Source organism: Paenibacillus silvestris (assembly GCF_009882985.1).
GTDB classification, from domain to species: domain Bacteria; phylum Bacillota; class Bacilli; order Paenibacillales; family NBRC-103111; genus Paenibacillus_E; species Paenibacillus_E silvestris.
Window position 1 is genome coordinate 78515 of sequence record NZ_WTUZ01000001.1, and the last position, 48077, is coordinate 126591.

The 48077-nt window shown below is 52.1% G+C and carries 6 protein-coding genes and 1 pseudogene (1 of these 7 cut by a window edge); all 7 read left to right on the forward strand.

The window, feature by feature from the left end:
- Positions 1 to 1906, forward strand: a 1906-nt coding sequence (locus tag GQF01_RS00210) for a non-ribosomal peptide synthetase (RefSeq protein WP_161404597.1), incomplete at its 5' end; no start/stop codon positions are given.
- 65 nt (positions 1907 to 1971) lie between these two features.
- Positions 1972 to 13497: a non-ribosomal peptide synthetase gene (locus GQF01_RS00215; RefSeq protein ID WP_161404600.1), complete on the forward strand. Its 11526-nt coding sequence runs from the start codon at positions 1972 to 1974 to the stop codon at positions 13495 to 13497.
- 44 nt (positions 13498 to 13541) lie between these two features.
- Complete coding sequence (locus GQF01_RS00220) at positions 13542 to 25412, forward strand: non-ribosomal peptide synthetase (protein ID WP_161404603.1); 11871 nt, start codon at positions 13542 to 13544, stop codon at positions 25410 to 25412.
- Positions 25413 to 25501: 89 nt separating this feature from the next.
- A complete protein-coding gene (locus GQF01_RS00225; RefSeq protein WP_161404606.1) occupies positions 25502 to 27262 on the forward strand; it encodes a condensation domain-containing protein in 1761 nt (586 codons plus the stop codon).
- A pseudogene (locus tag GQF01_RS36535) lies at positions 27163 to 28423 on the forward strand (amino acid adenylation domain-containing protein); the annotation flags it as partial. The gene GQF01_RS00225 and the pseudogene GQF01_RS36535, both read left to right, overlap by 100 nt.
- Entirely contained in the window at positions 28409 to 42535 is a 14127-nt protein-coding gene (locus GQF01_RS00235) for a non-ribosomal peptide synthetase (protein ID WP_161404612.1), read from the forward strand. The pseudogene GQF01_RS36535 and the gene GQF01_RS00235, both read left to right, overlap by 15 nt.
- A 15-nt stretch (positions 42536 to 42550) precedes the next feature.
- On the forward strand, positions 42551 to 48077 hold the 5' portion of the coding sequence (locus tag GQF01_RS00240) for a non-ribosomal peptide synthetase (RefSeq protein WP_161404615.1). The gene runs 371 nt beyond the window's last position; 5527 of the gene's 5898 nt are visible here — the first part of the coding sequence; it begins with the start codon at positions 42551 to 42553; its stop codon lies off the right edge, out of view.

Below are 48077 nucleotides of genomic sequence, written 5' to 3' on the forward strand. Positions count from 1 at the left end.
ATGGATCACGTCACTGAGCTTCGATCTGTCGGTGTACGACATCTTCGGCGTGCTGGCGGCTGGAGGCAGCGTAGTCGTTGCGCAGAGGGATGCCGTGCGCGACCCACAGGAGCTGAAGAGACTGCTCGTGGCGGGGCGCATCACGCTGTGGGATTCGGTGCCGACCACGATGAGTTATTTGGTGCAGAGCATCGAGAATAGCCCCGAGGAAGCGCCTTGGCAGCAAACCGATCTGCGGCTTGTCTTGGTCAGCGGGGACTGGATTCCGGTTAACCTAAAAGCGCGCATGAGCGGGGTATTCCCGCAAGCGCAGCTCATTGGATTGGGGGGCGCAACGGAGGCGACAGTCTGGTCGAACTACTATCCGATTCATGCCGTAAGTGAAGAACAGCGGAGCATCCCTTATGGGAAGCCGCTGGCGAACAATGTGTTCTATATCCTCGATCCGTTTGGCCTTCCGGTTCCTTCCGGGGTGAGAGGGGAGCTGTTTATCGGGGGCGTCGGTGTGGCGCGAGGTTATGCGGGCGATCGTGACAAAACAGAGCAAGCGTTTGTGCCGAACCCGTTCCGTCCCGATGAGAGCATGTACCGGACGGGCGATTTGGGACGGCTGCTGCCTGATGGAAATATGGAGTTCCTTGGGCGCAAGGATCATCAAGTGAAGGTACGGGGCTTCCGCGTAGAGCTGGGCGAAATCGAGTACTGGCTGAGACAGCACGCAGACATCGAAGAAGCGGTTGTGCTGTGCATCGATAGCGGAGGACGCGAGCAGCTGTGCGCGTATGTCGTGCCGACGCGTGACGTGGAAGCGGCGGAGGTGCGCGAGCATTTGGCGAAGCATCTGCCAGCCTATATGCTGCCGTCACATCTGCTGTGTATACCGGCGCTGCCGCTGACAGCGAACGGCAAAATCGACCGCAAGGCGCTGCCGGCGCCGGAGTCGGTGCATCGCGGAGCTGTGCAGGAGCCGCAAAGCGAAGTGGAGAAGAAGCTGGCGGCGATCTGGCAAGAGGTGCTGGGTGTGAAACAAATCAGTGTGGATGACGACTTCTTCCTGCTGGGCGGGCACTCCTTGCTGGCAGCGACGCTGGTCGCGCGCCTAGCAGCGGAGACAGGCGTAGAGCTGCCGCTGCCGTTCATCTTCCGCTACCCGACGGTGGGGCAGCTGGCGGAGCGAATCGAAGAGATGCAACTCTTCCGTGGTGAGGCGGATACGCCAGTCACCTTGCTGCAGAAAGGCAGAGAAGGAACGATATTCTGCTTCCCTCCTGTGGGTGGCTACGGCTTCGTTTACAAAGGATTGGCATCGCAACTGCCATCGTATTCCTGGTATGCGTTCGATTTCATCACAGATCCGGATCGTTTACAAGCCTATGTGAAGTGGATCACGGAGCTGCAAGCAGAAGGCCCGTACGTGCTGCTTGGATATTCGGCTGGTGGCAATCTGGCGTACGAAGTTGGGAAGCTGTTGGAAGATCAAGGGCATGTCGTATCGGACATCGTCATTCTGGATGCTTTGTTTAGAGACCAAGCCATATCGCAGACGATGGAAGAGATTGAGCAAGAGACGGAGCAATTGTTGGGCATGCTTGAAACGACGGAGCTTGGCCTGTTCCTCAGAACGCCTTCGATTCGAAAAGAAGCGGCACATCGCATGAGAGAATACCGGATCTATTTGAGCAACTTGGTCAATCAGGGTCCGCTTACCTCCACGGTGTATGCCGTTGAATCAGAAGAGCTGCTAACCTCAGCTACCTGGGAAGGATCTACGAGCGGCAGGGTATTGAAGTATAAAGGTACTGGCACACACATCGAGTTTCTTGATGAGCGTAATTTGCCGGAGAATGCGGCATTGGTACAGAGAATTCTGCAAGGCTGTTTTCCTGGAGCAACTGTAGTGCGCTAATAAGGCTGCAACGCTCATGTATGTCCGAATGAATCTATCCTAATCGAACTGGGAGTGGAATGAGAATGAATCCAAAGATAGAGATACAGAATGTGTATCCGCTGACACCACTGCAGGAAGGGATGCTCTTTCACACCCTATGGGATCAACAGTCGGGCGCTTATGTGGAGCAAATGCAGGTGGAATTGACAGGGCAGATCGATATCGGGGATTTTCAGGAAGCTTATGCACAGTTGGTGGCCCGGCATGATGTGCTGCGCACTGTGTTTAAATATACGAACGTCGAGAAGCCGCTGCAGGCGGTGTTGAAGGAGGCGGGCGTCCGACTGCAGACAGAAGACATCCGTCATCTGGAGGATGCGCCAAGGGAAGCGTATGTGCAGGCATTCCGGGAAAAAGATGCGCAGCGCGGATTCACGCCGACGAAGGAAATCCCGATTCGCCTCTTCCTGCTGCGCACCCGGGACGAGCGTTATACGCTCTTGCTCAGCTTTCATCACATTATTCTGGATGGATGGTCGTTAAGCGTCGTGCTGCAGGAGCTGTTTACGCTGTATAACAGTCTGCGTTTGAAGCAGCCTGCAGCGCTCGGATCGACCTTTGCCTATGGCGAGTATGTCCGCTGGCTGGCCCGTCAGGATCAGCTTGCGGCAGCCGCTTACTGGAGGGAAACATTAGCTGGCTACGAAAGTTCAGCGAGCTTGCCCAAGGCGGGAGAGTCTTCCGGGAAACGGATGACGGCAGCCGTGCAGCGCTTCAGCTTGGATGAGCAGCTGACCTCGGAGCTGCAGACGTTGGCGCACGCGCATAACGTTACGCTGGCCACCGTTTTTCAAACGTTGTGGGCCACGCTGCTGCAGCGCTATAACGGGAGCGACGATGTCGTATTCGGCACCGTCGTCTCCGGGCGTCCGTCCAGTTTGCCGGGCATTGAACGCGCGGTAGGGATGTTTATTCAGACCGTGCCGGTACGGCTGCAAAGCGCAGGGCGTACATTTGCCGAGCTGCTGAAAATCATGCACAGCGCGGTGCTGGAGGCGGGAGAGCACGGGCATTATCCGCTGTATCAGATACAAGCGGATACGAAGCGTCAGCAAGAACTGTTCGATCATGTCGTGGCTTTTGAGAACTATCCGCTGGATAAAGGGGCACTGACCCATGGACAGACGGGATGCACGGTCACGGACTATGCGTGGCATGAGCAGACGCATTATGACTTTCACCTGATTGTGCTGCCGGACAAAGAACTGGTCATTCAGATCTACTACGACCCGGAAGTGATGGATGCAGCTGTCATAGGCAGACTGGAAGATCACCTGAAGCAGCTGGCGCGAGGAGCCGTTGCAGATGCGAATCGATTGGCAGCGGGGCTGGAGCTGCTGACGGAAGAAGAAACGGGACAACTGTTGAACCAGTGGAACAACAGGCAGGCGGATTACCCGCGCGAAGAGACGCTGTCCGGCTTATTCGAGGCTTGCGTGGCGGAGGGGCCGGAGCGCATAGCCGTTGTAGGGGAAAGCAGCCGTCTGACCTACGGCGAGCTGAATCGCCGAGCCAATCAGCTCGCAAGGAAGCTGCGGGAAGAAGGCGTAGGCAAGGATGTTCGGGTCGCGCTGCTGATGGAGCGCTCGCCGGAGATGCTCGTTGGCATCCTTGCAGTACTGAAGGCAGGCGGCGCGTATGTGCCGATTGATCCCGACTACCCGCTGGAGCGGATTCGCTATATCGTTGGCGACAGCAGCGCAGCTGTGCTGTTGTCGGACCGCGCGCTGTCCGCGGATGAGCAGGAGGAATTGCTCTCTGAGCAGCAGCAGCCCGTGCGACTCCTCACGACCGCAGATAGTGACTTGGCGGCGCGTTCAGGCGAGAATTTGCCTGCGGTCCATGGTCCGGACAGCCTGGCGTACGTGCTGTACACGTCGGGAACGACGGGCGTGCCTAAGGGCGTGATGATCGAGCACCGCAACGTAGTGCAGCTTCTGCACAACGACCAGCTGCCGTTCGACTTCGGAGCCGAGGATGTATGGAGTGTGTTCCATGCGTACGGCTTTGATTTCTCGGTCTGGGAAATGTACGGGGCGCTGCTGTATGGCGGACGCTGCGTGATTGTACCGAGAGCGGTCGCGCAAAGTCCGGCGGCCTTCCTGGAGCTGCTGATCGCCGAAGGGGTTACCGTGCTGAACCAGACACCGACGGCGTTCTATGGTCTGATCCGGGAAGCGTGCGAAGGATCGAAAGGATTGAAGCAGCCGAAGCTGGACGTAAGGTATGTGATCTTCGGAGGCGAAGCGCTGCAGCCGCAGATGCTGAAGCCATGGAAAGCGGCGTACCCGGAGATTACGCTGGTGAACATGTACGGGATTACGGAAACGACGGTGCATGTGACGTATAAGGAAATCACGGAAGCGGAGCTGGCAGTGAAACAAAGTGTGATCGGCCTTCCGCTGCCGACGGTAACAGGCTATGTGATGGACAGCGCGAGGCGGCTTGTGCCAATTGGCGTAGCTGGAGAGCTGTACGTAGGCGGAGACGGCGTGGCGCGCGGTTACTTAAACCGCGATGAGCTGACCGAAGAGCGGTTCGTGACCAATCCGTACAGGCCGCAAGAGCGGCTGTATCGGTCCGGCGATTTAATGAAGCGCCGGGCGGATGGCGAGCTGGAATATCTAGGCCGGATTGACCATCAGGTCAAAATTCGCGGTCACCGAATTGAGATTGGCGAAGTGGAGCATCATCTGCTCAGCCATCCCTTTGTGCAGGAAGCGACGATTCTTGCCCAAGAGCTTCAGGGACAGGCCGAGCTGTGCGCTTATGTCGTGCTGAGAGAGGACGTAACGATTAGCGAGCTGCGGACGCATATGCAAGCGGGACTTCCCGCTTACATGGTGCCATCGCATTATATCCGCCTAGAGCAGATTCCACTNNNGGAAACGCCGCTGCAAGCGGAACTGGCCGATATCTGGCAGGACGTGCTCGGCGTGAAGGAGGTCGGGATTCACGATAACTTCTTCGATCTTGGCGGCCACTCGCTGAAAGCGACTCAACTTATCTCTAAGATGCATAAACAATTGGAAGTACTTGTCCCGTTGAAGCAGCTATTTGTATTCCCAACGATAGAAGCAACAGCGGAATATGTCAGATCTGCAGAAGAAAATGCTTTTGTCCCTATTGAGCCTGTTTCAGGACAGGCCAACTATCCTGTTTCAGCAGCTCAGCGGAGAATGTTGATTATTGATCAATTGGAGGGCGCTGGAACCGGCTATAACATACCAGTAACCTTTATCATCGAAGGAAAGCTGGATCTCGAAAGGATGGCTGCAGCATTCCGGAAGCTGATCGAACGGCATGAGTCTTTGCGCACTACGTTCCATATGGTTGACGGAGAAGTTGTACAAGAAGTCCATGCTCATAACGAATTCAATGTTCACATTACACCCTATTCAGATATACAGCTCGAGGAGCGAATTGATGCTTTAATACGTGCTTTTGACCTCTCGAGACTTCCTCTGCTTCGGGTAGAATTGCTCGAATTGGAAGCAGAGCGGCATTTGTTCTTCTTAGATATTCATCATATTGCAGCCGATGGAACTTCAATGGGCATTTTGGTAAAAGAATTCATGCAGCTGTATAAAGGAAATGCTTTGCCCGACCTGCGCATTCAGTACAAGGATTTCGCCGTTTGGCATAATAAACGGTCGAACGATTACACGATGCGGAAGGACGAGCAGTACTGGCAGGAAATGTTATCGGACGGGCTGTCTTTGCTGCAGCTTCCGACGGATTTCGTCAGACCTCCCGTGCAAAGCTTTGAAGGAAATCAGCTTCGATTCAACCTTCCGCAGCTTGTAAACAAACAATTGCATCAATTGGCTGCGGAAACCGGCACGACCTTTTATATGGTTTTGTTATCCGTATATGCGGTCCTTTTGGGGACCTATGCCAGTCAAGATGAAGTCGTTGTCGGGACAGGCATTGCGGATCGTCCGCATACGGATCTTGAGCATACGATCGGTATGTTCGTCAACATGTTGGTTATGAAATCACATCCAGGAAGCAATCTAACCTTTCGGCAGTTTTTAATGGAAATGAAGCATACATCGCTTGATGCGTTTGAGCATCAGGACTATCCGTTCGACACTCTGGTGGAACGCAGCGGAATGGAAAGGGATCCAAGCCGCAACCCGTTGTTTGACGTCGCTTTTGTCCTGCAGAACATGGACATTCCTGAGATCGATATCGAAGGGCTGCGTTTTATTCCTTACGACTACAGCTGCCGGACGTCAAAGTTTGACTTAACGCTGTATGCTTGGGAGCACACAGATGGCGCAAGAATGCTCATGGAATACAGTACCAAATTGTTTAAAAAAGAGACGATTGAACGCTTAAACGGCTATTATGTACAAATTGCCCAGGAGGTTGCGGCGAATCCGGACCAAACGCTGGGAGCCATTCATTTACTGACAGATGATGAGAAACGTCTGTTTACTGCTTTAGAAGATGAGGATACGGCATATCCGAATGAGAAATCCTTGCCAGAGCTGTTCGAAGATCAAGTCAATCGGACACCGGATCAGATTGCCGTTGAGTTTGAAGATATTTGCTTGACCTATCACGAATTGAATCATCGTGCTAACGGCATAGCCGCATATTTGGTGAACGAACACGGTATCCAGCGTGATGAGCTTGTTGGTATTTTGACTGAAAATCCGGTAGATCGTGTAGTAAGCATTTGGGGCGTACTGAAGGCAGGAGGGGCCTATCTGCCAATCGACCCCGATTTCCCGCATGAAAGAATGAAATGGATGGTGGACGATGCGGGTGTCCAGGTCATTTTATCCAGCAAGGCTTATATAAAAACGTTAAATTCGCTCCAGTGGGATTGTCCTGATCTGAGATGCTTTGTATGTATAGATAGTGACAGTGTGTATGAAGAAACAGAAGAGAAGCCTAATGAATTGATGGATGTCAGACTGTGGGAGTACGTAGGCGAACAGTCTGAGGACGATATTATGGGCGGAGGCTGGGTCAATAGTTATTCGGGAGATCATTTAAGCCGGGAAGAGATGGATGAGTATGGCGATAATGTGCTGGCTAAGCTGCGCCCTCTTCTGCAGCAGGACAGCAGGGTATTGGAGATTGGCTGTGCCTCGGGTATCAGTATGTTCCGCATTGCCCCTCATGTAGGCTTATACTACGGGACAGATATGTCCAAAGTGATCATTGAAAAAGATAAACAATGGATTGCTGAGCATAACCTATCTAATATCACGCTGGCGTGCTTGCCTGCTCATCAAGTTGATTTCGTGGAAGAAAAGTCATTCGATATTGTCATTATTAACAGTGTTATTCAGGCCTTTCACGGTCATAACTACCTGAGGCAGGTTGTGGCAAAAGCCATAGATCTTATGTCAGATAAAGGGGTACTATTCATCGGTGACGTCATGGATCAAGACCTGAAAGATGAGCTGATGCAGTCCCTAAGAACTTATAAATTACAGCACCCGCAAGCGAAAACGAAAACCGATTTTTCCGAGGAGCTGTTTATTTCCAAGACATTTTTCGAGGATCTTGCCATAGAAATGGACGGAATCGTTGAGATCCGATTCAACCCGAAAATTCATACGATTGAAAATGAGCTAACGCGCTTCCGGTACGATGTACAGCTCGAAATCGACAAGACCCAAGAGATGCTGGCACCAAAGAAGAAACATAAGCTTCAGCATGACCGATCAATTTTGAACAGGTATGCGGAGATGTCTGTCAAGCCGAACATAAGTCCTGACCACCTTGCCTATGTGATGTATACATCGGGAACAACGGGGAAACCGAAAGGGGTCATGATTGAACAGCGCAGCGTCATTCGGCTCGTTCATAATACGAAGTATATTCCGTTTGCGGAAGCAGAGCGTGTCGCGCAGACGGGCGCAATAAGCTTTGATGCGTCTGTTTTTGAAATGTTTGGAGCATTCCTGCACGGAGGGGCCTTGTACCCGGTACGCAAGGATGTGCTGCTTGATGCAGAGCAACTGGAGTTGTTCATAAGGGAATACCACATTACAACAATGTGGCTGACATCTCCACTGTTCAATCAGCTTTCGCAGGAGCGTACAAAGATGTTCGCGTCTTTACGACACCTGATTGTCGGGGGGGACGCTCTGTCTCCTAAACATATTCACAATGTAAGAGAAGCATCTCCCGGACTTGCTGTTTGGAACGGGTACGGACCTACCGAAAATACAACATTTTCCACGTGCTACCTTATTGAAGGAGGCGAGGATCCCATCCCGATTGGCCGCCCGATCAGCCGCTCGACGGCTTATATTGTAAGCAGGGGAGGCCAGCTTCAGCCCGTAGGCATTGCAGGAGAGCTGTGGGTTGGCGGGGATGGCGTCGCCCGTGGGTATTTGAATGCACCAGAACTTACAGCGGAGAAGTTCATCTCCGACCCGTTCCGTCCTGGCAAGCGGATTTACCGCACGGGTGATTCCGCTAGGTGGCTCGCAAACGGACAAATTGAGTATTTGGGAAGAATGGACCGTCAAGTGAAAGTAAGAGGTCATCGCATCGAGCCTGGAGAAGTCGAGACCGTTCTGCTTCAGATACAGGGTATCCGGGAAGCTGTCGTAACAATCTATCGGAACCGTCAGGATGAGAACGAGATCTGTGCTTACTTTACGTCAGAAGACGTTCTGGAAGCTGCCGAACTGCGAGTGTCCCTTGCCGGTTTGCTACCAGCCTATATGATTCCATCGCATTTCATTCGACTGGAAACGATGCCGTTAACCGGGAACGGCAAAGTGGATCAAAGAGCATTGCCCAAGCCGGGAGTCAGCAATAAGGAGAGGAATTATACGGCGCCGCAGCATGTCTACGAATTAGAGCTGGCAGAGCTGTGGCAGGATATCCTTGGCGTGGATGTAGTTGGTGTTAGGGACAACTTCTTTCAGTTGGGCGGACATTCATTGAAGGCAACAGCCTTAATTTCCAAAATAGACCAGCGCTTGCATGTGAAAGTGCCGCTGCGTGTTTTTTTCGAAAAACCGTATGTGGAAAATATCGCGCAATATATAGCTGCATCGAAAGAATCAACTGTAGCTGAGATCTATGAGCCCATTCCGATTATTGCAGAGCAGGATGTTTATGAACTTTCCTTCGCACAGAAACGGATGTTCATTCTCAGCGAATATCAAGGTGTGGATACGACCTACCATATGCCAGGAGCATGGATCTTGACGGGTGAAGTTGATGCTGATCGCATGGAGCAGGCTATTGCTGCGCTCATCCGCAGGCATGAATCGCTGAGGACTTCTTTTAAATGGCAGGATGGTAGTCCTGTTCAAAGCATTCATGAAGATGTCAGCTATCAGATGGAGCGCTTGGTCATTACGGCGGACCAGATGCAGGAGACGATTCAATCTTTTATTCGGCCTTTCACTTTATCAGAGGCGCCTTTGCTGCGTGTCGGTTTAGTCCGGTATGCGGAGCAAAGGTACATGCTGATGTTCGATATGCATCATATCATCTCAGACGGTGTCTCGATGAGCGTGATCATACGAGATGTAGCCGCCTTGTACCAGAATGAGCAGCTGCCTGCCTTGAGAGCTCAGTACAAAGAGTATTCCGAATGGCACCGGAAACAAATGGACAACGGAGCTTTTGAAGAGCAGAAGCAATATTGGCTGCAGCGGCTTTCGGGCGAGCTTCCCATTTTGCAGCTTGCTGCTGATTATGCGAGGCCGGCTGTTCAGAGCTTTGAAGGAAATCGGGTGCTGTTCAGCTTGAACGCGGGTCTGACGGAGAAATTGAAGCAGTTGGCCTTGCAGGAAGGCACCACGAGCTACACCGTATTGTTAGCAGCTTATTATGTATTGCTTGCCAAGTATTCGGGGCAGGACGATTTCATTATCGGAACGCCGATTGCCGGACGGAGACATGCGGACACGCAGCATATGGTCGGCATGTTCGTTAATATGGTGGCTATGCGAAACACGCCGTCTTCAGGCAAGCGGTTTAAGCAGTTTCTTAAAGAAGTAGCCGATCACGCTGTGCAGGCATTCGACCATCAGGACTTACCGTTTGAGGAGCTTGTGGAACTGCTCGGCACCGAAAGAGATCTTAGTCGGAATCCGGTGTTCGATACGGTCTTTTCTTTGCAAAACATGTTTGATATCGAAATCAATCTAGGTGGCATACAGGGGACTCCGTATCCGTTTGAATTCAGAATGGCGAAATTCGATCTGACCTTGGAAGCTGTGGAGGTTAAAAATGGTATCGAGTTCTCGTTGGAATACCGTGTTTCCTTATTTAAGGAAGAAACTGTCGACCGAATGGCCAGCCACTATTTGCGCGTAATTCAAGCCATATTGGAGCAGTCCGATCTTTCGATTGGCGAGATATCCTTGCTAAGTGAAGAAGAAAAAAGCTTCTTTCTACAGTCGGTTGGGTCGGCTAGGTCGATTGATGAGGAAGTTTCTTCCGAACGGCATCGCGGGCAACAAACGATTACTGAATGGTTCGAGGATCAGGTGACAAGAACGCCAGATCATGCTGCGATCGTAGACGAAGGCAACGTCATCAGCTACCGGGCATTGAACGAGCGAAGCAACCGTCTCGCGCGTGAGCTGAGAATACGCGGTGTTGTCGCGGAAAGTCATGTAGCGGTGCTGGCGGACAGGTCTGCAGAGATGGTTACGGCCATTCTTGCCGTGCTTAAAGCAGGCGGGGCTTATGTGCCGATTGATCCGGAATTCCCGGAAGAGCGGATGCGTTTTATGCTGGAGGACAGCGAGGTACAGATTATTCTTAAATCGTTGGCGGCGGAGGCTCCTTCCTCGTTCGAAGGCACCGTGCTTGCGATTGAGGATGCAGCCTGGGAGCAGCATGAGAGTACGAACGTGCAGTTGTTGGCAAAATCGGATAATCTCGCCTACATCATGTATACGTCGGGAACGACTGGTCATCCGAAAGGGGTCATGGTCGAGCATCGCAATGTCATCCGGTTGGTAGACAATACGGCTTATGTACCTTTTGCGGAGATAGGAAGGATGGCACAAACGGGCGCCGTAAGCTTTGACGCCTCGACTTTTGAAATATTCGGGACTTTGCTGCATGGGGGTACGCTATATCCGGTACGAAAGGATGTACTGCTAAACATTAAGCATCTGGAGCTTTTTCTGACGGAGAACGAGATAACGATGATGTGGCTGACCACGTCATTGTTCCATCTATTTGCACAGGAGAACCCGGCGATGTTCGCTGGACTCCGTCATCTGGTGGTTGGCGGCGAACAATTGTTGCCTCAACCCATTCATAACGTGAAGCAGGTGTGCACGGAACTAATCTTATGGAACGGTTACGGGCCGACAGAGAATACGACATTCTCGACCAGCTACCGGGTCCAAGGTGGGGAAGAGTTGGTTCCAATCGGTAGACCGATCAGTCATTCAACGGCTTATATCATGAATCCGGAGGGCTTGCTTCAACCAGTAGGAGTGCCAGGCGAGTTATGGGTCGGTGGCGCTGGCGTGGCACGCGGATACCTTCATGCGCCGGAGCTTACGGCCGAGAAGTTCATAAGCGATCCGTTCCGCCCGGGGGAGCGAATGTACCGTACGGGGGATCGAGCGTGCTGGAAAGCGGATGGAACCATTGTATATTTGGGACGCATGGATCGTCAGCTCAAAATCAGAGGTTACCGGATTGAGCCAAGTGAGATTGAGTCGGTGCTGCTGCAAGTGACTGGGATCAAGGAAGCAGCAGTTGCGGCATTGGAGAACACCGAGTTTGAGCTGGAGCTATGTGCCTATGTAACCGCAGATGAGGAGCTGGATCTAGAGCAATTGCGGGCTCAGTTGGCCTTGCTGCTGCCGGGCCCTATGCTCCCGACGCATCTGATGCAGCTTCCAGTTATGCCGCTAACAAGCAATGGCAAAACGGACAGAAAATCGCTGCCGAAACCGGACAGCAGTAGAAGCAGCCACAAACTCTACGTCGCACCGCGTGATGAGTTGGAAAATAGGCTTGCACGGCTGTGGCAGCACATTTTGCAAGTGGAAGCGGTCGGTATCCATGATCATTTTTTCGAGCTTGGCGGCCATTCACTCAAGGCTACGGCACTAATTTCACAAGTGTACCGCGAGTTCCAGGTGCAGATTCCGTTACGTTCCGTCTTTCAATTTCCGACACTCGAGCAGCTCGCTGCACATTTACGAAATGCATCTTCATCCCTGGACAAATCCGTTACGATCGAGCCGATCTACGAACGAGAATATTATCCAGCTTCTTCTGCCCAGCGCCGCATGTATCTTATTCAGCATGGTCAAGGGGCAGATGCCAGTTACAATATGCCTGCTGTTCTTCGAATCTCAGGGAATCTAGATACGGCGCTTGCCGCTGAGGTGTTTCAGCAGATTATCCAGAGGCATGAGGTGCTTCGCACGACCTTTGAGATGAGAAGCGGAGAGCTAGTACAGCTTATTCAGCCTGAAGCACATCTGAATGTTCCTGTCTTTCATTCCAAGGAAGAAGAACTTGAGGCGCTGATTCATGGTTTTATACAACCGTTCGATTTGAGTCAAGCACCGTTGTTAAGAGCTGGCGTGGTCTGTATGGGGCCAGACAACCATCTGCTTTTATTCGATATGCACCATATCGTTTCCGATGGAACTTCTATGAACATTCTCATTCGTGAATTTACGCAGTTATACGAAGGCAAGCAGCTGGCACCGCTTAGTCTGCAATATAAGGATTATGCGGTTTGGCAGCAATCATGGCTTCAAAGTGAATCCTTTCAGAAGCAGGAGGACTACTGGTTAGAGACATTGTCAGATCTTCCTGTGCAGCAGCTTCCGACGGATTATGCGCGGGGAGAGCAACGCAGCTTTGAGGGTGAAGAGTTATCGATGATTATCCATCAGGAACTGGTGGAAGCGCTGCGGAACATGACGGAGGAAACGGGGACAACGCTCTACATGGCGCTGCTGGCGGTATACAGTATTTTACTGTCACATATTTGCATGCAAGAGGAGATCGTGATAGGAACGCCTATTGCTGGCAGACCGGATGCTAATCTGGACAACTTGCTAGGCATGTTCGTCAATACGTTCGTGATCCGGACATTTCCGCATAAGGAAAAAACGTTCTCAGCTTTCTTGCAGGAAGTTAAGCAGACGGCATTGGACTCTTATGAACACCAAGACTATCCGTTTGAAATTCTCGCCCAAAAGCTGGTCTCATCACCAGATCCAAGTAGGAATCCAATATTTGATACGATGTTTGCCCTTCAGAATATGGGCAGCCAAGGCTTTGACTTTGCAGATCTTCACATTGCGTCCTATCCGCTCAAGAAAACTGTCGCCAAGTTCGATTTGCTTCTGGAAGCGACAGAGGAGAGGAATGACATCCGTCTCCGAATGGAGTACAGCTCACAACTGTTCAAGAAAGCAACCATTGAGCGGCTCGGACACGATTATTTGAGCTTGTTAGCTTATATTGTTCATCACCGGGATACCATGATTGGAAATATCCCCATTCAGTTAAAGTCGGGCAAGTATGTTCAGGCAATACGGGAGGAAATCGCATTCGATTTTTGAAGCACAGAAAGCGAGGAACACACATTTTGCTAGGAGGGCGCGATATGCATAATGATCAAGCAGCCGAACAAACGCTGACACTCGAACAATATCAGAAGGAAAAATCATACTGGCTCTCAAAACTGCAGGGGTTTCCGGTTAACAGCCGGTTCCCTGTAGATTTTTCGCGTCATTCTTCTTCGAAGGATACAGGGGAAATAGTCGAGCGTTTTCCTATTGAACTTTCGGATCAAATAAGTGCCTTGAGCAAGAATTCGCCGTTTGCTACGTATATGATTCTGCTCTGCAGCGTTCATTATTTGCTTGCCTTACATGCCAACAATGAGGATACGATTGTTGGGATGCCGGCATTCAAGCAGCATATGGCTAACCCGGATATGACGGATAACGTTCCGCTATTCGCTCTCCGTGTTCAGATTGACCCGACCGGAAGTATGAAGGATTTACTGGCGTTGGTGAAACAGACTGTCTTGGAAGCAGATCATCATCCGAACATATCGTTTAGGGAGACATTATCACTGCTTGATTACTCCGAACCTGAGAAGGGTACTTCGTTATTTACGCTGGCTTTACTGGAAGAGATTCATACGAGTCATCCTCAGGAAGAAGAGCAGGCAGATATTGTCTTTCTATTTTCTAAAAATGAACATGGCCTGGAGCTTCGGCTGCGCTATCGGGCCGAGCTTTTTCTGCAATCAACCATAAACACTCTAGCTGGACAGTTCATGCAATTTCTTGCTGTTTCTTTATCTCATCCTACTCTCCCGTTAGCCCAACTGGAGATCTCTACGGATGAGGAGAAACATAAGCTGCGCCAATTCAATGAGACAGATCTTGACAGCACCAATCCGATAACGATTACGGAGTGGTTCGAGGATCAGGTGACAAGAACACCGGATCATGCTGCGGTCGTGGACGAAGGTAATGTCATCAGCTACCGGGCATTGAACGAACGAAGCAACCGTCTCGCACGTGAGCTGAGAAAACGCGGTGTTGGCGCGGAAAGTCACGTAGCGGTGCTGGCGGACAGGTCTGCAGAGATGATTGTGGCCATTCTTGCCGTGCTTAAGGCAGGCGGGGCTTATGTGCCGATTGATCCGGAATTTCCTGAAGAGCGGATGCGTTTTATGCTGGAGGACAGCGGAGTACGGATTATTCTGAAGTCCTTGACGGTGGAGGCTCCTTCCTCGTTCGAAGGTACAGCGCTTGTGATTGAAGATGCAGCTTGGGAGCAGCATGAGAGCACGAATTTGCAGCTGCTGGCTAAGGCGGATAATCTCGCCTACATCATGTATACGTCGGGAACGACAGGCAGGCCGAAAGGGGTTATGGTCGAGCATCGCAATGTCATCCGACTGGTAGACAATACGGCTTATGTGCCGTTTGCGGAAATTGGCCGGATGGCGCAAACAGGCGCTGTTAGCTTTGACGCTTCGACTTTTGAAATATTTGGGACCTTACTGCACGGGGGTACGATATATCCGGTGCGAAAGGATGTCCTGCTAAACGTTAAGCGTCTAGAACTTTTTCTGATGGAGAGCGGAATTACGACAATGTGGCTGACCACGCCATTGTTCCATCGACTTGCCCAGGAGAATCCGGAGATGTTCGCCAGACTCCGACATCTGGTGGTTGGCGGAGAACTTTTGTCGCCTCAGCTCGTTCAAAGGGTGAAGCAGGTATGCACGGAGCTCGTCCTATGGAACTGCTATGGGCCGACGGAGAATACGACGTTCTCAACCTGCTACCAGGTTCAAGGCGGGGAAGAGTTGGTTCCCATCGGCGGACCAATCAGTCATTCAACGGCCTATATTATGAACCCGGAGGGCTTGCTACAGCCACTAGGGGTGCCAGGCGAGTTATGGGTCGGTGGCGCTGGCGTGGCACGAGGCTACCTTCATGCGGCAGAGCTGACGGCAGAGAAGTTCGTAAGCAATCCGTTCCGTCCAGGGGAGCAGATGTACCGCACAGGGGATCGAGCACGCTGGAGGGCGGATGGAACAATAGAATTTCTGGGACGAATGGATCGTCAGCTGAAAATCCGGGGTTACCGCATTGAGCCAAGTGAGATTGAGTCGGTGCTGCTGCAGGTGGCTAACGTCAAAGAAGCAGCAGTTACGGCATTGGAGAACACCGAGTTTGAGCTTGAGCTGTGCGCCTATGTCATCGCTGAAGAAGAGCTGGATCTGGAGCAATTGCGGGCTCAGTTGAGCTTACTGCTGCCAGGCCCTATGCTCCCGGCGCATCTGATGCAGCTTTCGGTTATGCCGCTAACCAGCAACGGCAAGATCGATAGGAAGGCGCTGCCAATCCCGAACAGAAGCTATCAAACACCATACGTTGAGCCACGGGATGAGCTGGAAATCAGGCTCGTCCATTTGTGGCAGGATATTTTACAGGTAGAACAGATTGGGATTCGTGATCATTTTTTTGAACGAGGCGGCCATTCCCTTAAGGCGACTACGCTGCTTTCGCAAATCCACAAACAGTTCCATGTAGAACTTCCTTTAAAGCAAATTTTTGCGGAGCCTACCATTGAGCAATTGGCTGCTGCCATCAAACGCGCAGCGCCAAATGTTTATATGGCTATTCCCCGAGTGCCGGAGCAAACCTATTACCCGTTATCCTCTGCTCAAAAAAGGATGTTCATTCTAGATCAAATCGAAAATACAGGCATCAGTTATAATATCCCGATCGTCATGATGATGGAAGGGGAGCTTGACAGGGAGCGGTTCTCAGGAGCCTTTCAACTTTTGGTTGACCGCCATGAGGCGCTGCGCACCTCCTTCCATATCGTGGAAGGGCAGCCGATGCAGAAGATTCATAACCGAGTCGATTTCGAGGTTACATACCAGGAAGCCGGCGATAAGGACAAAGAGCAGCTGCTGGCAAAATTTAATCAGAGCTTTGATATTGTAAAGCCTTGTGTTCCGCAAGTGGCGCTTGTTAAAACGGCGGCCAACCGCCATCTGTTTTTCTTCAATATTCATCATATTGTGGCTGACGGTACTTCGATGGGCATTCTTGTCAAACAATTTATGCGCATTTATCAGGGCAGCGAGTTCCCAGAGCTGTCTGTCCAATACAAGGATTTTGCCGCTTGGCAAAACGAACGGATTGCAAGCAGTGAAATGGCACGTATAGAGCAATACTGGCTGAGCAAGGTCGAACAGGATTGGCCAGTGCTTCATTTGCCGACGGATTTCTCTCGTCCTGCAGTCAAGAGCTTCGAAGGTGATCGTGTCGTATTTGAACTGCCCTTGGAGCTAGCGCAAAAGGTAAGGGATCTGGCGCTTGCAGCGAATACGACTGTTTATATGGTTTTGTTAGCCGCATTTTACAAGCTGTTGGCCAAGTACTCCGGACAGGAGGACGTGGTTGTCGGAACGGGCATAGCGGGCCGCCAGCACGCTGATCTTGAACAGATGGTCGGCATGTTTGTGAATATGCTGCTGCTGCGTAATCAGCCTAGTGGACACAAGAGCTTTCTTGAATTTCTGGCAGAGGTTCGGGAAACCTCCTTACAAGCTTTCGAGTATCAGGAATATCCGTTTGAAGAAATCGTGGAACGTAGTCAAATCGAAAGAGACCCGAGCCGCAATCCTTTATTTGATATCGCTTTTGTTGTGCAAAATATGGATCTTCCGGACCTGAAAATTCCCGGTCTTACATGCCTGCCTGAAGACTATGGCAATTTCACCTCGAAATTCGATATGACGATGTTCGTATGGGAACAAGGCAAAGAAATCTCCTTCCATCTGGAGTATTGTACGGCGCTATACACGGCAGAGACTATACAGCAATTTGCAAATCATTACATAAATGCGGTTCGGGCAGCTGTTCTTCATCCCGACCGCAAGCTTTCGGAAAGCGGCCTATTATCTGAAGCCGAGGCCAGCCTTTTACTGACAGCGGGCATGACTGACGCGAATAACGAATTGGATACCACTGCGCAGCGGATGTTTGAGGAGCAGGTCGATCTCACTCCAAACCGCATTGCCGTTATTAGCGGAGAGGAACAGCTTACCTACAAGCAATTAGATGAGCGAGCTAATCAAGTAGCAGCCAGCTTATTAGATCTCTATCAAGTAAAGCCGGATAAGCTGATCGGCATTCTGATGGAAGGCTCGGCTCTTTATACCGAAGCCGTGCTTGGCATTTTGAAAGCGGGAGCCGCTTTTGTTCCTCTTGACCCTGAGCTGCCTTACGAAAGGCTGAAAATGATAGCGGACGATGCCCATATTGAAGTCATTCTAACAACTAAGAAGCATATGAAGCTCGTTAATAATCTTCAGTGGGAATGCTCAGCGCTAACCTGCTTTATTTGTTTGGATAGTGAAGATGTATTTGCGGAAGAGGAATCGGAAAAGAACGATTTGATGAATGAGCAGCTGTGGGAGTACGTTGGAACTTCGGCTAACGACGATATTGAGGGCGGAGGCTGGAACAATAGCTACACGGGGCAACCTTTCACCAAGCAAGAAATGGATGAATATGGCGATAACATTTTACTCAAGCTGCTTCCTCATCTAACGCCAGAAACTCGCATACTTGAAATTGGCTGTGCAACGGGTATCAGCATGTACCGGATCGCACCGCATGTCGGCCTATACTACGGAACAGATTTGTCCAGTGTAATTATCAAGAAAAATGAACAAAAAGTGCAAGAAGAAGGCTGGGGGAATATTAAGCTGCAGTGCCTTCCTGCCCATCAGATCGATCTGGTGAGCGAACGTGATTTTGACATCGTGATTCTGAACAGTGTTATTCAAGTGTTCCATGGCCACAATTATTTGCGGCAAGTGATCGATAAGGCAGTTGGTTTACTTGGTGAGAAAGGGATGTTGTTTCTCGGGGATATTATGGATTTGGATAAAAAGGAAGAGCTTCGTCAATCGCTTATCCTTCATAAGGAGAAGTTTCCTGAGGCAAGAACGAAGATGAATGTTGCATCCGAATTATTTCTTCCCAAAAGGTTTCTGGAGGATTTAACAGTTGATGTGCCAGCCATTCAATCCATTGCTTTTTCCGATAAAATTCACACGATAGAAAACGAATTGGTTCGATTCAGATACGACGCAGTCATACACATTGATAAAACTGGGGGGCAGAAGGAGAATTGGCCGAAGAGCAAATCTCAATATGGGCGCAATCACGTTGCGAGATATGCGACAACACGTTTTGAGACGGAGACTCATTCGAGGAACTTGGCCTACACGATTTATACGTCTGGAACGACGGGAACTCCGAAAGGTACGCTGATCGAGCATAGAGGGCTTGCCAACTTGAAAGCTTTCAGCGTAGAAGACTTGGGTATTACTGCAGACGACCGCATCGGACAGTTTGCAAGCATTTCATTTGACGCTTCTATCTTTGAGCTATTCTCGGCTTTGCTAACAGGCGCTTGTCTGGTCATGATCCCCAAGGAAGCTGTTCAGAATTATTCTTATTTTGAAAAGTTTGTTTCTGGGCAAGCGATTACCGTTATGCTGCTGCCCCCAACTTATCTGGTTCATGTTGATCCGGAGAAGATGCGAACTTTGCGCAAAATGATCACAGGAGGCTCGGCAACTTCGCCTGAGCTGGTAGCCAAATGGAAGGATCAAGTCGAATACTGGAATGCTTACGGACCTACGGAAGCGACGATCATTGCAACTATATGGAAGGCAGATAACTTCTCGGAGTCTATGTCTTCCGTTCCAATTGGAAGGCCTCTGCGCAACATGCAGATCTATATTATAGATCCTTACGGCCAGCTGCAGCCTGCAGGAGCTGTCGGCGAATTATGTATTGGCGGAGAAGGACTGGCTAGAGGTTATCTGAATCGTCCCGAAATAACGGCGAGCCAATTTGTCGACAATCCGTTTAAGCCTGGGGAGAAAATGTATAGAACCGGGGATCTTGCGAAATGGCTGCCTAACGGAAATATTGAGTATTTGGGTCGTCAGGATCACCAGGTCAAAATAAGAGGTTATCGAATCGAAATCGGCGAAATCGAATCGGCTCTGCTGCGGCATGACCGAATTGATGAAGCTGCCGTTATTGTCAAGCAGGACCCTGATGGCGGGAACAGCTTGTACGCTTATTATTCAGGCATCGAGGCTCCGGATATCTCTGAGGTGCGACTTCACCTGTCCAGCATCGTGCCAGCCTATATGATTCCTTCGTCCTTTGTTTCGATGAGGCAGCTGCCTTTGACATCCAGCGGTAAAGTTGATAGAAAGTTTTTGCACAAAATGTCTCTAAAACCGCTTGAGGATCAAAGCTATGAGGCTGCGCGCAATGGAACAGAGGAGCTGCTCGTTCAGGTATGGCAGGAGGTATTAGGCGAAGGCTCCATCAGCATTCACAGTCATTTCTTTCAATTAGGCGGAGATTCAATCAAAGCGATTCAAATTTCTACACGCATGCTCAAACACGGCTTCAAGCTGGAAATGAAATTATTGTTCCAGTATCCGACCATCGCCGAGTTGTCCCCGCATGTAAAAAACGAGGTGCTGCGCATATCGCAGGAGGCGGTGGAGGGCGAGGTGCCGCTGACGCCAGTGCAGAGGTGGTTCTTTGAAGAGCGTCTGGTCGAGCCGCATCACTTTAACCAATCGGTGATGCTCTTTAGCCCAGAGAGATTGGATGAACGTTATGTTTGTCAGGCGTGGGAATTACTGTCCAACCATCATGATGCGCTGCGGATGGTTTTCCGCAGGGAAGAGGGACACATCGTGCAGTGGAACCGTGGCACTGAGGCGTCGTCGGCTTCATTCCGTCTAGACGTGATTGATCTGCAGGAAGCAGGCAGCGAGGAAGAGACAGCGGAGCGGATGGAGGAAGCGGCGAACCGTCTTCAATCGGGACTGGATCTAGCCGAAGGTTCACTTTCGCAATTAGCGCTCTTCCGTACGAAGGAAGGCGATCATCTGCTGTTGATCGTGCATCATCTGGTGGTCGATGGCGTCTCATGGCGCATTCTTGCCGAGGATTTCGGCGAAGCGTACCGTGGGCTTGCAGCCGGAGCATCGGTCCTGCTGCCGGAGAAAACGACCTCGTTTCAGGCGTGGGCCGAGGAGATGGAACGGTATGCCTGCAGCCGAAAGCTGCTGAAGGAGCTGCCGTATTGGCAGCAGATCGAGCAAGCGGAAGCAGATGCGCTGTTCGTGAAGGGCAGTTCTGAGGGATGTACGGTGATGGAGGCGGAAACGGTTAGCGTGACGCTCTCGGAGGCGGATACGCAGATAATCCGCAAGGAAGCGCACCGTGCCTATCGGACGGAAATGAACGACATGTTGCTGACGGCGTTAGGGCTTGCGCTGCAAGAATGGTCGGGACATAGGAGTGCGGTCATTACGCTGGAAGGGCATGGCCGTGAGGATATTGGAGCCGATGTGAACATCACGAGAACGGTCGGCTGGTTTACGACCATGTTCCCGGTTGTGCTGCAGGTGCCGGAGGGCAAGCTGGGCTATCAGTTGCAGAGCGTCAAGGAAATGCTCCGCAGAGTGCCGAACAAAGGTTTCGGCTACGGAGTGTTGACGCATCTGACGCCAGCAGCTTATCGAGAAGGGCTGAGCGGAGAGATGAAATCCGATATTAGCTTCAACTATTTAGGCGATTTCGATGAAGGCACACCGAGCAGCGATGGTATCGGGATCTCACCGCGTTCTTCTCGATCAGGGTCACAGATTAGTCCAAGGCTAAAGCGATCACATCTGTTGATGATTAACGGATTGACGACGCAGGGAAGGATGCAGTTTACATTCAGCTATCCGAAGGAAGCGTACCGGAGAGAAACGATGGAGCGTCTGGGGTCGTTGTTTGGCAGCTATTTGAAAGCCTTGGCGCAGCACTGTATCGGACAAACGGGAACTGAGACGACACCTTCGGACTTAGGCTGTGCAGAACTGAGCCTGGATGAGCTTCAGGCATGGCGGGATGAATTGGAGCAGGCGTGTCCGGGAGCGGAGCTGGAGCGGATTTATCCGCTGTCACCGCTGCAGGAAGGGATGCTGTTTCATGCGAAGTACGATCCGGAATCACTGGCTTATTTCGAGCAGCTGACGATGTCGATGGAAGGCAGGCTGGAGCTGTCTGTTTTTGAGATGAGCTTTAATGAGCTGCTTGCCCGGCATGAGATTTTGCGCACGGTCTTCCGCCGAGGGAAAGGCAGACGTCCCCTACAGGGCGTGCTGAGCTCACGGAAGGTGAAGGTGCATGCGGAGGATCTACGGGACTTCACAGCGTTCGAGCAGGAGCAGCGGATTAAGCAATACTGCGCGCGAGACAAGGCGGCTGGCTTCGACTTGACGAAGGATGTCCTGATGCGTTTTGCGGTTATGCGTATTGGAGCGTCAAGCTATAAGGTGATTTGGAGTCACCCTCATATTATTTTGGATGGCTGGTGCCTGAATATTTTAATTGGTGAGTTAACACGAATTTATCATCATAACCTGCATCAAGTTCCACTCCAGCTAGAGGCTGAAAAGCCATATCGTGCGTACATCGAATGGCTGGAGCAGCAGGATCAGGAAGCATCGATCGGTTACTGGCGGGAGTATCTGGCGGATTATAATCAACGCGCGGTATTGCCGGTGCAAACAGAGCAAGTGATGGCAGCAGGTTATGAATTGGGTGTGCTGGAGTTCACATTGGATGCCAGTCTCACAGCAGGTCTGGAAGATATTGCGCGCCGCAACCAAACGACGCTGAGCACCGTGCTGCAGGCCATCTGGGGCTTGATGCTGGCGACTTACAATCATTCAACGGATGTCGTGTTCGGGACAATTGTGTCCGGCCGGCCGGCGGAGCTTGAGGGCGTAGAAACGATGGTCGGTCTGTTCATCAACGCCATACCGGTGCGGATGCAGCTGGAGCCGTCGGCAGTATTCAGCGAATTGCTGCAGCAGGTGCAGCAGCGAGCGCTGGAAACGGCGGCGCACGATTATGTGTCGCTGGCCGAGATTCAGGCGCAGAGCGAGCTGAAGGGAGATTTACTGCATCATCTGTTTGTGTTTGAGAACTATCCGCTTCATACGGGGGCGGATGGCCAAGCTGGAGATGGGGCTGAAGCGGCTGACGGGACAGAAGGGACAGAAGGGACAGAAGGGACAGAAGGGACAGAAGGGACAAAAGCGGCTGAAGCGGGATTTGTCATCCGCGACTTCGATCTGTTCGAGCAAACGAACTATGATTTCACGCTCGTGGTGATGCCGGAGGCTGAGCTGAAGATCAAGTTCTCGTACAATGCGCAGGTGTATGCGCCGTCGGCGATGGAGCAAATTCGCGAGCACCTGCTAACGTTGGCGGGGCATGTCACGCAGAGGCCGGAAGGGAAGCTCAGCGAGCTGGGCATGCTGACGGAGACGCAGCAGCGGGAAGCGGCCTTAGCTTTAAGCGCGATGGATGTTCCGTATGCGGACAATAAGACGCTGGATGAACTGGTGAGCGAGCAGGCGAAGCGAACACCGGCGCAGATCGCGGTGATCCACGGCGAGCAGCAGATGAGCTACGCCGAGCTGGAGGACTGGTCGAACCGCTGGTCGCATCACCTGGCAGAGCGGGGCGTCCAGCCGGGCGAACGCGTCGGACTCAGTGTGCAGCGAGGCATGCTGTCTGTGATCGGAATGCTGGCGATCCTCAAGGCGGGGGCGGCTTATGTGCCGCTTGACCCCGAGGATCCGAAGGAGCGCAAGCAGGATGTGATGCGCCGTGCGGAGCTGGTGGCCGTGGTCACCGATGCGGAGGCAGACTTTGCGGACGAAAGGGTTGCGGTCGTGCGTCTGGATCACAGTGCCACCGCGCTGCGCTGTGCGAACAGTCGGCCGGAGGTGCTGCGGAGTTCGCGGGATTTGGCGTACATCATCTTCACCTCTGGCTCGACGGGCGTGCCCAAAGGCGTCATGATCGAGCATCATGCGGCTGTAAACTTAATCAGCTGGGTGAACGAAACCTACGAAGTAGGCACGGCAGACAGGCTGCTGTGGATCACGTCACTGAGCTTCGATCTGTCCGTGTACGACATCTTCGGCGTGCTGGCGGCCGGAGGCAGCGTAGTCGTTGCGCAGAAGGATGCCGTGCGCGACCCGCAGGAGCTGAAGAGACTGCTCGTGGCGGAGCGCATCACGCTGTGGGATTCGGTGCCGACAACGATGAGCTATTTGGTGCAGAGCATCGAGAATGAGGCTGCGGGGGCACCTTGGCAGCAAACCGATCTGCGGCTTGTCTTGGTCAGTGGCGATTGGATTCCGGTTAATTTAAAAACACGCATGAGCGGGGTATTCCCGCAAGCGCAGCTCATTGGATTGGGCGGTGCGACGGAGGCGACAGTCTGGTCGAACTACTATCCGATCCATGCTGTAAGTGAAGAGCAGCGGAGCATTCCCTACGGGAAGCCGCTGGCGAACAATGTGTTCTATATCCTCGATCCGTTTGGCCTTCCGGTTCCTGCCGGGGTGAGAGGGGAGCTGTTTATCGGAGGCGTCGGTGTAGCGCGAGGTTATGCAGGCGACCGCGACAAAACGGAGCTGGCGTTTGTGCCGAACCCGTTCCGCCTCGGTGAGAGCATGTACCGGACGGGCGATTTGGGACGGCTGCTGCCAGATGGGAATATGGAGTTCCTTGGGCGTAAGGATCACCAAGTGAAGGTACGGGGCTTCCGCGTAGAGCTGGGGGAAATCGAGTACTGGCTGAGACAGCACGCGGACATTGAAGAAGCGGTTGTGCTGTGCATCGATAGCGGAGGACGCGAGCAGCTCTGCGCGTATGTCGTGCCGACGCGTGATGTGGAAGCGGCGGAGGTTCGCGAGCATTTGGCGAAGCATCTGCCAGCCTATATGCTGCCGTCGCATCTGCTGTGTATCCAAGAGCTGCCGCTGACAGCGAACGGCAAAATCGACCGCAAAGCGCTGCCAGCGCCTGAGTCGGTGCAGCGAGGAACTGTGCAGGAGCCGCAAAGCGAAGTAGAGAAGCAGCTGGCGGCGATCTGGCAGGAGGTGCTGGGGGTGAAGCAAATCAGCGTGGAAGACGACTTCTTCCTGCTGGGCGGGCACTCCTTGTTGGCAGCGACGCTGGTCGCGCGCCTAGCGGCGGAGACCGGCGTAGAGCTGCCGCTGCCGTTCATTTTCCGCTACCCGACGGTGGGGCAGCTGGCAGAGCGAATCGAAGAGATGCAACTTTTCCGTGGTGAGGCGGATACGTCAGTCACCTTGCTGCAGCAAGGCAGAGAAGGAAAGATATTCTGCTTCCCTCCCGTAGCAGGCTACGGTTTTGAATATAAGGAATTGGCGATGCAGCTGCCATCGCATACCTGGTATGCGTTCGATTTTGTGATTGAAGAGAATCGTCTTGATGCTTATGTGAAGTGGATCACGGAGCTGCAGGCAGAAGGGCCGTACGTGCTGCTTGGATATTCGGCTGGCGGCAACCTGGCGTATGAGGTAGGAAAAGAGCTGGAAGCGCAGGGACACTCCGTATCTGGGATCGTAATCCTGGATGCCATGCGGCGAGTGGAAGCGGAAGCGAAGACGCAGGAAGAGATTGAGCAGGAGACGGAAGAGCAATTGAAGGCGGCGGAGAGCCGTTACGGCGAGATTGTGAAAGTGCCATCGATCCGCAAGGAAGCGGCATTGCGGATGAATGCTTACCGGAGCTACCTGTACGGGTTGGTAAACGAAGGCAGTGTGAAGGCTCCCTTATATGTGATCACCTCGGAAGAGGAGAAATCGCGCGCGACGATGGAAACCTATTCGGAGCGACAAGTGGCGTCGTCATGGAGTGGAAGTAGTAGGGCAGAGGTCGTTCACTACACAGGTCACGGTTCTCATATGGACATGCTGCACGCTACGGATTTGTACAATAACGCCATGAAGATACAGCTTGTTTTTCAAAGTATAGAGAGACTTACCGCAGTATTAAACCCTAGATAGATTAGATCTGCTGCTACACCTTATCTTGTTCAGCTTACATCATGAGGTCAATACCTTTTTAGAGACTACGAACTGGGAGTGGAATGAGAATGAATCCAAAAATAGAGATACAGAATGTGTATCCGCTGACACCACTGCAGGAAGGGATGCTCTTTCACACCCTATGGGATCAACAGTCGGGCGCTTATGTGGAGCAAATGCAGGTAGAATTGACAGGGCAGATCGATATCGGGGATTTTCAGGAAGCCTATGCACAGTTGGTGGCCCGGCATGATGTGCTGCGCACTGTGTTTAAATATACGAACGTCGAGAAGCCGCTGCAGGCGGTGTTGAAGGAGGCGGGCGTCCGTCTGCAGACAGAAGACATCCGTCATCTGGAGGATGCGCCAAGGGAAGCGTACGTGCAGGCGTTCCGGGAAAAGGATGCGCAGCGCGGATTCACGCCGACAAAGGAAATCCCGATTCGCCTCTTTCTGCTGCGCACAGGGGATAGGCATTATACGCTCTTGCTCAGCTTTCATCACATTATTCTGGATGGATGGTCGTTAAGCGTCGTGCTGCAGGAGCTGTTTACGCTGTATAACAGTTTGCGTTTGAAGCAGCCTGCAGTGCTCGGACCGACTTTTGCCTATGGCGAGTATGTCCGCTGGCTGGCCCGTCAGGATCAGCTTGCGGCAGCCGCTTACTGGAAGGAAACATTAGCCGGCTACGAAAGTTCAGCGAGCTTGCCCAAGGCGGGAGTGTCTTCCGGGAAACGGAAGACAGCAGCTGTGCAGCGCTTTAGCTTGGATGAGCAGCTGACCTCGGAGCTGCAGATGTTGGCGCACGCGCATAACGTTACGCTGGCCACCGTTTTTCAAACGTTGTGGGGCACGCTGCTGCAGCGCTATAACGCGAGCGACGATGTCGTATTCGGCACCGTCGTCTCCGGGCGTCCATCCAGTTTGCCGGGCATTGAACGCGCGGTAGGGATGTTTATTCAGACCGTGCCGGTGCGGCTGCAAAGCGCAGGGCGTACATTTGCCGAGCTGCTAAGGATCATGCACAGTGCCATGCTGGAGGCGGGGGAGCACGGGCATTACCCGCTGTATCAGATACAAGCGGATACGAAGCGTCAGCAGGAGCTGTTCGATCATGTCGTGGCGTTTGAGAACTATCCGCTGGATAAAGGGGCACTGACCCATGGACAGACGGGATGCACGGTCACGGACTATGCGTGGCATGAGCAGACGCATTATGACTTTCACCTGATTGTGCTGCCGGACAAAGAACTGGCCATCCAGATCTACTACGATCCGGAAGTGATGGATGCGGCTGTCATAGGCAGACTGGAAGATCACCTGAAGCAGCTGGCGCGAGGAGCCGTTGCAGATGCGAATCGATTGGCAGCGGAGCTTGAGCTGCTGACGGAAGAAGAAACGGGACAACTGTTGAACCAGTGGAACAACAGGCAGGCGGATTACCCGCGCGAAGAGACGCTGTCCAGCTTATTCGAGGCTTGCGTGGCGGCGGGGCCAGAGCGCATAGCGGTTGTAGGGGAAAGCAGCCGCCTGACTTACGGCGAGCTGAACCGCCGAGCGAATCAGCTGGCAAGGAAGCTGCGGGAAGAAGGCGTAGGCAAGGATGTTCGGGTCGCGCTGCTGATGGAGCGCTCGCCGGAGATGCTCGTTGGCATCCTTGCGGNTACTGAAGGCAGGCGGCGCGTATGTGCCNGATTGATCCCGACTACCCGCTGGAGCGGATTCGCTATATCGTTGGCGACAGCAGCTCAGCCGTGCTGTTGTCGGACCGCGTGCTGTCCGCTGATGAGCAGGAGGGACTGTTCTTTGAACAGCCTGTGCGACTGGTGACGACCGCAGATAGCGACTTGGCGGTGCGTTCAGGCGAGAATTTGCCTGCGGTCCATGGTCCGGACAGCCTGGCGTACGTGCTGTACACGTCGGGAACGACGGGCGTGCCTAAGGGCGTGATGATCGAGCACCGGAACGTTGTGCAGCTTCTGCACAACGACCAGCTGCCGTTCGACTTCGGGGCCGAGGATGTATGGAGCGTGTTCCATGCGTACGGTTTTGATTTCTCGGTCTGGGAAATGTACGGGGCGCTGCTGTATGGCGGACGCTGCGTGATCGTACCGAGAGCGGTCGCGCAAAGTCCGGCTGCCTTCCTGGAGCTGCTGATCGCCGAACGGGTTACGGTGCTGAACCAGACACCGACGGCGTTCTATGGTCTGATCCGGGAAGCGTGCGAAGGATCGAAAGGATTGAAGCAGCCGAAGCTGGCCGTAAGGTATGTGATCTTCGGAGGCGAAGCGCTGCAGCCGCAGATGCTGAAGCCATGGAAAGCGGCGTACCCGGAGATTACGCTGGTGAACATGTACGGAATTACGGAAACGACGGTGCATGTGACGTATAAGGAAATGACGGAAGCGGAGATGGCAGTGAAGCAGAGTGTGATCGGTCTCCCGCTGCCGACGGTTACAGGCTATGTGATGGACAGCGCCAGACGGCTTGTGCCAATTGGCGTAGCTGGAGAGCTGTACGTAGGCGGAGACGGCGTGGCGCGCGGTTACTTAAACCGCGATGAGCTGACCGAGGAGCGGTTCGTGACCAATCCGTACAGGCCGCAAGAGCGGTTATATCGGTCCGGCGATTTAATGAAGCGCCGGGCGGATGGCGAGCTGGAATATCTAGGCCGGATTGACCATCAGGTCAAAATTCGCGGTCACCGAATTGAGATTGGCGAAGTGGAGCATCGTCTGCTCAGCCATCCCTTTGTGCAGGAAGCGACGATTCTTGCCCAAGAGCTTCAGGGACAGACCGAGCTGTGCGCTTATGTCGTGCTGAGAGAGGACGTAACGATTAGCGAGCTGCGGACGCATATGCAAGCGGGACTTCCCGCTTACATGGTGCCATCGCATTATATCCGCCTAGAGCAGATTCCACTNTGAAACACCGCTGCAAGCGGAGCTGGCAGGCATCTGGCAGGACGTGCTCGGCGTGAAGGAGGTCGGGATTCACGATAACTTCTTCGACTTAGGCGGCCACTCGCTGAAAGCGACGCTGTTAGTTTCACGCATGTATAAGCAGCTGGATATCCAAGTCCAGCTGCGCGACGTATTCCGCTATCCGACGATTGAAGCGCTGGACGCTGCCATGCAGGAGATGCAGGCGGTTGCGTATCTGGCGATTAAGCCGGCTGAGCCAAGAGAAACGTATCCCGTCACATCGCAGCAAAAACGGCTGTACGTGCTCCAGCAGCTCGAAGGCGCAGAGACGAGCTACAACATGCCGGCTGTGCTGGAGGTGCAGGGCAGCATGGATCGCCAGCGCTTCGAGCAAGCGCTGAACGCTCTCGCAGCGCGCCATGAAGCGCTGCGGACGTCGTTTGAGCTGTTGGGCGGCGAAGCCGTGCAGCGGATTCATCCATCTGTGGAGCTTTCGGTGCGCTATATGCAAGCCAGCGAAGCCGAAGCGGCTGAGCAGATTGCCGAATTTGTGCGTGCGTTCGATATAAGCCAAGCCCCGTTGATGCGTGTGGGTTTGATGACACTAACAGAAGATCGTCACCTACTGCTGTTCGATATGCATCACATCATCTCCGACGGGATGACGCTGAACGTGCTGATTGGCGACTGGCTCCGGCTGTATGAAGGGCAGACGCTCTCCCCGCTGAAGCTGCAGTATAAAGATTATGCTTGCTGGCAGCAGGAGCTGGCGGAGCAAGGCGCACTGCAGAAGCAGGAAGCGTACTGGATGGAGCAGCTGTCAGGCGAATTGCCGCTGCTGGATGTACCCGTCGACTTTGCGAGGCCGTCTATTCGCAGTTTTGAGGGGGACAGCGTGCGCTTTACCCTGGACAAGCTATTAACCGAACAGCTGACGAAGCTGGCTAAAGAAAGCGGAGCGACGCTATATATGGTGCTGCTTGCGGCCTATACCGCCTTCCTGTCACGCCTTAGCGGTCAGGAGGAAGTGTTGGTCGGCTCTCCGATTGCCGGAAGACCGCATGCGGAGCTGGAACCGATTGCGGGGATGTTCGTGAACACGTTAGTGCTCAGAACGCGTCCGGAGAAACAGCTAACCTTTGCCGATTACGTGCAGGAGGTTAAGCAGATGGCGCTGGCAGCCTTTGAACATCAGGACTATCCGTTCGAGCTTTTGGTGGATAAGGTAGCGACGCGTCGGGATTTAAGCCGGAATCCGTTGTTTGACGCAATGTTCGTGCTGCAAAACATGGAGCTCCAGCAGCTGCAGACGACAGAATTTCATTTAAAAGAGACCACTTATACACATCAAGTGTCTAAATTTGATCTAACCTTAACGGTAACGCAGAAGCAAGATGAACTTGATTGTACGTTCGAGTACAGCACGGCGCTGTTCCAGCGGGACACAATTGAGCGGTGGGCTGGACACTTCATGACTCTCGTGCAAAGCGTAACGCTTCATCCGCGTCTCACGCTTGATTCGGCGAAGCTTATGAGCGATCAGGACATAGAGCAGGTTATCGAGGAGTTTAATGACACAGCAGCTGAATTCCAACAGGGGAAAATGATTCATCACCTATTCGAGGAACAAGCAGCGCGCACGCCGGAACGTCTGGCAGTGATCCATGAGCATACGCAGCTGACGTACCGAGAGTTGAACGAAAGAGCGAACCGTTTGGCCTGGACGCTGCGCCAGAAGGGAATCGGAGCGAACGATGTCGTGGGCGTATGCACGGAGCGTTCGCCGCACATGCTGGCAGGCATCCTGGCGATCCTGAAAGCTGGGGGCGCGTATGTGCCGATGACACCGGATTTGCCGGAAGGTCGCCTGGCTTACATGCTGGCGGACAGCGGAGCGAAGTTGGTGCTGACAGAGCGCCGATTGGCGGAAAAGCTGGGCAGTGAAGCGCCGGATATCCTTTGCCTGGATGAAGAGAGCGCCTACGCTGAGGATAGCTCTAACTTGCCGGAGACGGCGGATGGGATCAATGACCGATCACTAGCGTACATCATCTATACGTCGGGCTCAACCGGTCAGCCAAAAGGCGTTATGGTAGAGCATGCCTCCGTCGTCAACCTTTTGTATGCGCTCCAAGCGGAATATCCACTGCAATCTGAGGACCGTTTCTTGTTGAAAACAACCTTTACCTTCGACGTTTCGGTGCCGGAGCTGTTTGGCGGTTTCCTGACGGGAGCAGCGCTGGTCATCCTACCTGACGGTCAGGAGAAGGATCCGGAAGCGATCGCGCATACGATTCAGCAGCACAGCGTGACACACATCAACTTTGTGCCGTCGATGCTGCGTGCTTTCTTGCAGGTGCAGCCCGGTGGCTGGATGTCCGGATTGAAGTATGTGTTTGCAGCGGGTGAGGCCTTGGCACCGGATTTGGTGCAAAGCTTCTATACCCAAATGGATGGAGCGGAATTGATTAACATTTACGGTCCGACGGAAGGCACCGTGTACGCGACGGGTGAGCGATTGCGCGCCGATACGAGCATGGTTCGTGTTCCGATTGGTCGTCCGCTGGCTAACGTGCGGGCGTATGTGATTGACACAGCGGGCCATCTGCAGCCAGTTGGCATTGCTGGGGAACTATGTCTGGCTGGCGCTGGCCTAGCAAGAGGATACGTCAATCAGCCGGAGCTGACGGCGGAGAAGTTCACCCGGAGCCTGGTTACGGGGGAGCGGATGTACCGCACGGGCGATCTGGTGCGCTGGCTGGCTGACGGCAGCATCGAGTATTTGGGGCGCATGGATCATCAGGTGAAAATTCGCGGGTACCGCATCGAGCTTGGAGAGATCGAAGCGGCTCTGCTGCAGCTGGAAGCCGTCCGCGAGGCGACGGTCATCGACCGTGAGGAAGGCGGAGAGCGAATCCTGTGTGCCTACGTCACAGCATCGCGCGAGCTGACGGTATCCGGGCTGCGTGCGGAGCTGTCGCAGAGCTTGCCGTCCTACATGATCCCGGCAGCGTTCGTGCAGCTGGAGCGATTGCCGCTGACGACCAGCGGTAAAATCGATCGCAAAGCGCTGCCTGCGCCAGACGAGAGCAGCCTTAATACCGGTGTGACTTACGTGGCTCCGGTAACGCCGCTGCAAGCGAAACTATCCGATATCTGGCAGGACGTGCTAAGCGTGAAGCAGGTCGGGATTCACGATAGCTTCTTCGACCTTGGCGGCCACTCGCTGAAAGCGACTCAACTCATCTCTAAGATGCACAAGCAGCTGGAAGTTCAGGTCCCGCTGCGCGACGTGTTCCGCTATCCGACGATTGAAGCGCTGGCCGCTGCCATGCAGGAGATGCAGGTGAGTGCCTATACGGCGATTAAGCCAGCTGAGCCAAGAGAAACGTATCCCGTCACGTCGCAGCAAAAACGGCTGTACGTGCTCCAGCAGCTCGAAGGCGCAGAGACGAGCTACAACATGCCGGCTGTGCTGGAAGTGCAGGGCAGCATAGATCGCCAGCGCTTCGAGCAAGCGCTGAACGCTCTCGTAGAACGTCACGAAGCGCTGCGGACGTCGTTTGAGCTGGTAGACGGCGAAGCCGTGCAGCGAATTCATCCGACCGTGGAGCTTTCGGTACGCTATATGCAAACCAGCGAAGAGGAAGTCGCTGAGCAGATTACAAGCTTTGTGCGCGCGTTCGATATAAGTCAAGCCCCGCTGATGCGTGTGGGCCTGATGACACTAACACAAGACCGTCACCTGCTCTTGTTCGATATGCATCACATCATCTCCGACGGGATGACGCTGAATCTGCTGATCAGCGATTGGCTGCGGCTGTATGAAGGGCAGACGCTCTCCCCGCTGAAGCTGCAGTATAAGGACTACGCCTGCTGGCAGCGGGAGCTGGAGGAGCAGGGCGCGCTGCAGAAGCAGGAAGCGTACTGGCTGGAGCAGTTATCGGGTGAACTACCGCTGCTGGATGTACCCATTGACCATCCAAGACCGTCTATCCGCAGTTTTGAGGGAGACAGCGTGCGCTTTACCGTGGATAAGCTGCTAACCGGACAGCTGACGAAGCTGGCCAAAGAAAGCGGAGCGACGCTATATATGGTGCTGTTCGCTGCCTATACCGCCTTCCTGTCACGCCTCAGTGGTCAGGAGGAAATGTTAGTCGGCTCTCCGATTGCCGGAAGGCCGCATGCGGATCTGGAACCGATCGCGGGGATGTTCGTGAACACGTTAGTGCTCAGAACCCGCCCGGAGAAACAGCTCACCTTTGCCGATTACGTGCAGGAGGTTAAGCAGGTTGCGCTGGCAGCCTTTGAGCATCAGGACTATCCGTTTGAGCTTCTGGTGGATAAGGTGGCGACGCATCGAGATTTAAGCCGGAATCCGTTGTTTGACGCGATGTTCGTGCTGCAAAACATGGAGCTGCAGCAGCAGTTCCATACAGCAGATTTCCGTCTAATCGAAAGGGCCTATTCGCATCAAGTATCCAAATTTGATTTGACGCTATCAATTATTGAAGTAGACAATCAATTCGATTGTACGTTTGAATACAGCACGGCGCTGTTCCAGCGAGAAACGATGGAGCGGTGGGCAGATTATTTCGTTCGGGTTCTTCGCACTTTAGTCGAACATCCGAATACATCACTTGCCAGCATCAACCTGCTTAGCGAGAAAGAGCAAAATCAGCTTCTTACGGCACACAACAGCACATGGACAGACTATCCGAGGAATCAAACGCTGCATGCGCTGTTCGAAGAGCGTGCTGCCAGCGGGCCTGAACGAACGGCTTTAATTTTCGAAGACACGTCCCTCACCTACAGGGAATTGAATGCAAAAGCAAATCAGCTTGCTCATATTTTGCGGAGAAAAGGAGTGCAAGCCGACGACACAGTGGGACTACTGACCGATCGGTCGCCGGAGATGATCATAGGTATTCTTGCCATTTTAAAAGCAGGCGGCGCGTATGTTCCCCTTGATCCGGAAAATCCCGCATCGCGAATTCGTTACATCCTTGAGGATAGCGGAGCCACGATGCTGCTTACACGAAGTCAACTATTTGATCTAGCCGAAGAAGCTTTCAGCAGCAGAGAGATATTGTCTCTTGACGACCATCATGCCTGGATTCATGAGAAAGATTGTAATCTGGAGCCTAATAATACGGCAAATCATCTTGCCTATGTCATGTATACGTCGGGAACAACCGGGCAGCCGAAAGGAATTCTGACCACGCACGCTAATATTTCCCGGGTGATAATGTGCACAAATTACATAGAAATCAGTGAAGATGACGTGCTGCTGGGCATATCTAATTACGTGTTTGATGGATCGACGTTTGATATTTATGGTGCACTCCTGAATGGCGCTTCACTTGTATTAGCTTCCAAGGAAAGGGTGCTGGATATTCCGCGCCTTCCCAAATTCGTCCATGAGCATGGCATAACCGTATTTTTCTCGCCTACAGCCTTGTTCAATGCGCTAATGGATACAGATATCCACGATCTTCGAGATGTTCGTACAATTGTCATTGGCGGCGAGAAAGCTTCTGTTAACCATGTTCGTAAAGCGATCGAAACGCTCGGGCCGGGCTCGGTTATCAATGGCTATGGACCGACAGAAACGACCGTATTTGCAACGGCGTATCAGGCTCATCAGATTATAGACGGGGCGTCAGCGATACCGATTGGCAAGCCGCTTAGCAACACAATGTCCTATATTTTAAACCCTTGTGGCTTGCTGCAGCCAATTGGCGTACCGGGAGAATTGTACATCGGGGGAGAAGGGGTAGCCAGAGGATACCTCAATCTGCCAGAGCTAACAGCGGAAAAGTTTGTAGATAATCCATTTCAGCCAGGCGGTAAAATGTATCGTACCGGAGACATGGCAAGGTGGAAGAAGGACGGGACCATTGAATATTTGGGACGTCTGGATCATCAGGTTAAAATTCGTGGTTACCGGATTGAATTGGGGGAAGTAGAAGCTAAATTGATGAAGCAAGCGTCAGTACGTGATGCGGTAGTGCTGGATTTGGAAAATGGGAGTGGGGAGCGATATCTCTGCGCTTATGTGACAGCAGATCGTGCTTTGGTTGCCTCTGAACTGCGCACTGAGCTGCGCACTGAGCTGCTAAAGAGCTTGCCGCATTTCATGGTCCCTGCCGTGTTCGTACAGCTGGAGCACATTCCGCTGACGGCGAACGGCAAAACAGATCGCAAAGCCCTGCCTGCGCCCGATGACGGCAATCTCGGTAATCCTTTAACGTACACGGCTCCAACGACGAAACTGCAGGCGCAGTTGGCGGAAATTTGGCAAGAAGTGCTTGAGGTCCGGCAAGTAGGCATTCATGATCACTTCTTCGAGCATGGCGGTCATTCCTTAAAAGCCACTTTGTTAGCTGCACGCATCCATAAGCACTTGGGCATTCAAGTACCGCTGCGGGATGTGTTTCGTTATCCAACCATTCATGAGCTGGCTTGCACGATGGAAGAAATGAATGTAAGCATCTATGCTGAAATCCCGCAAGCAGAAGCGCTGGACCTGTATCCTGTCACTTCCCAGCAGAAGCGGCTTTATGTACTGGAGCAATTGTCTGATGCAGGGACAAGTTACAACATGCCTATTGTCATGTCATTAGAAGGCAAAGTTGACCGTGAGCGCTTCGCGCAGGCGTTTCACCAGCTCGCAGCGCGTCATGAATCGCTTCGGACTTCATTTGAGCTTAGAGATGGAGAGCCGATGCAGCGGATTCATGCGGACTTGAAGCTTGATGTAAACTTCCTGCTAGCGGATGAGATCGAAGCGGCGACAGCGATCGCTGGCTTTGCGCGCTCTTTTAATTTGAGTCAAGCTCCGCTAGTGCGTGTTGGACTGATTACGATAACGGAAGACCGTCACCTGCTGCTGTTTGACATGCATCATATCGTTTCGGATGGATTGACGCTGAAGCTGCTAATCAGGGATTGGCTCCGGCTGTATGAAGGGCAGGAGCTGTCCCCGATGAAGCTGCAGTACAAGGACTATGCCTGTTGGCAGCAGGAGCTTATGCAGAAGGGGACGCTGAAGCAGCAGGAAGCTTACTGGCTGGAGCAGCTCTCAGGAGAGCTGCCGCTGCTGGAGCTGCCAGCTGATTGGAGCAGACCGCCCGTTCGCAGCTTTGAGGGAGATCGCGTAAGCGTTACGCTTAACGAGAGCTTGACCTGTGAGCTTAACAAGCTGGCCAAGGAAACGGGAACAACACTGTACATGCTGCTGCTCGCTGCATATAGCGCGCTGCTGTCGCGTCTGTCCGGTCAGGAGGAGATTATTGTCGGCTCGCCGATAGCCGGAAGGCCGCATGCGGATTTGGAGCCGATCGCAGGGATGCTTGTGAACACCCTCGTGATGCGGACATATCCAGAAGGCAAACGGTCATTCATGGCCTATTTGCAGGATGTCAAGCAAGCAGCACTGGCTGCTTATGAGCATCAGGACTATCCCTTCGAGCTTGTGGTGGAGAAGGCGGCGATCAACCGAGATATGAGCCGCAATCCGCTGTTTGATACCATGTTCATGTTGCAACATAAAGAGCAGGAACATTTTCAAACGACTGATTTTCTCTTGAGTGAACGACCCCATACCCATCAGATATCTAAATTTGATCTATCATTAACAGCTGCGGAAATGAACAACGAAATGGAATGCACGTTTGAATATGCGACTGCTTTGTTCAAGAGCGAAACGATAGAAAGATGGGCTGCACATTGGGTGAGCTTGCTGCAGAGCGCTGTCTTAAATCCACATCTTTTGCTTGAATCGCTGGAGCTGATGAGCGGGGAAGAGAAAGCGAAGCAGCTGCGGTTTAATGATACGGAAGCTCATTTTCCGCAGGGAGTAATGGTTCATCAACTGCTGGAACAACAAGCCGAACGTACACCGGATCGAGTAGCCGTGATAGATACAAATCGGCAGATCACCTTCAGGGAGCTGAATGAAAGAGCAAACAGTCTGGCACATACGCTCAGGCTGAAAGGCATTGAACAGGAAGCTGCCGTCGGCCTGATGACTTCGCGATCATTGGACATGCTGGTGGGCATATTGGGCATTATGAAAGCCGGAGGCGCCTATGTGCCGATTACACCGGAGCTGCCGAAGGAGCGTATAGCCTACATGCTAGGGGACAGCGGAACAAAGCTCGTGCTTGCCGAGAGCCGCTTCGCTGATCAGCTGGGCAGTGCACTGGAGGTTCTTCATCTGGATGAGAAGGATGCTTATTCAAAAGAGACTTCAAATCTGCCGACTGCACCAGACTGTGCGAAGAATTTGGCTTATATCCTATATACATCGGGGTCAACAGGCCAGCCCAAAGGGGTGATGGTGGAACACGCGTCTGTGGTGAACGTGCTCTATGCTTTGCAAGAGCAGTATCCATTGCAGCCGGAAGATCGTTTTCTGCTAAAAACGACGTTTACGTTCGATGTTTCTGTACCGGAGCTGTTCGGGGGCTTTCTGACCGGAGCAGCGCTGGTGATTTTGCCGGATGGTCAGGAAAAAGATCCAGAGGCGATTGCCCAAACGATCCTCCAATATGATGTGACGCATATTAACTTTGTGCCGTCCATGCTGCGCGCTTTCCTGCAGACGCAGTCGGTAAGTTCGGAAGCTGGAGGATTTCCCGTACTCAAGTACGTGTTTACGGCGGGAGAGGCGATCGCGCCGGAGCTGGTGCAAAGCTTTTATAGCCGTATGAATGGGCAGCAGTTAATCAATTTATATGGACCAACGGAAGGAACGGTCTATGCAACAGGTGAACTTCTGCTGGCTAACGACAACGCAGAGCGCATTTTGATAGGCCGACCTCTGCCCAACGTTAAGGCTTATGTCGTGTCTCGTTCTGGATCCATGCAGCCGATCGGAGTTGTTGGAGAACTCTGTCTTGGGGGAGTCGGTCTGGCCAGAGGATACGTCAATCAGGCGGAATTAACGGCTCAAAAGTTCGTGGAGGGCATGGCATTTACAGATGAGCGCCTATACCGTACAGGGGATTTGGTGAAATGGCTGCCTGACGGCCGAATTGCGTACTATGGGCGCATGGATCAACAGGTGAAAATTCGCGGGTACCGAATTGAAATCGGTGAAATCGAAGCGGCCCTGCTGGAAATAGAAGACATTAGCGAAGTTGTGATCACGGACCGCTGCGATGAAAGCGGAGAGAGATATCTTTGCGCTTACGTGACGGCTAAGCGTGAATGTACCGCATTTGAACTGCGGGCGGAGCTGTTAAAGGAGCTGCCTTCTTATATGATACCGGCAGTTTTCGTACAGCTGGCCTATATTCCACTGACGGCGAATGGCAAGATTGATCGCAAAGCACTTCCGGCTCCAGCGGATATCAGCTTAAACAGCGGTTTGACCTATACAGCGCCATCTACTCCGCTGCAAGCGCAATTAGTCAACATCTGGCAGGATGTGCTCGGCGTGAAGCAGGTCGGCATTCGGGATCATTTCTTTGACCTCGGCGGCCATTCGTTAAAGGCGATTTTGTTGGCTTCACGCATTCACAAACAGTTGGATATCCAGGTGTCTCTGCGGGAAGTTTTCCTCTATCCGACGATTGAAGAGTTGGCCAGTGCTTTGGGTCGAATGAATACGGATGTGTATGCCGAGATTCGAGTGGCACTTGCACTTGAGCGGGATGCGTATCCTGTGACTTCACAGCAAAAGCGGCTGTATGTGCTGCAGCAATTGGAAGAGACAAAGACAAGCTACAACATGCCGGCTGTAATGGAAGTGCAGGGTAGCCTGGATCGAGAAAGGCTCGGGAAGGCGTTTCAAGAGCTGGTTAACCGTCATGAAGTATTAAGAACCTCGTTTGAGCTGGTTCAAGGCGAGATTGTGCAGCGAATTCAACCAAGCGTTGACTTCCAAGTGAGCTACATGCTGGCAGGCGAAGAAGAAGCGGATGGGCTGATTGCCGGCTTTATGCGGCCGTTCGATTTGCGACAGGCTCCGCTGCTGCGTGCGGGTTTGATTACACTGGCTGATGAACATCATCTATTACTATTTGACATGCATCATATCATCTCAGACGGGTTGACGCAGAACCTGCTGATTGACGAATGGGTTCAGCTGTACGAAGGGAAAGAGCTGCCTCCTCTTATACTGCAATATAAAGACTATGCTTGCTGGCAGCAGGAGCTCGCGAAGCAGGGAGTGCTGGAGCAGCAGGAAGCATATTGGCTGGAACAGCTATCAGGTGAACTGCCGCAATTGGAACTGCCCGCTGATTTCGCCAGACCCGCGGTCCGAAGTTTCGAGGGAGACATCGTGTACTTTAAACTGGACCCGGTATGGAGCGGCAGGCTTAACAAGCTGGCGAAAGAAACGGAAGCTACGTTGTTTATGGTGCTTACGGCGATGTACACCGTATTCCTTTCGCGGATAACCGGCCAAGAGGACATTTGTGTCGGAACACCGGTTGCAGGAAGAACGCATGCAGATTTGGAACGGATCATGGGAATGTTCGTCAATACACTGGTGCTTCGCAATTATCCGAAGGGTGAAAAGACGTTCCTTGCGTTTCTGGCTGAAGTGAAGCAGCGGACAATTGAGCTTAGCGAGCATCAAGATTATCCGTTTGAGGAATTGCTTGAAAAGCTGGCAATAAGAAGGGACATCAGCCGCAATCCGTTATTCGATGCGATGTTCACTATGCAGCCAGATCCGTTTGCGATCAAAGCATCGGGGCTCCGCATCGCACCGTACGTGTTCGAACGCAAAACCTCAAAGTTCGATTTCACTTTAGAAGCGTCGGAGGGCAAAGAGGGCCTCAGCTTCAGCTTGGAGTACAGATCAGCTTTGTTTAAGCGCGAGACGATGGAGCGAATGACGGGCCACTTGAAGCAACTGCTAATGTCGCTTGTAAGTAATCCGAATGCAAGGCTTGACGAGCTTGAATTACTGTCTTTGGACGAGCAGCAGTTTATGCTTCAGGAATTTAATCATACGAAAGCTGAATACCCTAGGGAAAAGGCTGTTCATCAGCTATTTGAAGAACAGGTGGCGAGGACACCGGAGCGTGTAGCGGTTGTGTTTGAGGAACAACAGTGGACATACCGTGAATTGAATGCGAAAGCGAACCAGTTAGCCCGGCTTCTCAAGGCCAAGGGGGTACAGCAGGATCAGATTGTCGGCGTACTGCTGGAACGTTCTCCTAAGATGATTGTCGGTATCTTAGCCATTCTGAAAGCTGGGGGCGCGTATGTGCCGATGACGCCGGATTTGCCGGAAGGTCGCCTGGCTTACATGCTGGCGGACAGCGGAGCGAAGCTGGTGCTGACAGAGCGCCGATTGGCGGAGAAGCTGGGCAGCGAAGCGCCGGCTATCCTTTGCCTGGATGAGGAGAGCGCCTACGCTGATGATAGCTCCAACTTGCCGGAGACGGCGGCTGGAGTCAATGAACGGGCACTGGCATACATCATCTACACGTCGGGCTCAACCGGTCAGCCAAAAGGCGTTATGGTAGAGCATGCTTCCGTCGTCAACCTGCTGTATGCGCTGCAAGCGGAATATCCGCTGCAGCCCGAGGACCGCTTCCTGCTGAAAACGACTTTCACCTTCGACGTTTCGGTGCCGGAATTGTTCAGCGGCTTCCTGACGGGAGCGGCGCTGGTTATCCTGCCTGACGGTCAGGAGAAGGATCCGGAAGCGATCGCGCATACGATTCGTGAACACAATGTGACGCACATTAACTTTGTGCCGTCGATGCTGCGTGCTTTCCTGCAGATGCAACCCGGTGGCTCGATGTCCGGATTGAAGTATGTGTTTGCAGCGGGCGAGGCCTTAGCGCCAGATTTGGTGCAAAGCTTCTATCGCCAAATGAAGGGAACGGAACTGATTAACGTATACGGTCCGACCGAAGGCACCGTCTACGCGACGGGTGAGAGATTGCGAGCCGATCAGAGCATGGTTCGTGTACCGATTGGTCGCCCGCTGTCTAACGTGCGGGCGTACGTAATCGACGCAGCCGGAAACTTGCAACCAGTTGGCATTGCTGGGGAACTGTGCCTGGCTGGGGCTGGTCTTGCGAGAGGATACGTCAAACAGCCAGAGCTGACGGCGGAGAAGTTCACCCCGAGCCTGGTTACGGGGGAGCGGATGTACCGCACAGGCGACCTGGTGCGCTGGCTGCCTGACGGCCGCATCGAGTACTTGGGGCGGATGGATCATCAGGTGAAAATTCGCGGGTACCGCATCGAGCTCGGCGAGATCGAAGCGGCCTTGCTGCAGCTGGAAGCCGTCCGCGAGGCGACGGTCATCGACCGCGAGGAAGGCGGAGAGCGAATCTTGTGCGCCTATGTCACAGCATCGCGCGAGCTGACGGTATCTGGATTGCGTGCGGAGCTGTCGCAGAGCTTACCGTCCTACATGATCCCGGCAGCGTTCGTGCAGCTGGAGCGATTGCCGCTGACAAGCAGCGGCAAAATTGACCGTAAATCGCTGCCTGCCCCGATTGAGAGCAGTCTGAGCACCGGTGTGACTTACGCAGCACCGGAAACGCCGCTGCAAGAAGAGCTGGCTGCCATCTGGCAGGACGTGCTCGGCGTGAAGCAGGTCGGGATTCACGATAACTTCTTCGATCTTGGCGGGGATTCAATCAAGGCGTTGCAAATAGCATCAAGATTGTATCAACAGCACATGGAAGTATCGGTTAGAGACCTTTTGCAGCATCCGACAGTGAAGGAATTATCGCCATTTGTGCGTGTGGCAACAAGGCAAGTGGATCAAAGGGCTGTCACTGGCCAAGCTGATCTTCATCCCATTCAAAGCTGGTTTTTCGAGCAGCAATTTACGGAGCAGCAGCACTATAATCAGGCTTTCATCCTGTTTCGACAGGATGGATTTGACGAGGCCAAGATCATTCATGTATTTGACCGGATCGTAGAGCATCATGACGCGCTGCGTATGGTTTATAAGCAGGAGAACGGTTCATGGCTGCAAACCAATCGGGATACGGACGGGGAGTTTTTTCAGTGGCACAAGTATGATTGGCGGGATGAGCCGGATGATGAGAAGAGAATAAAAGACGAAGAGTATAAGATTCAAAGCAAGATGAATCTGGAAAAAGGGCCGCTAATGCAAGTCGCACTATTTCAGACAGACTCTGGCGATCACCTCTTAATAGCTATTCATCATCTGGTGGTAGACGGCGTATCATGGCGAATTCTCATGGAGGACTTTGCGGCGGGATATGCGCAATGTGAGCAGGGGCAGGAAATAAGCTTTCCAGCCAAAACCCATTCTTATTTGACATACACCAAACAGCTGCTCAGCTATGCGAAAGAGAGAGATTGGGCGTCAGAACGAGACTATTGGAGCAAAGTGAAGGAGGCTGCTGTTAGTACGCTGCCTAGGGATTTTTCTGTGGAGGGTCGTGAATGGAGCGACAGCCGGATGGTGCAAATGACATTGACGGAGCAGGAAACAGGGCAATTACTGAAGCAGGTTCACAGGGCTTTCAATATGGAAATTAACGATATTTTGCTGACTGCACTTGGTTTATCCCTTCATCAGTGGACGGGCGCCGCCAAGAAAGTAATTGCGCTCGAGGGCCATGGCCGTGAACCAATTTCGGATGATTGCGATATTTCCAGAACTGTAGGCTGGTTTACCTCTTTATTTCCGGTCATTGTTGATGTCAGTGCTTATGCGAAGTCTTCGGATGAGGATGGACTAATCTCTGCAATGAAATCAATGAAGGACAGTCTGAGGCGAATTCCGCAGAAGGGCCTTGGCTATGGGGTCATGCAATATATGGCCGGTGATCAGCACCCTGATACAGTTAGACTAAAGCCGGAAATATGCTTCAACTATTTAGGCCAGATGGACCAACCCACAGCGAAGCAACCATTTGAGATTTCTCATATACCTTCCTTAGCAATGAACAGCCGGCAAAATGATAGGCCGTATGCGCTTGACTTTTCAGCTATGGTAACGGGCGGAGTGTTCATGCTGCAAGTTCATTACAACAGGAATGAATATACGGAAGATACGGTTATTCAAATCATCGACTGGATAAAGATCTACTTGCTCCAAATGATTGAGCTGTGTGTACGGGTAGAGAACACAGAGAAAACATTGACGGATTACAGTGACGAGCAACTGACACAGGAAGCACTGGATAGTATAGCGGACATGATCGAATTACTGTAAAAGGGGTTGCTATCTTTGAGTCAAAAACCGGAAATCCAGGATATTTATCCTCTGTCCTATATGCAAAGGGGGATGCTGTTTCATTCGCTTGGGGCCGATCATTCGAGTGCCTATTTTCAGCAGGCTGAGTTTACGATCAAAGGGCGCTTGAGCATGGAACGGTTTCAACAAAGTCTGGATGCTATTATGCAAAAATACGATGTTTTCCGAACAGTGTTTGTGCACCAGAATATTCAAGGAATAACGGAGCCAAGACAGGTTGTTCTGACGAAACGTCAGTCAGCTGTCATCCATGAAGATATTTGCCAGCTGTCCAAAGCTGCCCAATCTCTATATATCAATGACTATAAGGTAAAAGATCAGGCAAGAGGGTTTGATTTGTCCAAGGATGTACTCTTAAGAGTGCATCTTTTGAAACTCGACGAGGATATATACAAGTGCATCTGGAGTCATCATCATATTTTGATGGATGGATGGTGCTTGGGAATCGTTCTGCAGGATTTCATGCGCGTCTATCAGGGCTTGGCGAATGGCTCGTCTGCTGCAAGCATCAGCAGGAATGAAGCCGTTCAGCCCTACAGCACTTATATCAAATGGTTAATGAAACGCGATAAACAAGCTTCAACCCGTTTCTGGGAAATGTATCTGAGCAATTACAGCAAGCAAGCGGGGGTTCCGGGCTTTCGGAAGACAGGTGGGGAAACCTACAAGCGGGATACGGTTCTTTTCCACCTTGAAGAAAGTGTGATCGATCGGTTGGCGGAGCTGGCCAAAGTCCATCAGGTAACACTTAGTACGATTTTCCAGACGATATGGGGGATACTGCTTCAAATCTACAACAACACCGATGATGTCATTTTTGGCAGCATTGTATCAGGAAGACCGTCTGAAATTGCCGGAATTGAGCAGATGGTCGGACTGTTCATTAATACGATACCGATGCGCATAACCGGTCGACATATGAGCTTTTCCGAGCTCACCCGGAAGGTTCAGGAGGCTTATCTTTCCGCAGAGTCCCACGTGTACCATCCCATTTATGAAATCCAGTCGCTGTCGGTATTGAAAAATGAGTTGTTTAATCATGTTATTAGCTTTGAAAATTTTCCCGTTGATGCGTTGATGGATCGTTCTCCGTCCCCCTCTGAATCGGGTTTTACGGTTGAAGACTTTACTTTTAGCGAGCAGACGCATTACGACTTCGATCTGACGATTGGTCCAGGCAAGTCATGGTTCGTCAAAATGGGTTTCAACGCGAATCGGTTTGATAGGGCATCTATTCTTCGGATTGAAGGACATTTCAAGCAGGCAATTCTCTGTGTGCTGGACAATCCACATGTGGCTGTGAATGAAATCGAGATCGTGACCGATGCTGAGAAGAAGATACTAAAGGATGATTTCAATGACACAGAAATGTCCAATCCGCAGGACAAAAAGACCATTCATCGGTGGTTTGAAGAGCAGGCGGACCTTACGCCAGAACGAACCGCTGTTGTCAGCTTGAACCAAACGTTTACCTATCTGCAGCTGGAGGAAAAGGCTAATCAAATTGCTGCAGGCTTATTGGATAACGGGGGGATTCATCCGGATACTTTAATCGGCATCCTGATGGATAACCGGTATGAACGGGTTGCTGCCATTCTTGGAGTGCTAAAGTCAGGGGGGGCTTACGTTCCACTGGACCCGGAGTTGCCTGAAGGACGACTAACGATGATTATGAAGGATGCGGGGATTCAAGCAGTCGTTTCTACGAAACGTCATGCACCTTTGTTAGAGCGTCTGCATCAGGACTACCCGGAGTTCCAAGCTTATCTCCTTCGTGAGAGTGATGAGACGGGTGAAGACTTCACAGCTGCATATCCGAAAGACCGGAGACCATCCGGCTCTCGACCGGAGCATCTGGCTTATGTGATTTACACATCAGGAACGACGGGCAAGCCGAAAGGGGTCATGGTCGAGCATCGTTCCTTGGCCAATCTGTGCCAGTGGCATAAGCAGCATTATCAGATTACTGAAGCGGATCACAGCACTTTGTATGCTGGATTCAGCTTTGATGCATCCGTATGGGAGTTGTTTCCCTATTTGGTCTGCGGAGCTGCCGTATATGCTGTACCTGCTGATATTCGCATGAATATAGAGGCTTTGAATGAATTTTATGAAAAAAACAGCATCACGGTCAGCTTTTTGCCAACTCAGCTCTGCGAGCAGTTTATGGAAGCAGACAATCGATCATTGCGCATATTGCTAACCGGGGGAGATCAATTAAGGCAGTATAAGCCCAATTCCTATACGCTGGTTAATAACTATGGACCGACGGAGAATACAGTTGTAGCTACTTGCAGTAACGTTGATCAAGTGACAGCTAGCATTCCTATCGGCAAGCCCATTGCCAATTGCCGAATTTATGTGTTAGGTGAGGGGCAGAAGCTTCTGCCGATAGGTGCGCCGGGTGAGCTTTGCATCGCAGGTGCGGGACTTGCGAGAGGTTATTTACACTTGCCTGAGATGACCTCTCAAAGGTTCGTTCAAGACCCTTTTTATGAGGGAGAACGGATGTACAGGACTGGGGATATCGCGAGGTGGCGACCAGATGGGCAAATAGAGTATCTGGGCCGTCTGGACCATCAGATAAAGGTTAGGGGCTACCGGATAGAGCTTGCTGAAATTGAGTCTCAGCTTCTACAAATGGATGGCGTTCATGAAGCGGTTGTCGTCGCAAAAGAGGATAAACACGGCCAAAATCAGCTCTATGCCTATGTAGTAGCGAGAGGCGGACTCATGGAGATCAAAGCTTGCTTATCGCAAACTCTTCCACAGTTTATGATGCCGGCCTATTGGGTCCAGCTGGAACGAATGCCTCTAACCGCAGGGGGGAAGATCGACCGCAAAGCGCTTCCAGAATCGCTTGACTTCAGTTCAGATGAAGCCTATGTCCCTCCAAGAACGAGTATAGAAAAACTACTGGTACATATTTGGCAGGATGTGTTGGATTGTCAAACCGTCGGCATCAACGATAACTTCTTCTATCTTGGCGGCGATTCGATTAAGGCCATTCAGGTTGCTTCAAGACTCCAGAAGGAGCGTTATAAACTGGAAATAAACGACTTATTTCGCTACCCGACAATTTCCATGCTTTCTTCCTGTATTCGCTCGACGGATCCACAGATCTCCCAACTTCCGGTGGAAGGAGAAGTTCATTTAACGCCCGTTCAACGCTCCTATATCGCTAAATCCTTTGATTCCTTGCACGGCAGATGCCAGTCGGTTCTGATTTATAAGGAGGATGGATTCAATGAGAGAGCAATTAAAGCGGCCTGGGCCTATCTCCTCACACATCACGACGTGCTGCGCACGGTCTTTTTGAATGAGAATAATCGCATTATGCAGTGGATTGGGGGGACTTTCACAGAGCGAGAGGAAGGATTTCTTTTCAAGGATTTTGTTGTTCAGGACGCGGGTAATGATCTGGAGAATATTCGTGCTGCAGAGCTCGAAATGCGTTCAGGCATTCAGATTGCCCATGGCCCACTAACAGCAATTGGGTTGGTTCACACCACGAATGGCGAATATTTAAGCATAACCATTCATCAATTACTGCTGGATAATAGCTCATGGTCCATATTGCTGCACGATTTTCACGATGCTTACATGCAGACGCTGCGTGGGGAAAATCTATTGCTTCCGAACAAAACAACTTCGTTCAAAGAGTGGTCGGAAGCTTGGCACAAGATGACCGTAAGCCGATTATCGAACGGAAAACCATTGAAGTATCGAGGTACAAGGCATGCTGAGAGTACCCTGTCCAAGTATCAGCCTGACAGCGATGATAGGAATGAAGCTTCCCTATTCACGGTTTCTATGTCTCAAGGGGAAACGCTAGCGATGTTGCACGAATCCGGGCGAGCTTATCATACGGAGCCTCAGGATATTCTTGTGACAGCTCTTATGCTGAGCATCACCCAATGGGAGGAGTCCGCCCATTTCACAGTGGAAGTTGAAGGAAATGGCAGAAGATCAGCAGGAGCAGGGATACGGCCTGATCGAACGGTCGGCAATTTTACAACAAAACATGCTTTGATTTTGCACAGGGACAGTACGGACGATCTCGGTCATCATTTTAAAACAGTGAAGGAAGCTCTGCGCCAATTGCACAAGCTTGGTGAAGTAGAAGATTCCGGGAGCTATGATTTTGGCTTTTCATATTTGGGAGAGATCGATAATCGGCGTGACAACCGGGAAGGGTTTCCCATTAGCGCTTTTATGCCAGAAAGCAATCCGGATCAACGGCTGTTTGTTCATGCCATTGTTCGGCAGGAGCAGCTTCAGGTTTCCTTTGTATATAGGAATCAAGAAATGAACGAAAATGACGTGAAGCAGATCTCCGTATTGTTTCTTGAGAGCTTGCGACAATTGATTCATCACAGCACGTCACAAATGAAGAGCGAATACACGCCATCTGATTACGGTTCTGTCGGCGCTCAATTGACGCTCGAAGGACTGCAGCAATGGCGTGATGAATTGTCAGCCCATTCAGCGGATGCTGCTATTCAGGCGATATATCCCCTTTCTCCGCTGCAGGAGGGCATGCTTTTTCATGCGCTGTATGAACCTGATTCGTTAGCTTATTTCGACCAGCTGGGCATGACTATTGTAGGGGAAGTAGATATTTCTGTTGTGGAGCAGAGTTTGGCAGCTGTCTGCAGCAGGCATGATATTATGCGAACTGTTTTTCGCCACAGCGGAAAAACAAGACCTTTGCAGGCCGTGCTGCAGGAGCGCCCATTGAGCTTTCATTATGAGGATTTGCGAAGGATGAGCGGCGAAGCAGGAGGAAGACGTATTGAGGAATACGGTGAGCAAGACAAGGCGAAAGGTTTCGATCTTGCAAGGGATACGCTAATACGTTTTGCCTTATTTCAAATGAGTAATAAGCAGTATAGGCTGATTTGGAGCTATCACCATATCTTAATCGACGGTTGGTGCCTGGGCATTCTTCTGAATGAGTTCCACGCGCATTACGTTGCTCATCTTCACGGAACCACTGCACAACTGCCGCCGACTCCGCCTTATGGCACCTACATCGAATGGCTGGAGCAGCAGGATCAGGTAGCATCGATCGGTTACTGGCGGGAGTATCTGGCGGATTATAATCAACGCGCGGTATTGCCGGTGCAAACAGAACAAGTGATGATAGCAGGTTATGAATTGGGTGTGCTGGAGTTCACCTTGGATGCCAGCCTCACAGCAGGTCTGGAAGATATTGCGCGCCGCAACCAAACGACGCTGAGTACCGTGCTGCAGGCAATCTGGGGCTTGATGCTGGCGACTTACAATCATTCAACGGATGTCGTGTTCGGGACGATTGTGTCTGGACGGCCAGCGGCGCTTGAAGGCGTGGAAACGATGGTCGGTCTGTTCATCAACGCCATACCGGTGCGGATGCAGCTGGAGCCGTCGGCAGCATTCAGCGAATTGCTGCAGCAGGTGCAGCAGCGAGCGCTGGAAACGGCGGCGCACGATTATGTGTCGCTGGCCGAGATTCAGG

Bases quoted from the DNA above. Each gene is read 5' to 3' on its own strand.
- GQF01_RS00220 (WP_161404603.1), top strand. From the start codon at position 13,542: ATGCATAATGATCAAGCAGCCGAACAAACGCTGACACTCGAACAATAT.